Genomic DNA, 57,671 nt, shown 5'->3' with positions numbered 1-57,671 from the left:
TCCTTTATTACTGAGATAGTTTTATAAATAACGTTGACTATCTTTAGAAAAATAAATTATAACTCGACAAGAAGATAATTGTTTAGCAAACCTTTCTCATATTTTTTGTCAATTGTCAAGCTATTCGCTAAAACAGGCAAGACAGACAAAAATGTTGACTGTTGACTGTCAGCAACCAACAATTACAATGGGATGTTTTCTGATTTGAAAGTCCCTTACTATTTTTGATTGCAACTCGGTATGACATCGCGTTAATGAAAAACCGCTATCACCTACTGCTAATGCTGCTATGGTTAGCTATTGGCACTGGTTTGCGCTTTGTGCGTCTAGAATCTCTACCTCCTTGGACTGATGAGTGTGCAACGATAGTTTTTAGTTTGGGCAATAGTTTTCGCCCAGTACCACTAAATCAACTCATTAGTTCAGATGTTCTCTTGCAGCCACTGCAACCTATCCCCACAGTTGGAATTAGCGCCGTTATCGAGCATCTGTTGGATGAAAGCACTCATCCTCCGGTCTATTTTGTATTAGCACATTTCTGGATGAAATTGTTTTCGCCTCCGGGAGAACTAGTTTCAATTTGGGCAGCGCGATCGCTCAGTGCTTTTTTTGGTGTAGCGTCAATTCCTGCCATGTTTGGCTTTGGCTATTTAACTTTTCGCTCCAAGTTAGTAGGTCAGATGGCAGCAGCAATGATGGCAACTTCGCCTTATGCTGTTTTCCTCGCTAGAGAAGCGCGTCATTACACTTTGGTGATTTTGCTAATAATTGCTTCTCTATGTTGTTTTATCAAAGCCATTCAGACTATCCATCGTCAGCAATCTCTGCCTATCTGGGTGGTATTAACTTGGGTAGCGATGAATAGTTTAGGGGTAGCAACCCATTATTTTTTTACCCTGACTCTTTGTGCTGAAGGCTTTGTATTGCTTTGGCAAATTTGGGTGAAAGCAAACCAGACCACATTTGCCTATGTGCGAACTAATTGGTGGCGTATCTGGATAGTTATCATGGGTACTCTGGTTGGATGTCTGGTTTGGATACCTGCTCTAAAAAGTATTCCTGGGAATGACCTCACAACTTGGGTGGCAAGTAGCAATCCTCATGTTAGATGGTTGGAACCCATAGGGCGACTACTGCTTTGGACTATGAGTATGCTGTTGCTTTTGCCTTCAGCAATCACAAACTTACCTCTGGCGATTGTGATTGTTTCTGGTATCGTAACCTTGCTATTTTTGCTTTGGAGCCTACCTAATCTCATTTATGGACTAAAAATCCAGAAGCAATCTGATAGCGATCTAGCGATTCAAATCTTAAGTGGGTATCTTGTGGGAGCGATCGCATTATGTCTAGCTTTCACTTATGGTCTAGGGATGGACTTAACCTTAGCTGCTCGTTTCCAATTTGTTTGTGTATCGGCAATAATTTTGCTTTTGGGTGCTGCATTGGCAGGCTGTTGGAACCAAGTAAAGAATTTCAACCAGCATAGACAGAAATTACGGCTGTTGGTAAATGGGAAAGTTGCGGTAAGTATCATTTGGCTGATGGCGGTGCTTGGCGGAGTGACGGTAGTCTGGAATCTGGGCTATCTGCAAAACCAACGCCCCGATCTTCTCGCTTCTCTCATCCAAAGAGTATCTCCACAGAAGGTGCTGATAGCTACTACCCACCTCCACCACGGTCAAACTGGGAGAATGATGGGGTTAGCCTGGGAATACCAAAACTGGCCTGCCCAAAATTTGCAGTTTTTCTTAGCTCGTCAAGACTCAAAGACTAAAGACTATACTCAAGCCATGCAAGTGTTTTCAGAACAACTCACTAAAATTCCCCGACCTCTTGACCTATGGTTAGTTGAATTCCGTACTCAAGTTGATTTGGAATCCCAGCAATGTTTCCCTGACGCACGATACGGAAAATCTACTGGTGAATATAGTTATAAACTGTATCATTGTACTACCCAAAAAAACGATACATCTCAAACCAATATTTCAAGTTAACAAAGGCTGGGTTTGCCTAAGGTATAGTCTATAAATCTAATAGATAACTCAGGGCCAACTCTATGACCATATCCATTGCCCATTTAGGACCTCCTGGTACCTATGCGGAACAAGCAGCTGTTTTTTATATTAATTGGCTAGCCAAAAAGACGGGAATTGAGGCTATCTTATGCCCATATCCCAGTATTGCCCAGTCACTCCAAGCCGTTGCTTTTGGACACACTCAATTGGCTGTTGTGCCAGTAGAAAATTCTATTGAAGGGAGTGTAACTATGACAATGGATACGCTGTGGCAGTTGGATCGTTTACAAATTCAGTTGGCTTTGGTTATGCCTATTGTCCATGCATTAATTTCTTGTGCAACTAGTTTAGATAGCATTAAAACTGTTTATTCACATCCGCAAGCTTTGGCCCAATGTCAGGGGTGGTTGCAGGAATTTCTGCCAAGTGTGCAGGTGATTCCGAGCAATTCGACAACTGAGGCACTACAACGATTAGAGCAGGACTTAACAACCGCTGCGATCGCATCTAGTAGAGCAGCCCAACTCTATAAATTACCTATATTAGCTAGTAGTATTAACGACTATCCAGAAAACTGTACTCGCTTTTGGGTGGTAAGTCAGCCAAAAATAGAGGCTGTTGACGATATATCTTCAGCAAGCGCTAGCCATACTTCGCTAGCTTTCAGCGTACCGGCCAATGTCCCGGGAGCGTTGCTCAAACCTTTGGAAGTATTTGCTCAGTTAGGAATTAACCTCAGCCGGATTGAATCTCGCCCTACAAAGCGATCGCTTGGAGAATACTTGTTTTTCATAGACGTAGAATCAAATGCTACCTCAGCAGAAATGCAATCTGCTTTAGCAAAGTTAAACAAGTATATCGAAGTCTTAAAAATATTTGGCAGTTATAATGTTTTGCCAATCAATGCTCTTGGCAATGAAGTTAAAAGTTAGCAAGAGCAACTGCGTTGCTTTGGTTCCCAATGCTGTAGCAAGTGGTGAGTCTACTCCTGAAAGAAGGTTTGCTTTTGTAGGGAACTGGTGTTAGCGCAGAATAAGAGTCACGCGTTCGCTCTTCGCGTTCCCAAAGGGTAGTGCATTGAAGAGTGAATGGTTATAAGTTGCACCGCTCACTCTTCACTCTCAACTCATAACTTTTGATTAAAAGTATCTTTAAGAACAGAACGAGCTGCTAAGTGATTACGAGTAGAAGTCAAAATTTCTGCTTCTCGTTCCAAGCGAGCTACAGTATCCTGCATTTCTAGCAATGACTGCTGCTCTGCAGCTACACCATAGAGGTTGCTGGCCACCCAATAAGATAGTTCTGTTGGCAGATCCGGCAATTCTTCTGGCAGTTCAATATTTTGTTCGGTTAACTTAGCGGAGAGGCGCACAACATCTCGTAGCAGTTGTTCTACCTCAGAAGCCAAAGGACGTAAATCTTTAGTGGGTGGGTGGTCTTCCAACCACTCTACCAAACCAACGCGGTAGGGTTTTTCACGAACATACTCTAAAACACGAAACCTTTGCTGTCCCAAAGTCAACATTTTCATGCGGTCATCAGGCAACCGTTGGTGATGAATGATTTCTGCACAGCAACCAACGTTCGCAATTGTGCCTTTGACTGGATCGACCATTAACACTCCAAACCTGCGATCGCTTTCCAAAATCGTATTCATCATGATTCGGTAGCGAAATTCAAAGATGTGTAAGGGTAATGGTCTAGTGGGGAACAGAACTACTTCAGGTAACGGGAACAGAGGTAGTTCACGGACTGCAATTTTAGAAGAAAATGCCATTGTTACCTTCGTATAAATTTAATCTTTAAAATTTATTCTTCTCTGCTTTTCCCGTACTTTGTTTACATTCTATCATTTTGTTTCCCGCCAATAAAAAGCCCTGAAATAATTTTATTCAGGGCTAGGTAAATATTCATACTAAGAAATGTAAGTTGTTAGTGGACAGTGGTCAGTTGTTTTTCTGCGACTGACAACTTACCCTACTCTTCTCCTAAGGGAGGCACTGCGCGTAGCTTGCTTAAGAGCAGGGGTACGGCAACGCAGAACGGGTGACGCTCGTGACGATCGTTCGCGTAGCGTCTCCCCTTGGGAGAAGACTCGCTAACGCTTTTAGCGCCGTCTCTTGAACCAGGACTCGCTAACGCCATTTGTTTATGGGGCAAACCACGGCAGTTCTTACCCTTCGGGTTTTCCAGTCACTCATAGAGGAACCAGGCCACTTGCTACCCTGCGGGTTCTCCGTTCGCGCTAGCGGCGACCTAGGAGAAGGAGTACAAGCCGACGGCACTTCCTTCAAGTCTGGCGACCGAATGGAGTACCTTGGAAACTCGTTCAACGCAATGGCTCCCCAAGACCGTGCTGGTTCATCGTGCAGAGCGCGTCTACAAGTCGCCCAACGCACTGTCCCTCAAACCCCACTGCCTCACCACTAACTAATTACAGTTTGACTTCAATATCTACACCCGATGGGAGATCCAGTTTCATCAAGGCATCAATAGTTTTAGAAGAAGGCTGGTAAATATCAATAATCCGGCGATGAGTACGGGTTTCAAAGTGTTCGCGTGAATCTTTATCTACGTGAGGCGATCGCAGCACGCAGTAGATTTTACGTTTTGTTGGTAAAGGAATTGGTCCTATGGCTGTAGCGTTAGTCCGGTTAGCTGTGTCTACAATCTTCTCGCAAGATGTATCTAATAAGCGACGGTCAAAAGCCTGTAAACGAATCCTAATCTTCTGCTGCTGTAGAGTTGCCATTTTTAAATTGTCCAGGTTCTGAGTTTTGAGGAGACTGGGAATGGGGACTGGGCAAGAAGCAGAAAAGGTTAAAGGGCAAAGGAAAAAGTATTCCCTTTTCCCCTTCTATTTTGTCTTTACCCAATACCCAGTACCCAATCCCTTTATAGAGGGAAGAGAAAGGAGCAGAGAGGCTTTTACTTTACCATCTCTGCTCCTTTGTTATTAGGGCAAAAAGGTGCTACTTAAGGATTTTGGAGACGACACCAGCACCAATGGTGCGACCACCTTCACGAATAGCGAAACGCATTCCTTGCTCAATCGCAATTGGGTTGATCAGTTCTACAGTCATTTTGATGCGATCGCCTGGCATCACCATTTCCGCCTCGCCACCTTCATCGGTGGTGAAGGTTTTGATTGTACCAGTTACATCAGTTGTCCGCACGTAGAACTGGGGACGGTAACCAGGGAAGAACGGTGTCTTCCGACCACCTTCTTTCTCTGTGAGAACGTACACTTCACCTTCAAATTGGGTGTGAGGTTTAATTGAACCAGGTTTGGCTAGCACCATACCCCGTTCAATATCAGTCTTCTGAATACCCCGAAGTAGTACCCCGGCGTTATCCCCAGCCATGCCTTCATCAAGACTCTTCTTGAACATCTCAATGCCAGTAACGGTTGTGCTGCGACTGTCTCTAATACCGACAAGTTCAACGTTATCGCCAACTTTGACTTTACCCCGCTCAATCCGACCAGTGGCAACAGTACCACGACCTGTGATCGAGAATACGTCTTCTACAGCCATCAGGAAGGGCTTGTCTACATCGCGCTCAGGAGTGGGGATGTAGGAATCTACAGCGTCCATCAGTTCGTAGATTTTATCTACCCACTCATCTTCACCTCTTTGAGTTTTGGGGCTACCAGTCATTTTTTCCAAAGCTTTCAGACCGGAGCCTTTGATGATGGGAATATTGTCACCATCGAACTCGTAGTCGGTGAGTAATTCTCGAAGTTCTAGTTCCACCAACTCCAACAGTTCTTCGTCGTCCACCATGTCTTGCTTATTTAAGAAGACAACTAGGTTGGGAACGCCGACTTGTTTTGCCAGCAGGATGTGTTCGCGGGTTTGGGGCATAGCACCATCGGTAGCAGCAACCACCAGGATTGCCCCATCCATTTGGGCAGCACCAGTGATCATGTTCTTCACATAGTCAGCGTGTCCGGGACAGTCTACGTGAGCATAGTGCCGATTTTGGGTTTCATACTCAACGTGAGCGGTGTTGATGGTAATACCCCGCGCCTTTTCTTCTGGGGCGTTATCGATTTGATCGTAACCCTTAGCCACAGCTTGACCGAGAGCTGCCAAGGTCATAGTGATAGCTGCTGTTAACGTTGTTTTACCGTGGTCAACGTGGCCAATCGTACCGATGTTAACGTGGGGTTTAGTCCTTTCAAACTTTGCGCGTGCCATGAATGCTCATTTCCTTTTTTAATTAAGCGTTCCCTTTGCTTTTTGCAATGATAGTTTCAGCTACGCTGCGAGGCACCTCTTCGTAGTGGCTGAACTCCATTGTGAAGATACCCCGACCTTGGGTCTTCGACCGGATATCAGTCGCGTAACCAAACATAGTCGCCAGTGGAACTTTGGATGCCACCTTAGCGAGTCCCTGTTCAGTGCTTTGGTTTTCAATCTGCCCCCGGCGGGAGATGAGGTCGCCAATGACGTTCCCGATAAAGTCTTCAGGGACTTCTACTTCAACTTTCATCATAGGCTCTAAGAGTACAGGTGAAGCCTTCATCACTGCCTCTTTGAGTGCCATTGAGCCAGCGATTTTGAAAGCCATTTCCGAAGAGTCCACATCGTGGTATGACCCATCAACCAGCGTTGCTTTGACATCAATTAGCGGATATCCAGCTAAAATACCAGATTCGCAGCTTTCTTTCATTCCTTGTTCTGCGGGTCCAATGTACTCTTTAGGTACGACACCACCAACAATTTTGGAGACGAATTCAAAACCAGTGCCGGGTTCTCCTGGTTCCAAATCGATCACAACGTGACCGTATTGGCCTTTACCACCACTTTGGCGGATGAACTTACCTTCGATTCTGGTAACGTGTTTACGAATTGTTTCGCGGTAAGCTACTTGTGGCGCACCGACATTTGCTTCCACTTTGAATTCGCGCAACATCCGGTCTACTAGAATTTCTAGGTGTAGTTCTCCCATGCCGGCAATCACCGTTTGGTTGGTTTCTGGATCGACATGGACGCGGAAGGTTGGGTCTTCTTCTGAGAGAGATTGCAGAGCCTTGGATAGTTTATCCATGTCGTTCTTGGTTTTGGGTTCAACCGCCACTGAGATTACAGGCTCAGGGATGAATAGAGACTCCAGAATAACTGGTGAGCCTTCATCACAAAGCGTGTCACCTGTTAAAGTATCTTTCAATCCCAACGCGGCTCCCAAATCACCTGCTCGCAGTTCTTCGACATCAAGTCGTTCATCTGCTTTCAAAACTACCAGACGAGAAATCCGTTCTTTTTTATTCTTGGTAGCGTTTAGAACGTAGCTACCCTTTTTCAGAATGCCAGAATAAACGCGAACGAAGGTGAGGCGACCGTAAGGATCGGCCATAATTTTGAATGCCAGAGCTGATAGAGGTTCGGTATCATCAGCCCGACGCTCAACAGTTTCGCCATTGGGTCGCGCACCTTGAATTGGTGGCACTTCAGTTGGTGCTGGCAGGTAATCTACAACTGCATCCAGCATCAACTGTACGCCTTTGTTTTTGAATGCTGAACCGCAAAGTACTGGCACAATCGTACCCGCGATCGTACCTTTACGGAGGGCAGTACGGATTTCATCTTCTGTAAGTTCTTCACCCTCGAAGTACTTAGTCATGAGATCGTCATCTGTCTCTGCCACTGCTTCTATAAGTTTGTTGCGATATTCCTCAGCCTGCTCTTGCAATTCTGCTGGAATATCTGTTTCTTGAATATCCGTTCCTTGGTCATTGGCGTAGATATATGCACGCTTTTGCACCAAGTCAACGATACCCTTAAAATCATTTTCACTACCAATTGGCAGTTGAATGGCAATGGCGTTAGCCCGCAGGCGATCGCGCATTTGCTCGTGAACTCTATAGAAGTTCGCCCCTGTGCGATCCATCTTGTTGATGAAGGCTATACGCGGTACTTTGTAGCGATCTGCTTGTCGCCACACTGTTTCTGACTGTGGTTGCACGCCGCCCACAGAACAAAATACTGCGATTACACCATCCAACACACGCATAGAGCGTTCGACTTCAATTGTGAAGTCAACGTGACCTGGAGTATCGATAATGTTAATTTGATGATCTTTCCAACTGGTAGTGATCGCAGCAGCAGTAATGGTAATTCCCCGCTCCCGCTCCTGATCCATCCAGTCTGTTACGGCAGTTCCTTCGTGAACTTCACCAATTTTATGAATTATCCCAGAGTAAAATAATATTCTCTCTGTTGTTGTTGTCTTGCCCGCATCTATATGCGCCGCAATACCGATATTGCGTACTCTCTCTAGCGGGATCGTACGTGCCACAGTAGCCTCCTATAGTTTTTGCCTCATGATATCTTGTATATTACTCTTTGTTAAGATTCTATACTCTACGGAAAACCGTCTTTAATTTTTGTAATTCCACGATATATCACTCTGAGAGTACGATATATCGCTTATTTACTTAGTAACGATAGTGTGCAAAGGCTTTGTTAGCTTCCGCCATCCGGTGTGTTTCTTCACGTTTACGAATTGCATTCCCGGTTTCGTTGGCTGCATCAAGTAACTCGTTAGCTAATTTGCTTGCCATTGTGCGACCGGGTCTAGATCTAGAAAATTGCACTAACCAACGTAACGCTAAGGTTGTACCCCGTTCTGAACGCACTTCCATTGGTACTTGGTAAGTTGCTCCACCTACACGGCGAGCTTTTACTTCTACTAAAGGCGTTGCATTCCGCACCGCTTTTTCAAAGGTTTCTAAAGCTGCGTTACCAGTGCGTTCCTCAATAGTTTTTAAAGCATCATAAACGATACGTGCTGCCAGGGATTTCTTTCCATGGCGCATAATCCGCCTGATGATCATACTCACAAGGCGACTGTTATACACGGAGTCAGGCGGAACTGGGCGCCTTTGAATAACACCACGACGAGACATACTTCAACCTTTAATTCGGATTTGGCAACGAAATTATATGCTATCAGACACTGGGTTCTAAGCGGCTAAAGCCTCCGCTCAGACTTAAATTAATTTTCTTCTACAGTTGCTTGCAGCAAGGCTGACCTACTAACTTGCTGCCCACTATTTAGACATACAAGGTAACAACATTAAAAACCTTAATATCTGGATTCAAATGCTGCTGCCACTCTAGGATGCTACTTAAAATTCCCTACACTTGCTCGCCCTTTCAAGGGTGTAGCTTGATTTCCTGAAAAAGCCAGCACAGCTTGTTTTTCTGTCCTTTGGCACTCCTAAAAAAGACGGTTAATCGCATCAAACACGATTAATCGCCTATGTCCTATTTTTTAGCCCCTTCCTTTGGGCGCTTGGTTCCATACTTGGAACGACCTTGTTTGCGGTCTTTCACTCCTGCTGTATCCAAGGTGCCACGGATTATGTGATATCTCACACCTGGTAAATCCTTAACCCGACCGCCACGAATCATTACAACGGAATGCTCTTGCAAGTTGTGACCAATTCCTGGAATGTAAGCTGTAACTTCAAATCCAGAAGTAAGTCTTACCCTTGCTACTTTGCGGAGAGCTGAGTTAGGCTTTTTAGGTGTAGTTGTGTATACTCTGGTACAAACACCCCGACGTTGTGGGCATTGCTTCAGAGCTGGGGACTTGGTTTTCTGACGCGCTTTTTCGCGTTCATTACGTATGAGTTGCTGTATTGTTGGCATGAGTTACAGCGCGTGAAGCTGCTTAGAGGTCTAAGTTTTAACAAATCCTGATTATAACTTTTTTTATGGTTTCATGTCAATCTATTTTGCAGAGTCAATAGGAACCAGTGTGTTGTGGAGGTAGCGCGGTGCAAGGGTTCCCCAACATAAAGTGATTGCCGTCGGCAAAGCCAACTTGTACTCCTTCTCCTAGGTCACCGCTAGCGCGAATGGAGAACCCGTAGACGCAAAGCAGTTTGCCGCAGGCTATGGTAGCAAGTGGTGCGGTTTACCCCATGAGCGCCTAGTGTAGCGCAGCGTTAGCGACGTACTCTTAGGGAGAAGCAAGCTACGCGTAGCGGCGACTTTAGGAGAAGGGTAGGGCTTCCCGCAGGGTAGCAACTGGTGTTCAATAGCCCATTGTTCAAAAGTTTTTGACTATTGACTAATGGAGAAAGAATTGCCACAACCACAGGTAGCGATCGCCTGGGGATTATGGAAGCGAAAACCTCCCCCCATCAAATCCTCTGAATAATCTAACGCCAAACCGTTAACGTAATCCAAGCTTTCAGCATCTATGACTGCTTTAATGCCGTTCAACTCAATAAGGCGATCGCCAGCTTTTACCGCTTCATCAAAGGACATATCGTAAAACCAACCGGAACAACCACCTGGTTTAACTGCTAATCTAAACAAGGCATGTGGCTGCTTTGACTTTAATCGCCCTATTTCACTTGCAGCGGTTGGACTCAAATGAATCATGGAATTCGTTTTGACAATAGTAAACCCCATCTTAAATATTACAGATAGGTTGGCTACAAAAGTCATATCAATTTTTGATTTTGCGGAAAGTTGAGCCACGAGGTTTCCCTGTGGGGCAAGCTTTCCTAGACTAACTCTGGATATCGCTTTGAGAAGGCACAAGGGAACCCGAAGTAGATCGAGTGGCTCCTCTGCGCTCCTTCGGTCACACTAAATATCCCCACCTCAAGCAGGCAGGGAGATTCAGCGCGCAGTTATTACCTTAGACGGTTTGCACAATAATATTTAATTTTTAGCTTCAAACCTTTACAGCCTTATTATTCCAGATTACTCTAGTTTGAGTTTTAATTCTCAGTACGGGCATAGTCGTCTTGGTAGCGAATAATATCATCTTCTCCTAGATATTCACCATTTTGCACTTCAATTAACACCAAAGGAATTACACCAGGATTCTCCAGACGATGGGATGTACATTGGGGTACATATGTTGATTGATTATTGCCCAGTAGTATTTCTTGCTCGCCGCAAGTTACCCTAGCTGTACCAGAAACGACAATCCAGTGTTCGCTGCGGTGATGATGCATTTGCAGACTGAGGCGATGTCCGGGCTTGACTTCGATGCGTTTGATTTTGTACCCGCGCCCTTCTTCCAAAACGGTAAAAGAACCCCAAGGACGCAGTTCAGTTGCAGCAATACCTCGAGTGGCGATCGCTGCGGAGAGGGGCAGAGTGTTAATTGGTGTGGTTTCTTGATATTGAGCCATAGTTACCTCATTTGGTGACATAACAAACCGTCATTACTCTTAACCATTGATGAAAAATCTGGCGCAATCTTGCAACCGTGAAAATCAGCAATTTAGTTCCACCTTGCTAAACATAGCAAAATCAAACTTTACGGTGTAAACAATTTACTACAAAAACTATTGTCTCTACACCAATTCTTCATCAACTAAAATGGCAGCTTGTTGTGAACTTTAAAAAGGGACTGATGAGTTGGAGAAGTGAGGGAGATGAGGAAGCAAATTTGTTATTACTCTCCCTCATCCTCCTTATTCCTTATTTTTGTAGGAAGATCCCGATTCCGTTATGTACGCGAGCAGCAGTGTTAGGAGAACGGTCGAGTAGTTGCCCTCCTAGATAAAGACTAGTTGAACTACCACCATCCAAATTTAGGGCATTAACACATCCGAGACTCTTCATCAATTGAGCGTGTTCTGCTAAGGTAGGGCCTGGGCCGCCAGCCCGATTATGCACGGCAGCAATCATTAGTGTACCTGCTGCTGTTGTGCAAATACCGCTGCGAATAGCCTTTTCTGCAATAAAGGCATTGCTAAATTTTTCAGCTTTGGCATCAAGGACAATTTCACTATTTTGTACTAACAGTGGTCCGGCCGCCAAAATGTGAGGGTAACTGTTAAAATTAGCAGGATTCGTACCTGTAGAAATACCAAGCGCTGTACCGATGGGCAACTGTGATGCATTACTAACAGCATTTCCACGTAAAGTTAACAAGTAGCCATCTTGAGGAATAGGAATGGCAGTCTCATTCGCTTTGCCTCCTGGTAACTGATTGGTAACTTGGTTTTTCTGAACAACAAGGATAATTTCGTTGTCGGTTAAAGGAGTATAGCTAGTTCCCCAAGTTGGAGTATAGCGAGCAATACCACTCTGGACATAACCGCTGTTGAGAAACAGAATTGGCAATTTGAGATTATTGGGCGCACTTAAAGTTTCTTCTAAGGTGAGACGACCAAAGTAAAATTGTCCAGAATCATTCCAAGCGATCGCTCCTCGGTTGAGAATTGGGCTGGATAACCACTGACCATCCCGACGAATTGCCCCCAAGGGTAATCTATTGTTGCGGTTAAAATAACCACCGTTAATTGCTGCTACCGCTAAGTATTGCTGTGCCGTTTGAATTATAGGGGCAGTGCCTACAAGAGTGCTTGGGTTTGTCCAGATGGGTTTTAGTCCAACAGCACGGGGATTGACTTCTAACAAGACAACAGGAAAACGTTCTGTTCCTAAGTTTACATATTGCTGTCGCCAGCGTAATCCCGATGCCCAAGCAATATTGCGTGATACCATCGCATCGGGTCGAATATCGATAATTAGACGATAGGGGTTAGCTGTGGTGTTGATTTGAGGAGACAGACCAAAGGGAAGACTAAGACTAATAATCGTTTGGTTATTAACTACTTCAACTTTTTGAATAAGTTGGTCGGGATCTGGCGCTTGTGGCAATTGTTTGAGCTGTTCCAGCAATGGAGTCGGTGTTGGTGCCGTGTCTGGTAGCGCAGGTGGTAGAGGAGTGTAGCGCTGGATTAAGTTGGGATCGGCTATTCCATCCAGGGTAATTGTCCACTCTCTATTTGGTTGTGTGGAGGATTTAGGGGTTACTGTATCAGGGTCAGCGGTGGGATTTGGAGGTCTTTTGATTGGTAATCCTTGCGCGACTCGCCAAGGAGTCGGACGATCTAAATCAACAACAACGCGATTTGGCTGTGCAGGTGTAATGCTTGCATTGGTAGATTGCTGACTTGGAAGAATATTTGTTACTTGCGTTTTGGGAGTGGCGATCGCTAAAGTATTGCCATTAACTTGCAACTGCCATCCTGCTGTTTGAGCAAAATTTGTAATATTGAGATAGCGATATGCTCCCAATAGTCTGGTAGTTAAAACTACTGGCTTGGTGGCTGACGAAAACCAGGCGATCGGTTGTCTAGCTGGATTGCTACTGTTTAAAAAATCTACTCCGATTAATTGCCGAAATGGACCGTCACTGAGATAAGTTATTACCTGACCTGCCTTTGTTGATTGCCGCAACCAAGTTCCTGCTAAGATGCGACCATTGAGGGAAATTTGGCTACCCGAAGTTGATACCCCAGTGACAGCAGGTGTTGGAGATTGTGGAGTTACCCTTGGGATTGGCTTGGCATTGGTCGGAGACTGTTGAGCGGTGGCAACATAGGTAGTAGACAAGCACAGTAATGTCGCAATGAATGGCGATACAGTCATCCGAAACCACCTGTGGTTTAACTGATTAGCAACAACACTATAATTTTGTTGGCAGCAACAATTCGTCATTTTTACCATAATTTACTAAGTACTTTTGAAAGCTATCACCCAAAGCACAAATTAACTAATTATTTGGAAATCTTAAAAAATAGTGATTTAACTTTTGAATAAACGTGATAATCTATATATTGGCTTGTTATCTCTTGTAGAACACAACAAGCAGTTTTTTCCCACAACCACTGTAAACAAGTGTTTTAGATAACACGAGCTGCAACCAGAGTATACATAGCGATCTTGTTGAGCAAAACTGGATTAAAATATTTATTCCATCCTCACCGATGGTTGCTATTGTTGCTACTTAAGTGAGGTTTAACTGGTAGTAACACAAGTGGCAACAAGCAATCAAGAAAAATATAGACAACAACAGAGATATTTAGGAATTGTCAAATGGGTATATATTGTAATACGCTGATTTTATAGCTGAATCAGGATGATTTCGGCTCTCAAAACATTAAACTTTCAGTTTGAATTTTTTGCAGTAAGCAAGAACCTTGTCTAGCTAAGGCTTAGCTTTCATCTGGAATAAAGAGAATTGAGAAAAAACTTAGCTTCCCGATATAAATAAAAGACTGTCAAGGCAAAGGTAATTTGTCTAACACAGCATAAATACATAAATAAATAACGCAGTTATTTTAACACGGAAGAACAAAAAAGAAAAACCGAAGTTAAAATTTTTTTTCCCTAAATTTCGGTCACGTATTTATTTTTCCAAGACGGAATTTAGAAATTTTTCCTCACAAGTAGTGGCGAAATTTGTGACTCAACATTTCAGGAATGGGCTATGAACGATCAACCGATGAATCAATTACAAACAATGACATTTTCAGATACCTACCAGGGACAAAGGTGGTTAGTAGAGGAAAGAGATGCTTGTGGTGTGGGTTTTATTGCTCATCGTCAGAATCAAGCCAGCCACGAAATTGTCACAAAATCTTTAGCTGCTCTGACTTGCTTGGAACACCGGGGTGGTTGTAGTGCAGACCAAGACTCTGGTGATGGTGCAGGCATATTGACAGCTATTCCTTGGGATTTGTTTCAAAAAGACTATTTGCCAGGAAATTTAACAGGTTTATCCAGCAGCAATATAGCTGTGGGAATGATATTTTTACCGCAAGATCCAGAAGTAGCTCAAAGAGTTAAGAAAACAGTTGAGCAAGTAGTTACTGAAGAAAAACTGACTGTACTGGGCTGGCGAGTGGTGCCAGTGCAGCCTCATTTATTGGGAGTCCAAGCAAGAGAAAATCAACCCCAAATAGAACAAGTTTTTTTAGCGGCTGATAAAAGTGATGATGAACTAGAGCGGCAGTTATACATTACCCGCCGCCGCATTGGTCAAGCTGCCAACAGTATCTCAGAAGAGTTTTATGTCTGCTCCTTATCAAGCCGCACAATTGTCTACAAAGGCATGGTGCGTTCTGCTGTTTTAGGAGAATTTTACGAAGATTTAAAAAATCCCGCTTACAAGAGTGCCTTTGCAGTCTATCATCGCCGCTTTAGTACGAACACAATGCCTAAATGGCCTCTAGCCCAACCAATGAGGCTTTTGGGGCACAACGGCGAAATCAATACGCTGTTGGGTAACATCAACTGGATGATGGCCAGAGAAGCTAGCCTGAATCATCCAGTATGGGGCGATCGCGTCAACGAACTCAAGCCATTAGTCCACATTGACAACAGCGACTCAGCCACCCTAGACAACGTACTCGAATTACTAGTGCGTTCTGGACGCAGCCCCTTGGAAGCTTTGATGATTATGGTACCAGAGGCTTACCAAAATCAGCCATCTTTGCATGACTATCCAGAAATTGTCGATTTCTACGAATATTACAGCGGTCTGCAAGAAGCGTGGGATGGGCCAGCACTTTTAGTATTTAGCGATGGTAAAAAAGTTGGTGCAACACTAGATCGCAATGGCTTAAGACCAGCTCGCTACGCCATTACCAAAGATGATTACATCGTCGTAGCTTCCGAAGCAGGTGTAGTTGACTTCCCAGAAGCTAATATTGTTGAGAAAGGTAGACTCGGCCCAGGGCAAATGATTGCCGTGGATTTGGTCAACAATGAAGTGTTGAAGAATTGGGAGATTAAGCAGCGCATCGCCAAACAGCAGCCATATGGAGAATGGCTGCAACAGTATCGCCAAGAACTCAAGCAAATCGTTAACGGTGAGACAGCGCTGCGGGAGGGTTTCCCTCCGCAGGCGACTGCGAACCCGAAGGGTCAGCCATCATCTGTTAATGGTAACGGACACCAAGCCACTAACAATGGTAACGGACATCAGGCAACTGACAACGGTAATGGCAATGGACATAAAGCAACTGACAACGGACAACTAACAACTAACAAAATTGATAGACAAACTTGGCTGCAACATCAACTTGCTTTCGGTTACACCTCAGAAGATGTAGAAATGGTGATTCAACCAATGGCAAGTACAGGGTCAGAGCCGACTTTCTGCATGGGGGATGATATTCCTCTAGCAGTGCTGTCAGAAAAACCTCACTTGCTTTATGACTATTTCAAACAGCGCTTTGCTCAGGTGACGAACCCAGCAATTGACCCCCTACGGGAAAAGTTGGTGATGTCCTTGAAAGTCGAACTGGGTGAGCGGGGGAACTTATTAGAACCGAAACCAGAATATGCCAAGAGGCTGAAGCTCGAATCGCCAGTTTTGATAGAGGCAGAATTAGAGACTATTAAACTGTCAGGATTTGCCACAGCTGAGTTGTCAACTCTGTTTGCAATTACTGACGGGCCAGAAGGATTGAAAGCAGCTGTGCAATCTTTACAAGCACAAGCAGCTGAATCAGTACGGGCAGGTGCGAAGATTCTCATATTGAGCGATCGCTTCGGTGATGGTATCGGCACTGAATACACTTATATTCCTCCCTTGTTAGCGGTGGGTGCGGTACACCATCACCTGATTAGTGAAGGTTTGCGGATGAAAACTTCTATAGTTGTCAATACCGCTCAATGCTGGAGTACTCATCACTTTGCTTGTCTGATTGGCTACGGTGCCGGTGCGATTTGCCCATATATGGCTTTGGACACTGTACGAGATTGGTGGTTCGATGCCAAAACGCAACAATTTATGGAGCGAGGGAAAATTGCTGCCATCTCCTTAGAGCAAGCGATCGCAAACTATCGCAAAGCTATACAGTCAGGATTGCTGAAAATTCTCTCCAAGATGGGAATTTCTTTACTATCTAGCTATCAAGCAGCGCAAATCTTTGAAGCTATTGGTATTGGTGGCGATTTATTAGAACTAGGATTCCGGGGTACCACTTCCCGCATCGGTGGTTTGAGTGTCAGCGAACTGGCACAAGAGGTGCTTTCCTTCCATAGCAAGGCTTTCCCCGAACTGACAGTCAAAAAGTTAGAAAACCTGGGCTTTGTACAGTACTTTCCCAAGGGTGAGTACCACATGAACAACCCCGAACTGGCAAAGGCGCTGCATAAAGCTGTAGATGGCAAGAACTATGACCACTACGAAGTTTACAAAAAGCATCTGGAAAATCGACCAGTCACAGCTTTGCGTGACTTGCTGGACTTTGACAGCGATCGCCAGGCCATTCCTTTAGAAGAAGTAGAATCAGTAACTGAGATTGTTAAACGCTTCTGCACAGGTGGTATGTCCTTGGGCGCTTTGTCACGCGAAGCCCATGAAGTTTTAGCGATCGCCATGAACCGCATCGGCGGTAAATCCAACTCTGGGGAAGGTGGCGAAGATCCAGTACGCTACACAATCCTTAATGATGTTAAAGATGGCCACTCGCCAACTCTCCCTCATTTGAAAGGATTGCAGAATGGTGACACTGCTTCCAGTGCCATCAAACAAGTAGCATCGGGACGCTTTGGTGTCACACCAGGATATTTAAGCAGCGCCAGACAAATTGAAATTAAAATTGCCCAAGGTGCAAAACCTGGGGAAGGCGGACAGCTACCAGGGCCAAAGGTGAGCCAATACATTGCCATGTTAAGGCGCTCTAAGCCAGGTGTGACGCTGATTTCACCGCCACCGCACCATGATATCTATTCCATTGAAGACTTGGCACAGCTAATTTTTGACCTGCATCAAATTAACCCCAAAGCTCAGGTATCGGTGAAACTAGTGGCAGAAGTCGGCATTGGAACTATTGCTGCTGGTGTAGCTAAGGCTAACGCCGATATCATCCAAATTTCTGGTCACGATGGTGGTACGGGCGCATCACCACTCAGTTCAATTAAACATGCTGGCTCACCCTGGGAACTCGGATTAAGTGAAGTGCATCGCGTTTTGATGCAGAATAAGTTGCGCGATCGCGTGATTTTGCGAGTAGATGGCGGTTTAAAGAGCGGTTGGGATGTCTTAACAGCTGCATTGATGGGCGGTGAAGAATTCGGTTTTGGCTCCATCGCCATGATTGCTGAAGGCTGTATCATGGCAAGGATTTGCCACACAAATAACTGTCCTGTGGGTGTCGCCTCGCAAAAAGAAGAACTCCGCAAGCGGTTTACGGGAATGCCGGAACACGTCGTCAATTTCTTCTACTTCATCGCAGAAGAAGTGCGGAGTTTGCTAGCACGACTCGGCTACCGTTCTTTGTCGGAAATTATTGGACGTGCAGATTTGTTGAAAGTGCGCCCAGATGTGCAACTGAGCAAAACCCAAGGATTGAATCTCAATTGCTTACTTCAGCTACCAGATACTAGAGAAAATCGTAGCTGGTTAGTGCATGAAGAAGTTCACAGCAACGGTGCAGTTTTAGACGACCAATTGCTTGCCGATCCCGACATTCAAGCAGCTATTCGTCAACAGACGACTGTCACTAAGACTTTAGCAATAGTTAATACTGACAGAACAGTAGGCGCAAGGTTAGCAGGAGCAATCGCTTCTCAGTACGGCGACAGCGGTTTTGCCGGGCAGATTCATCTCAAATTCCAAGGCAGCGTTGGGCAAAGCTTTGGCGCTTTCAATCTCCCCGGTATTACTCTCACCTTGGAAGGGGAAGCCAATGACTATGTGGGTAAAGGAATGCACGGTGGCGAAATCATCATTAAACCACCAGCAGCTGTTAATTATGACCCAGCACAAAATGTCATAGTTGGCAATACCTGTCTCTACGGTGCTACTGGTGGCGTATTGTTTGCCAACGGCTTGGCTGGAGAACGCTTTGGCGTGCGGAACTCCAAAGGCGTAGCAGTGATTGAAGGCGCTGGGGATCACTGTTGCGAGTACATGACTGGTGGTGTAATTGTTGTCCTTGGCAAAGTCGGACGTAATGTAGCTGCCGGAATGACTGGCGGACTAGCATACTTCCTAGATGAAAGTGACTCTTTCCCTGAGTTAGTCAACCGAGAAATTGTCAAAATCCAGAGGGTGATTACCGAAGCAGGTGAGAAGCAATTACGAGAGTTAATTCAAACTCATTGCGATCGCACTGGTTCACCAAAAGCTAAGATGATTCTCCAAAACTGGAAAGAATACTTACCTAAGTTTTGGCAGTTGGTTCCACCTTCTGAGGCTGATGGCCCAGAAGCTAATCCTCCTTTAACAGACAAACAGCTAAGTCCTGTCTAGTTATTTACCATTAGCCATTAGTCTTTATTGATTTAATAAAGACTAATGGCTAATTCTTAGTATTTACGGATTTTGTATAGTCTTGCTTTTATATTCAGCCTGACACATACTGCTGTAAGTAGGTGGGTGAAATTAAAATATAAAATGTCATTGCGAACGTAACGCAGTGTAGTTGAAGCAATCTCATGCGATTGCTACCCTGCGGTTTCTCCAAAGGAGTACACTTCATACCCTATGGAAAGGCTGCGCCAACGCAATGACGAAATATCTAAATATTTATTTAGATTCATATACTTACAGCAGAATTCAGAATTCAGAAGTAAAACAGGCTTTATGCTTGGTTTTGAGACTGAGCTTGTGGACTTCACCAACTTGAAATCTGCTGTATCATTTTTCATGACCTGTTAAGCTATTTCTTGAAGTGCTTAACAGTCAGCAGTGAACAGTTAACTACTTTTTATTTGCAATCAACTTTTGGTCTTTATCTTGCATTTCTAAAAGTTCTGGGATAGTAACAAAGCTATAGCCTTGCTTGCGAAAGCCAGCAATGATTTCTGGTAAAGCTTGCACAGTTTTGGTACGATTACCACCACCATCATGCATCAGCACAATACCACCTGGTTTTGCCAGCCTGAACACATTGTTTATTAATTTAGGTACAGCAGGAAGCGAGTAGTCTACCGAGTCAGAAGACCACATGATAATAGCATACTTACTATTTCTAGCGTAAGCAGCCACCCCGTTGTGCATGATTCCTCCAGGTGGACGAAATAAATTGGTTTTAACGCCTGTTGTTTTATAAATCAAGTCTGTTGTGTGGTCAATTTCATAAGCTGCTGCCTGTTGATTCATGTAATGATACCAGTGATGCCAAGTATGATTTCCAATAGCGTGACCTTCAGCTATTACCCGTTTCAATAAGTCTGGATAATTTTTGACGTTCTGCCCAACTACGAAAAATGTACTTTTAATATTATTTTCTTTAAGAATATCTAATACTTGCGCTGTGCTTTGAGGCCAAGGGCCATCATCAAAAGTGAGAGCAATTACTTTCTGACCTTGAGAGAGCGTTGCTGCTTTAATTGTTGCTCCTTGAAAGTGCGGTGATACAGCGTAAGAAAGACCTTTCGCTTGTGCCTCACGCTGCCAACTTGTGAGCATCGTCGTTTTTAATCCTTCAATACGCTGCTGAGTTCCTACTTTAGCTACTACATGATTTGTATTTATATTTTGTCTACTTTGAGCTTCAGAAGCATTTGGTTTGATCAGCATCATCAATCCAACGCTTAAACTTGCACTTAATAAAAGCAACGCAATTATTATTCCTTGCGGCCAAAAAAACGACTTATTGTTTTCCACTTGATAGCTCCTTCAAGGTCGAACCATCGGTCACGGTTCTAACGGTAGTTTTTAGCACTTTTTTCTAAAATATTAAATACTCAGTTACTTTTAGATAATTCTGAAATTGTGGACACAGATTAACAGAAATTAAAAAAATCTGAGCTATGCTGATAAAACTCCAAAGCCAAACTGAATAATCAGGCTTTTGAAGAGTGCAGTCGATATAATACTGGTATTATTTAGAACTGATTCGTAAAGAAAATCTTAAGGATACCCAATTCATGGCTGGGTATGACTTTCAGAGAATAAACGCTTGATTCGCCCAAATTTATGAAACCCTTACGAGACAAAGACTTTACTCTAGTTTACAAATTAGTTCTTAATATCAATTACTTGATTTGAAAGAAAATGAAAATTGATTCATCTTCTTACGTATACTTATATGACACAATACAATCAAGTGATTGACTGCTCATCTAGAAATCATGTTACTAGTAGTCCTAAATTAGCTCATTGCTATCTCCTATCTATATGTACTCAGGTTTCTATATTATCTCTATTGGTTCTGGAGGTGTACTAGTGAATTATTTTACGAGGAGTTAGGTTGTTTACCCAAAACAACTCTAATGAGCTAACTATAAAACTTATAGCTAATAAGGTATATTTTACTGCCTAATACCATTACTTCCTTTTTAAGAAAAAATTAAGTTTTCGACTTACTCAATTTATCTTTTTGCTTTCTAAGAAACAGATAGACGATAATTAACTGAATATAGTTTCTCATTGCCAAGAGGCTTTTAGTAGTTAATCTCTATACTCTTTACTCATTCATTCCCAATAATGTTATGATTACCTGAGTTTTGCTTTAGCTACTGATGCTTTAGCTATTCAGTACCTGTAATTGGTTTAAAATACTTCCAGCTTTTTGCCTGCTAGTTTTAGTAGCAAGTAAAAGAGAATTCTTACACCATTAATATTAGAATTCAAGATACATGGTTACAGTATAAACACTGAAATTAACCGCTGCTTTACAACTTAGAAATGTTAATATAAGTTGCAAAGAATTTATTAACGTATTGCAACTGAATTTTGATGTAATTTTTAGTACTAAAACCACGCCTCTCAGTACCAGGGTGGGCTAGAGGGTATGTAGAAGTGAATTATCCGAACCGAGAAAAAAAATGGCTATTTAGCCTACTTGCAGCATCTCTAGTTCTGTGGCTGATATTTTTGGGGAATTCCCCCTTACGAGACTGGGATGAAGGTACAGTGGCACAAGTTGCGCGTGAAATTTGGCGTGCCCCCATCGGTTCCATGCGTTGGCTTTACCCCACTTTAGGAGGTGAACCTTATTATAATAAGCCGCCTCTGATTCACTTGCTAATTGCTTGGGCTTATTCCTTAGCAGGCGTGAATGAGTGGACAACACGCTTACCTAGTGCAGTTTTAACAGCCTTGGGAGTACCTTTGCTGTACTTAATTGGCTGTATGCTTTTTAAGCAAAGATTACCAGCTTTGGTTGCTGCTTTAGTTTACTTAACAATGTTGCCTGTGGCACGTCACGGGCGACTGGCGATGCTAGATGGTGCAATCATTACTTTTTTTCTGTTGTCATTATTTTGTTTACTAAAAGCACGTCAGAACCAATGTTATGTCATTAGTGTGGGAATTTGTTTAGGGTTAATTACTCTGACTAAGGGAATGATAGTTTTGTTGCTGGGAGGAATAGTTTTTTTATTTCTCCTAGCAGATAGACAATTAGCTTTGTTGAGAAACCCTTATTTATGGATAGGGATGTTTTTAGGGAATGCTCCAGCGATCGCTTGGTATGCTGCTCAATGGCAATATTATGGCAGTAGTTTTTTACAAATAAATTTTCAAGCCCAAACCTTTAGTCGCCTCGTACAACCAGTAGAAGGTCATAGCGGGCCACCCTGGTACTATTTAATTGAATTGCTCAAATATGGTTTTCCCTGGCTGATATTTTTGCCAGGAGGCTTTTATCTAGCTTGGAAAAAGCGTCAGACTACCTGGGGTTGTTTAGTTCTTGTAGGCACAATCGTTTATTTCGTAACTATTTCTTTGATGAGAACGAAACTCCCATGGTATGTCATGCCTATTTATCTATTTTTAGCTTTAGCAATCGGTGCTAAACTCAGCGAAATTTGGCAGCATCGCTATTTTAGGGTATGGTGGGCAGTATTATTTGCTGTCATAGCGATCGCAGGTTTTGGAGGTGGCATTTACTTCACCCTTGCCAAGCAAGAGCCTGTTTTAATCGTTATGAGTGTAGTTTTAGCAATTAGTATGGGCATCGTAGCATGGCTGATTAAACAGCGCGATCGCCGATTTATCCCAGTTCTATTTTCTGGGATGTACTTAGTTTTAGCACTGTTGATGAGTTCGCGATCGTGGATTTGGGAGTTAAATGAAGCCTTTGCAGTCAAGCCAGTTGCCGCATTAATTCAGTCACATGTCTCATCAGGAACAAAAGTTTATACCTCTTTTCCTTATGGTCGTCCTAGTTTAGACTTTTACTGCGATTGCAAAGTCATTCCCGCAACTGTACCCGTTTTACAACAGATGTGGGCAAATAAATCTTATTTGTTGTTAGATAATACAACGTTAAAAAAAATAAATTTAATTGGTAGTACAGTTCTGGGTACGTCTGAAGATTTTACCTTGATAGCACCACCAAATAAATAATCTTGACTTTATCGAGATAGCTTTGCTTGCTTAACTTCAGAAATATTGGATATATATTGATATATATTGCCTATTTCTATTAACCTAACCATCTATCTTGACCATAATTAATCCATTGTTCAAATAAAGCAATAGCTGAAATTATAATGAAGCAAAATAGAGTGTTATATGTTTTTTTACCAGGAATACAGAGATATAGATAACCAACAGCCATAAAAAAGAAAGGTACTGCAAATATAAATCTTGCCAAGCTAAAAAGACGGTCTTGGGTTAAAAATATAATCACAGAATGAATAAAACTAAAGTACAGACAAAACCAAAAAATATAGTTTTTACTTAAATCTTGGGTATATTTACTTGTTAAAAAATTATCTAATTTAGCTTGCTTCTTATATTTTATGAAATTCAATACATATAACAAAATCAATAAAGGTGGATAAATTAATAATAAATTCCATAATTGAGATTGAGGAACGAATATATATAAATCATGCTCAATTAACTTAAAATAAACAAAAGTAACAGCCAAAAACAAAATTATCACAGGTAGGTAAAGTCCTAACAAATCAAACAATGGTGATTTCGGAGTAAATAATAGTTCTAAATGTAAACCTAACTTTTTACCCCATAACTTTTGGTCTTGAAAAGAGGCAAAAAAATCACCTCTTGTTAGCAAACATAAACTTCCATAAATGGAGTAACCTAATAAAGCTGATACGCAGATAGTAATAGTTGTTTTAATTTCAGATATGTATTTAGTAAATGTAGCCAAGGAATTATTCTGAGTAAGTCTTAGTTGTATCAAATAAAAATAAAATATTGTTCCCAAACTTGCTATAGCAGAGAATAGTATTTGGATTAATACTGGTCGAGTTAAAGCCATTAAAAAGGTAATAATGAAAATCAAACACAACTTCAGATTTTCATTTAATTTTAATTTAGGTAAGCAAATCCAAATCAATAAACTACTAAGGAATGTAAATAAGCTTTCTGTGTAACCTATTACTCGGAATATAGCCATAGGATTAACAGAATAAGCAAGAACTAACCAAAAAGCTAAATCTACGCGTTGTAAACCTATTTGAAAAACCCAAAATAGCAAAAACGTGGAAATAAAAAATAGAGCAGTTGCTACTACTGAAAAGTAGTGTGCAGCCTGCTCTATACTTTGAGGATGAAATACGGTACGAACGATCAAAGGCCAGAGAGGGTAGAAGGCGTTACAACTAGGGCTTAAAGCTAATTTAGCGTAATGTTCTACATCCCAGTAGTAACTTTTATGAGGTAATTGTGGAGGGATGTCGCGTACTAATTGTGTTGCAGAAAAGAACTTATAAAAAGCTTCTGGATCTACGAACATTGCTATAGCAGTGCAAAAAATAAATGCACTGCATATGATTAAAGGTAAAAAAATTACCTTAATTATTCTTCTTTTATTCATTTAACTATAATTACTTTTTTGTGAGTATAAGAAGTTTACAGATTTTTAGGGTGGGCATCTCGCCCGCCCTTGCAACTGATGTAAAATTCAATCTTATTTCAGGCAATTCTTGGTACAAAATTTTGTCCCTGCTTGGCTGCTACCCTACCCAACGCTCTTGAGCAAATCCTACAGCTATTTTAGTAAGTAATGTTACAAATAAGCCTAAGCTTAAATATCCTTGACAAGGATGGCGAGACAGCAGCACACCAATAGCGATATTTAAAGGCACAATACCGTAAGCAAGACGGCTCAAAGATATCGTACCTCCAGAAGCTAGGAGTAAACCAATACCGCAAAAGCCATAGCTTATAGTCACTGGAGTTAGTTGCTGACGCGAACACCATAAAAGGTAGCTGCCACCTAACACCATCAATGTATTAAGTAAGTTATTAATTAACTGTTCGTTGGCGACTATCAACAAAAATATGACTACAGCGTAAAAGCCATAAATTAACTTGAGAGAACTCCAATTTTTACGGAAGCGCCATAAAAGATAACCGCTGCTAACAATCATGCCAAATAACAGCGGATACCAAGGGTCTTTAATCCCGCCAGATGGATCTTGAATCCAACCAAACTGCCAATTGCTTGGGCCAACTGCAATTTGCATGAGCATGTTTAACCAACCCTGCCAATCAAACCCTAAAGATGGCCGCCATCCCCGCTGTGCTGCGATAAAAGCCAAGGGGTCATGAAAACGAATCGCACAATACAGACTGAATACAAGTAGTCCCATAGCGCTAGCTAAAGCAGCAATATAGGCAATGGGGGACCTGCGTTCTTTCCAAGCTGCGATCGCAAACGCTGGGATTAGTGCTATACCTGTGGGACGAGTTGCTGTTGCCATTGCACCCCAAAAAGCAGTCCAGCGATACTGCTGTCGATCGAAGGCCCGCAAAGCAGCTGTACTCAAAAATAAATACAGCCCCTCGGTGTAAATCACTCCTGTAAACATAGCCGCTGGATACAAGGACACCACAGCCGTAGCCCACTGCGCTATTTTAATGCCATAATGCTCCTTGATCCAAAAGTACAAACAGCAAAGTGCCGCTAAAAATGCCAGGTTATTTACCAACAAGCCTGCCACTTCAAAGGTTAAGCCCAGCTTCATCAAAACCCAGATGCTGAGGGGAAACAGAGGAAAGAAAGCCAAATTATGTTGTTTGCCATCATTGACGAATTCATAATCGGAGGTAGCGATCGCGCGATAATGCATACTATCCCACGCGTCAAAAACTTCCCAGCCAAATGGGGGCGTAATTCCTGTCGATGGTGACGGTAAGTTGGGCGCAATTAGCAACATGGCAGTCCAAATCAATATTCGGCTGAAAAACCACATTCCTGCCGGAAACAGGAAATCATTTTTCCATAAAAATTTTGTTATAACTATTCGAGCTTTATCCATAGGCTTAGGCGTTTACACAGGCTCCTTTGTGCATCCTTTTACCTATGGTTGTGACACTGCCATTTTTTAGTAACATTCCGCACGTCCATTTCACGAGAAAATTAGCAACCAACTGAACATTTACATAACTATTACTTAGTTAGAGGTCATTATTCGGTAGTCACTATTGAATTATTCTTGCCAAAAGATTCAGCATTTATAATTATATATATAGTGTTTGTATACACATTTTTTATATAAATAAATCTAATAAATAGTTGTCAGTTCTCAGAACGCAAGAGTAGTTATTATTTCTCCCTTGTCTCCCTTGTCCCTCCGCCCCTCCGCCTGCCATAATGTGGCGATCGCTGTGATGAATGAGTCCCAAGCAATTTATAGTGGGAGTTATCTGTAAATCCTTAAGCAATTGTGAAAGCTATAACTCTTCTTGGTTCCACTGGCTCAATTGGTACTCAGACTTTAGATATTGTTACTCATAACCCAGATCGGTTTCAGATTGTGGGATTGGCAGCTGGGCACAATGTAGAAATGTTGGCAGCTCAGATTCGACAGTTTCGACCGAGAATAGCAGCGATTTGCTCAGAAGACAAATTGCCAACCCTCGAAGAAGCTATCAAAGACCTCGATCCCCAACCTATTTTACTGGCTGGCGAAGCCGGAGTAATAGAAGTCGCCCGCTACGGCAATGCTGAAACGGTTGTCACAGGTATTGTTGGTTGTGCTGGATTATTACCCACAATCGCTGCGATCGAAGCTGGGAAAGATATCGCCTTAGCAAACAAAGAAACCTTAATTGCTGGCGGTCCTGTGGTTCTACCCTTAGTGGAAAAATATGGGGTAAAACTACTACCAGCCGATTCAGAGCATTCAGCAATATTTCAGTGTCTCCAAGGTGTTCCAAAAGGCGGCTTACGGCGGATTTTACTGACTGCTTCTGGTGGCGCTTTCCGAGATTGGGATGTAGAAAAATTGGCAGAAGTTACAGTTGCTGATGCTCTCAAGCATCCCAATTGGTCAATGGGGCGTAAAATCACAGTTGACTCCGCCACTTTGATGAATAAGGGATTGGAAGTAATTGAAGCCCACTTTCTATTTGGCTTGGATTATAAAGATATCGAAATTGTCATTCATCCCCAAAGCATTATTCACTCACTAATTGAACTGCAAGATACCTCAGTTTTAGCCCAACTCGGTTGGCCTGATATGCGCTTACCCTTACTGTATGCTTTATCTTGGCCTGACCGCATCTATACTGACTGGGAAAGACTGGATTTGGTGAAGGCTGGAAATTTAACCTTCCGCGAACCAGATCACCAAAAGTATCCCTGTATGCAGTTGGCTTACGCTGTGGGTAAGGCTGGTGGTTCAATGCCAGCTGTGTTAAATGCCGCTAATGAACAAGCTGTGGCGTTATTTTTAGAAGAGAAAATTCAATTTTTAGATATTCCCCGGTGTATCGAATGGGTATGCGATCGCCATCAAAATGATAACCGTTCAAATCCCTCTTTAGATGACATTTTGGCAGCAGATAAATGGGCAAGACAAGAAGTTTTAAATGCAACTCAAAAATTAGCTACTCCTGCGCGTATTATTTCTGTGCGCTAAGGAGCTAGTTACCATAAAAATACTGCTGAGGATGGTGATTTGACTACACCACCCTCATTACCCTTATTCCCTAGAACTCATAGTTTATATATATCTACCAAAAAATTAAAAAAATTAATCATTTGTCTATAAAAGTTCTGTAAACCACAAATTATTGCGTCGATTTATGGTATTCTATTGAAGCAGCAATTACTTAAAAAATCTACCATATTTTCCAATACATAGTATCTATATAACTTGGGTCAATTAGCTTTCGCAATAGTAAGTAATTGTTAAGTATATGAAAATATCCCTTTTTAAATAAAACCCCTCTTATTAAGAGCGATTCTAAAGGAATTGGTATTTATGATTCCTACCCTGATTATTGCTTGGTTCGTATTCGTAATTTTGTGGAAGATACTCAAAACTACTGTGAGCAATGCCTTGACTATTGCTGCCATTCTGATCTTATTAAATATTGGTTTTGGCATTACACCACAAGATATTTGGCATCAAATAATACAGTTTGCTCAAACCGTGTCGCAGATACGTAGTGGAAAGTAAAAAATTAAAAATTAACTGTTGCCTATGAGGGGTGAAGTATGAAGTGACAAAACTCTCAGCTTCACCCTTGAAAAAGGGATCTCCAAGTGTCCAACTTTCATTTGTGTAATGCAGAAACTTTTGCTAATGCATCTTTGACACTTGCAGGTAACTGACGCATGATTTTACCTCTTTCGCGATCTAGTGCTACTAATGTCACCTTGGCCGTGACATACAATTGCTGTCCATCTGTAGAGACAATAGCATAGTCCCAGTTAATGCGGACACCAGTCACCTCAGTCATGCGCGTTTTGACTACCACCGCCATACCTAACTGAATTGAACGGTGATATCTTACTGAAAGTTCTACAACTGGTAAATCACAACCTAACACCACTAAATCAGCAAATTCAATACCTATCGATCGCAAGTATTCTACACGTGCTTCTTCCATCCAAGCTATGTAAACACCATGCCAAGCAATACCTGCATAGTCAGTATGATGTGGTTGCACTCTTACAGGATATTCAAACCATCCTTCAAAGGTCTGATTTGATGGCATATCAATAGCACTAGTTGGTGGTAGCTTGGCTTGAGTTATTTGTTCTTCAGACATATTCATCAAGTTTGTTAGCAACTATAATTTTTCCACATCTGGAATAACATAAAAAAGAGTTGCATTGTAGAATTGTTCGATTAGTATCAACTCTCGCAAACACAGGAGGGTTTTTATGTACCCTCATCTTCGATATTTTAATATTTTTGTAATCAATTTAGTTTTTGCTAAGTTCTAGGATGGCATACCCAGAAAATAAATTAATAAATTATCATGCTAGGATACAAGACAACTACGGTGAAAAAGCTCAAGCTTTACCCAACAACAATGGACAATCAAAAATTGAGCGGCTGAATGTAGAAGCGATCGCATCATCCAAGCAAGGTAGGTTTGAGGAAGCATTGCAGAGATTACAGCAAGCGCTAGCTATCAGCAAATAACTTGAAGGAAGTTACTGGGAAGGCGCGACTCTTAACAATATTGCCAGAATATACCAGAATCATGGTAAGTATTCGCAACTGCTTAGTTTTGATCTTGCAGTTTTACCCATTAAAAAAACTCAGTCTAACACAAAAGACTCTTGAGCAAGCTCACGCTATATAGGGTAAAACCTACAGTAATATAGGTTATTTGTTTGAGGTTTAAAACAAACTAAGAAACTTTTAAACGATGCCTTTAGTCCTGAAAGCGCTGTACCGCAAATGGATGATTATACTATTGTCTATTTAGCGACTCATGCAGTCTTTGTGGTGGAGAAACCAAAAGATTCGTTTATTTTATTTGCAAATGGCGATCGCATTAATCTCAGAAATGTCGCTACTTGGTCACTCCCTTATCTGGATTTGGTTGTGTTGAGTGCCTGTAAAACCGATGTGGGAGCCAAGTTAGACAACGGTTTAGCTATCAGATGTAGAAAATCGGTGCGAGGGCAGTAATTGCTTCTTTATAGGCTGTAGATGATGGCGCTACTCAGGTACTAATGAAGGCTTTTTATACCACACTGTCATCAGAAAATTTAACACAAGCCTAAGCCTTGCGACAAGCACAAATTGATTTGATTACCAAAGACTTGAAGCTAAAAGATTACAATACACCAGCAACAGTCAGCGGTAGCCTCAATCACCCCTACTATTGAGCATTCTTTATTTTGATTGGCAATGGGTTGTAAGTGCCGATTTGAGATTTTTTCCCTAATCCAAAATTGTTTGACTCTCGGTCAGATGTAACCGTAACGGTGAATAGGTAATGGGGAATCGTAGACTAAGCTACAATTACCTATTACCAATTATTAACAATCGATTCCTAATACGAAATCGAATACTAGACCTTTGTTGAAAGTACCTCATCAGATACAGGAATCCTTAACACTTCTTGACCAACGCTTTATTACCTGAACAAGCTGGTGCAGATTGCTTGACAAGATTAGCCAGTTCCTGTAGCTGGTTAATTGCCTCAGCACCCTCTAACTTCATTAATTCACGGTCATCCCGCATTTCTGTCCAAGTAATCCCGTAATCGGATACTAAGAACCGAATCAGGTGGTTGTCTCCCAAGCTGACCATAAATGAAGCACTATTCATCTGGTCGCCGCAAGTATAACAGGACGCAGGATACCCACGCCGTTCTAGGACAATCGCCAAGGCTTGTAGGTTCATAACCAAGTCTTGGACGAATTGCCGATGTTGATGCGCTAGTCTTAGAAACACGTTTGTCCTCCAGACACCACAGTCATTTTGGTTTCTTTTATATTTTCTTTAGATTTTCTCACCCACTGGTATTGTAAACTATCCATTACAATTACCAGACACCCAGGGAGTCGTTAATTGACTACCTTGCTTAGGGTAGTGGATAACTGTTCAGATTGCCGTATCAAACTATTCAGTTTGCAAATTCAATTTATCAGACGGAATTGCTAAATTTAATTTTTTCTTTATACGATTCCGTCTGAGTAGATGCCTAGTGGAAGAGATCAGCTTTAAGAGTAACCCAAATTTGGCATCATTCAACCATAGAAAAGCTACGGATCTATTTCTCCTCAACTGTGCATAGCAAAACTTATTAATGACAAAGGCTTCACAGCCTCTCTGATATTCTTTGTGTAATTTGTCTGGTGGTTAGATCGTGTATCCTCCAGGGGACGTATATTCTTGTCGAGTGTTGGGTATACCAAGTAAATCTTTCCCAAATCTATGGATTTTAGTAGATGACTGTGTAAATTTAAGATTTGAAATACGGGATTTATGGCTGAAACGAAAGATTTTTTATGCACAACATTTATTTAGATATAACGCCAAATTTACAACCCCAATATTTACAGGCTTAACACTGAGAATAACTAAACTCAGAAAAGCTATGTTGCCATTTCGGCAATATTTTCCGTATTCTAGAGATTATGCTGAAATACTTGCATAAAACATGAAAAATCTCGTGAGTATGATAAAGAACGGTTGAGAAAGCTACAAAAAATCCATTTTTAGCAGAAGTATTCAATTGCAAATGCCCAGTTTCTCATCTTTTAAAAGCTAGAATAGCCCAGTTTTTACCCAACTCTGTCAAACAATAATATTTGAGACTTAAAGTTTGTTACTCTAGCGAGAGTTATAGATAGCAACTTGAATAGGGAAAACTGAAAAAAACTATGATACTTCTAAGTTTTGGCTACTCAAGCCTGTCTCTTGGAATTGAGCAATCACATATCATTCAACGTTTTTAAGATAATTAATAATAGGCTCCGTTTCATTAAGAAAACATTAAAGACAGCCGGATTGACCAAGCTGCCTCATGCATAAAATCGTCAAAGGCTAGATTTAAAGTTTCAAAAATAAATCCAAATTTAAATTGGATTATTTTACAACTTTATACGTTTTTATGCGTACTGAATCCTATCTCAAATTATCTATCGGAAGAGGGGTTAATCTATTTCCGATTACGTGACTACTTTACACACCTAGTAAAAACTAGGTTGGCTAATTAACATCTACTTTATTTCTTGAGGTTTATATCCATTTTAGGATTGAACCTAGATTAGGGTTTATTAGCTTAATAGTCCACATTATGGATAGAAATTTTTACAAACACTGGCAAATTTAAGACACTACTTGCCACAAACCGAAAGCCGGACCGATAAAACGGATAGTCACCCACGCTACAACCATAATGCCAATACCTATCCAAGCACCGCGAGTAGTCCAAGCAACAAATTGTTCCGCCTGGGTTTTGGTAATGGGAACCCAAGACAAAATACGAGTATCTTGACCGTATTGTTCTCCAAGTGTGGTTTTACGACGTTTTGCTTCACCCATAATCAGCAATTCAAAATTCAACTTAGTTTTTCAGTTAATATTAGCTGTCACATAAGTTACACCAGAGACACAGTTAATTGCATCATTAATGTAAATTCAAAATATGACAGCTTTAGAAGCTTAGAATGCCCGAACCAGCTGATGATAACGCTTGCCAGGAGATGATAGTCCTTCAGTTGACAAAACGTAAATAGTTGACTGATGACTAAGCAGAATTTTCCTCATTAGCGTTGGAAAATAGACTGGGGTCGAGATAGTTAATACGTGCTAGAGGACTTAGGGCAGCAAGAATTTGAGCGCCGTAGCTACGGTTTACTACACGACTATCGAGCAAAGCAATGATACCTTGATTTTCTCCTCGCACTGGGGCGATCGCTCGCTGCAATTCATTCAAAGCAGTTGGTAATAAGTATAAACGAAACCAATCTTGATGCGATCGCTTGTAGTGAGCTACTCTCCCAGCCACAAGGGGATTTTCTAAAGACGGTAGAGGCAAAGTGGCTATCACTAGTAGATGGGGCGCAGGTAAAACGCTTTGATGTTCTCGCCAAAATTCCCAACCGCTGACCAAAATACCATTTTCATCCAAACAAGTTTTTTCCACTTGCACCCGCGAACCAAATTCTGAAGCCAGAATTGTTCCTACTTGAGCCTTCAGTGGTACATCTCCCACCAAAATCACTGTCAATCCTGGTGCAGTGGCACTCAAACACAGTAGCGTACGGACTTTGTGAATAAATGCTGCTTGAAATTCTGGTGTGTTGGGTAGGGGCAACTTATGAGGTAAATACAATTGAATTGCTTCCGCTTGACTCTCCGAGGAGAACTTCAAACAAGTTACATCATCCAACCCGAAGCGCTGACGCAATAGAGGAGCTTCAGTTTCAGACTCTAAAACGCTGCCAATTAGTACTACAGGTTGTCGTTGCCAAATGGGCGAAAGTATTTTTCCTAATTCAATAGGGGCATAATGCAAAGAAAATAAACCTTGACGATGGGCAATAGTCGCCCAGAAGAGAGGAGGGGGGGTAAAGGGAGCAGGAGAGGAGTTTTCATTATTAATATATTCAAATTGCTGCCAGAAGCGCTGCCAAGGTTCTGGTAATCCTTTGACTGATTCCAAAGCAGAATAGAGATGATTTAGAATTTCTATTTCTGGTTGGGAAATCAAATAGCATTCATAGGGATTAACAGGATGCTGGAATAGTTCTTTTGTGAGTTGCACCCTTGCAGAGCGAATTGCCTCAGCTTGGTTAGGACAAGCTAGCATGAGTTGATCCCAATCGTGGGGTTGAATATCCTGAGTGAGCTGATGACGTACCCAATCTTCGAGATCGTCTACACCATCAATAATGGTGGGAATATCTGGAGGAAAATCACCAGAAGATGTGAACTGTCCTCTTAACCAAGCTGCGGGGGAGGTAAGGAGTAATCCTTGGAACTCAGCACTGGGCCAAGCGTCACCTGTTCTGATAGGTTTGTTGGCTTGCAGCCACTGCTGTAGTCGCGGAATTTCTACACGCAGCAGCCGTTGCTGTACCTCTTCTGGGGCAACAATAATTACAGGCCCATGCCACATTAACGCCGATGCTACGAAACTAGTGCGATAGCGCCCTTGATAGCCAGAAACTGCCCCAACTTGAATTAAGGCGCTACGTCCTAAGCGCAAGGCGCGTGCTACCAACCTTGCCATCGTCAAATGATGGGGCCAGGAAGGGAAACCCGCCTGCGATCGCAGGAAGTTATGTAGTGATAAATGGACTTCTGCCTCAATCACACGCTTTAAATCCCATAAAAAGTGACTTTTACTTCCAATAGCCCCATTTCTATTATGTTGTCAGTTGTCAGTTGTCAGTTGTTATTTGTTTTTCTACTGACCACTGACTACTGACCACTAACCATTAACCATTAACCATTAACCAATTATGCCAACCTACGCAGGAATTGCCAGCGAAGCCTTCAGGCATCCACTAGATAGCCAAGCTGAGCAAGCTTTACGTAATTTACCAGGATTTGATTTTGTCGCTCGTAAATTTGTGGAATTTTTCGCTGAACGCCCTCAATTAGTCTATTTAATGGGCAACACCATCCAAGTCGGGCCGCGCCAATATTCCACTATTTACCAGGTTTTTCGAGAATGTGTACGAGATTTGGATATTTATCCAGAACCAGCACTGTTTGTTGAGCAAAATGCCCAAGCTAATAGCTACGCACTTGGACAAGAGCATCCTTACATAGTCATAAATACGGGGATATTAGACTTACTAAACGAAGCCGAAATTAGGGCAGTACTAGCCCATGAATTAGGGCACATTAAGTGTGGTCATACTATTTTAATTCAAATGGCGATATGGGCGAGGAGTGTCGCTTCAAGAGTTGGTGAATTGACTTTTGGCATTGGTGATTTTGTCAGTCAAGGTTTGTTACTTGCCTTTTATGAATGGCGACGTAAAGCTGAGTTATCCTCCGATCGCGCCGCTTTGTTAGTCATGGATGACTTAAATCCTGTGATTTCCTCAATGATGAAAGTCACGGGCGGTAGTATCAAATATGCCAATGAGTACAGTTTACAAGAGTTTATTAAACAGTCAGAAAATTATCAGGCACTTGATGAAGATGGACTGAACCAAGTGTATAAATTCTTGATGTACACTGGTTTTCAAGGTGCAATGCTTACTCATCCTTTTCCTGTGGAACGTTTGCATTACTTACGTGAGTGGGCAGTATCAGAAGAATATCAGCAAATTCGCCAAGGAAACTATCAGCGATCGCCTGCTTCCGGAGCAGTAAATGTTGCAGCAGAAAATTTAGAAAATGAAGCAGAAAATTTGCGTCGGCAAGTTGAAGAATTGCAACAAGAAATTAACAGAATGAAAAGGTCTGAGTAATATCTTGAGTGCTGAGTACAGACGCGATGCCAGTTGCTACAACAGGGAGCCACTGTGGTCTTGGGGTTTCCCAAGTGGAACAAGTGGCGTGGGAACCCCCCTACCCTTCGGGAACGCTTTCAGCGAACGGGTTCACAGTCGCCTGATGCCACTTTCTTCAACGGGGGGAACCCCCGCACAGAAGTGGCTCCGGAGGGAAACCCTCCGACGCTCGTGACGCTCGTTCGCGTAGCGTCTCCCCTTGGGAGAAGACTCGCGCTTCGCTACGCTATGGCAACTTCTCTTTGCAGCGCTGATTCACCGCAACGCACTGGCTCATTCATCGCGTCTGTACAAAAGTTAGGAGTTAGTTGTCAGTAGTTGTTCTTTGCGTCTTCCTCATCTCCCCCCTCTTATTCTAAAACAGTTACCCTATCACATAATTTATTTTTGTAATTCCCTTAGATTAGATAATAGTTTTAGATGGACTACTGCCTCCCTAACAGGAAGTGGAGAACTACAGCTAAAAAAGAATCAAAGCTACTGTCCCCCTGAGGTGGGACACAATTAAATCTGATGTAGACATTTCTCGATATGGCAACTCACCTTACAAAACGGATGTTTGTGTTCGCTAATATTCTTGCTCTTGTCATCTTAATGCCGGGAATTGCCTTGGCAGCACCAGTTCAACTTCATGCTAGTTCTAATGTTATTTTTGCTCAAGTTACTAATGCTGCTACGTACTTTACTTCATTTTCAGAAATTGAGTTAACTCCTTTACAACGCCAACAACTCCAGGCTGTACGTCAGAGAAGAAATAAAGAAGTTGCAGCAGTGTTAAACTCATCCCAGCGTACACAACTTGTTCAAAACCTACGTGCTGGTAATAATATCACTCAAGCGTTAGAAACATTGAATTTGCAACCAGATCAGCAAGACTTGGTAAAAGCGATCGTGCAATTTACTAACTTGAAGATGAAGGCTATCTTATCTCGTCATTCCCTAACAGTAGGACAAAAATAATGGTTTGACTGGCAGAAAGAAATGTTAAATATTAATAACATTTTCTCTAAAAGCCTTGTTGATGAAAGGCATCGCCTAACTTATGGAAACAGTTGACTAATCTGGACTCCAATTTCTGGAAAGGCAATCAAGGATATCGTTACATTTTCCTACAAAATAAATTCTTGATTTTAGCCTTCCAAACTAGGTTCGTTGTTGTGGCTCGTTTCCGAACCCAATCAGATGCTGATGGTTATTTACAGGTTATTCAACGCTTAATACCCGACGGCAAATTTCTGGTAGTGTTTGATGGCAACACCAAATCTGAAAGTTTTATAGATTGTAGATAATCGCCCCACTCGATCGCAGCATTTATAATTATCTTTGCCCCCTGAAAGTTCGTAAATATGTCTGAAGAAGATATTCGTGCCACGCGGCTGGAGAAAGTAGAACAGCTAAAGCAGCTAGGAATGAATCCCTACGCCTATCGTTGGGAATCTAGCCATCACGCGGCGCAATTGCAAGCACAATTTGCTGATTTACCCAGCGGTGAAGAAGTTGATTTAGAAGTAGCGATCGCCGGACGCATCATGTTGCGTCGTTTTATGGGTAAACTAGCCTTCGTCACCTTGCAAGATGAAACAGGCACAATTCAGCTTTACCTAGAAAAAAAGCGCATTGACGAAAGTATGGCAGATATTGTTGCCAATGCTTTCAAACAACTCGATAAACTTACAGATATCGGCGATATCTTGGGTGTTAAAGGCACTATCAAACGGACTGAAAAGGGCGAATTATCTATTTACGTCAAACAATATAATATCCTGACTAAATCTCTGTTACCTTTACCTGATAAAAGGCATGGGTTAACGGACATTGCCAAGCGCTACCGTCAACGCTATGTTGACTTGATTGTTAACCCGGAAGTGCGGCAAACTTTCCGCCGCCGCGCCCAAATTACCGCCGGAATTCGTCGTTATTTGGAAGAACGGGATTTTCTAGAAATTGAAACGCCAGTTCTGCAAAGTGAAGCAGGCGGTGCAGATGCACGTCCTTTTATCACGTACCACAACACCTTAGAAATGGAGTTGTATTTGCGAATTGCTACAGAACTCCATCTCAAGCGATTGATTGTGGGTGGTTTTGAAAAGGTGTTTGAATTAGGGCGGATTTTCCGTAATGAAGGAATTTCGACTCGTCACAACCCAGAATTTACAACGATTGAAGTTTACCAAGCTTACGCCGACTACAATGACATGATGGCGCTGACAGAGGGAATAATTACCACTGTCGCCCAAGAGGTTCTTGGAACGCTAGAAATTACCTACCAAGAGAAACCTGTGGATTTAACACCACCTTGGCGGCGAGTGACAATGCATGATTTAGTGAAGGAATATACGGGTTTAGATTTCAAGTCATTTCAAACTTTGGAGGAAGCAAAAGCAGCAAGTAAAAATGCTGGACTTGAAGATATTGAAGATGTGCCATCAGTTGGCAAACTTTTGAATGAAGCCTTTGAACAAAAGGTAGAGGAAAATTTAATTCAACCTACCTTTGTAATTGACTATCCTGTAGAAATTTCGCCGTTAGCAAAGCCCCACCGTTCTCAACCTGGTTTGGTGGAACGATTTGAGTTATTTATAGTAGGACGAGAAACAGCCAACAGCTTCTCGGAACTTACCGATCCCATCGACCAAAGAGAACGTTTAGAAGAACAAGCTGCAAGAAAAGCTGCTGGCGACTTAGAAGCGCAAGGTGTAGACGAAGATTTTCTGACAGCTTTGGAATACGGAATGCCACCTACAGGAGGTTTAGGGATTGGGATCGATCGCTTGGTGATGTTATTAACTGATTGTGCCAGTATTCGGGATGCGATCGCCTTCCCCTTACTCAAGCCAGAGAAAGCAGAAGCATTACCAGAATCAGAAACTTAATCAACACTGGCAATTGTATAGAAATAGTAAGGTGCGTTAGACAAAGCCATAACGCACCATTTTTATGACTAATTCTTTGATTACCTAAGTTGTACTCACGTATCCTATATATTATTCCTTTAAAAGAATAATAGATTGACATTCCTTACAAGGAATACTATATTGTGAGGTAGGAAGTGACTTGGACTTGGGAACTTTATCAAGATGTCAATGGGGAAATTCCCAAAGATTTACTTGCTTTTTTCATCAGGATGATTCCCGAAGAGGAACAACCAGCAAATCCACCAAAGCCATTACTGACTGCTTCCGAAACCAAGCGTTTGCAAGTTAATCTTGGCTACCTGTGCAACAAAGGACTCGCATCACTCACCAGTGACATCTTTGAGAAGCTAGAAGATGACCTGTATGAGTTACGTATGACCAAGAGCGAACATAATCCAAGGTTTATCTTAACGGCTGCTACACCTGAACGGTTTGTAGTGTTGCACGCCTTTATGAAAAAATACAACGGCGCGATCAAAGATAGAGACAAAGAACCTGCAAGAGTAAGATTACGTGAATTGCAGCAGAGGGAACAGTGATGAAAAAGCCTAATTTTCAAGCTTGGTTGCAGCAAAAGGTAAGCGACGAACCAGAGGTGATTTTGGCGGGAAAGTTAGAGTACTTACGCCTCTACCTTACTGATGCCATGCGAGAAATACGTAATAAGACAGGACTGACTCAGGCACAGCTAGCGGAAAAGTTAGGAGTACAACAAGCAGCGGTGTCCAAATTGGAATCGGCATTAAAGGAACATGAGTTGGAATCTGTGTTGCACTATTTACACGCCTTGGGTGCAGATTTGCTGGTAGCCATCAAAAAAGGGGATGACTTATATCAAGCCAGCGATAACGAAGGTATATTGCTGGTAGATGTACCGGATGTAGTTTTCCAAAAGGCATTAGCGGCAAACATGAGCGTCCGCGAATATGTTCGTACAGCGATTGAGAAGTTTTCCAGTGAGGATTATGAACTGAGAACAGCTTTAGTAAAACTGCTAGAAAGTGACGATTCAGTAGCAGTGAAAGTAAGAGCGCGTTTAGGTTCAAGGACAATTCAAGAAGTTGCTTTAGAGTTGGAAAAATGCCTTAGTCTCTCAGAGGAAGAAGACAGGATTTTTGCTGTGAAAAATATTTTGGCCGCTAATGTGACGGGTGGAGAAAGTAATCGCGGTACTAGTGATAAATTTGATGAAATTGAGTTGTTAGATTTAGCTGAGGAATTGCTGGATAAGTTGGCAGAATTTTAGAATTAAGCATTACTAGGTATTATTTAAATTAATATGGAACAAGAATTTAGTAATAAAGAATATGAACAACTTATAAAAACGTATTTAAGTATCATTAAAGAAATTTTAAATTGTCCAACTGGAGAAGAAGGATATATTTTGATGGCTAATCAGGAATTGGTTATTGACGATCGATTTCTAAATATACTTAATAACTGTGTTGATATTATTTTAGAACAAGGAGATAAAGAAAAAGCTGCTTATTTATATGAAGTAGCTGAAAAAGTATCTATTGAAATTTCCAGAAAATTTTTAAATATAGCATTACAAGCAACTTTGAATAGTACAGGCAACTTTAAAGCAATTTATCCACTTTTGGAAGCAAACTTAGATAAACTAGATAAAAGACTGATTATTTTATTAGAAAATTGGCAAATATCTATTTTACCTCAATTAACTTTTGATGAAGCAGCAGTAATAGCAGCAGCCATTCTTGATTTTAGTAAGCGTCTTAGAGAGTTTCCATTAGGTAATAAGTCTGATAATTTAGAAATCGCTCTTGTGTGTTGTCAAGTAGGACAAACTGTATTTACTTCAACTACTTACTCCGAAATATGGGGATTAGCACAAACTATACTGGCATATCTTTACTGGGAACGTATAGAAGAAGATAGAGCGCAAAATTTAGAAACTGCTATTAATTTATGTCAAGAAGCTTTAAAAATTCGTAGTTATGAAATTGCTCCACAAAACTGGGCAGAAGTACAAAATATTCTGGGGCTTGCCTATCGAGATCGCATACGTGACGATAAAGCAGAGAATCTAGAACTTTCTATTATTCACCTTAAAAATGCTTTACAGATTTTTAATATTATAGAAAACCCAGAACAATGGGCTTGGGCACAGCATAATTTAGCAACGGTTTACTCTCAACGTATTTATGGTAATCCGGATGAGAATATTCAAGATTCTATAACTTGCTCACAAAAAGCTATGCAGATTTTTACTCATCAGGCTTTTCCTGAATACTGGGCTAGAACTCAGATGAATTTAGGAAATGCCTATCTCAAAAAAGAAGATGCCAATTGTAGCAACAGTCGGGAGATTGCTATTAACTGCTATAACAATGCCCTACAAATTTTAACTCCAGAAACTTTTCCTGAATATTGGGCTTTAGTTAATAATAATTTGGGCATTGTCTATGCAGAATATATTGATAAAAATGAGAACAATAATGTTGAAAAAGCTATAATTTGCTACGAAAAAGCTTTACAGGTTTTTACTCGTGAAAGCTTTCCTGAAAAATGGGCGATGATTCAAATTAATTTATGTAACATATACTACGAACAAGGTTTAATACAAGAAGTAATCGAATCCTCGCTTTTAGTGCTGGAAACATACACTCCTACTTCTTTTCCTTTTTATTGTTTAGCTGCGGCGCGACATTTAGGTAATGCTGCTTCTAGTGCTGAACTTTGGCCATTAGCTATAGATGGCTACTGTATAGCAATTGATGCCCTTGAGCAAAAACGTAATTGGGAAAAGTCAGAATTTAACCGTCAAAAGACACTTGAGGATTTTATTGGCATTTACGAAAGTATGGTGCAAGCTTGCATTAACGCAGGACAAATAGACAAAGCTTTTGAATATTCAGAGCGATCGCGTTCCAAACGCTTGGTAGACTTAATGGCAAGCTACAACCTTTTTCAAGGCGAAGAAATCCCCCCGAAAGTTCAAGAGTTATTGCAGCAATACGAAGAACTGCAACGGCAAATTGATCGAGAACGCCAAAGCCATAAATATGAAAATAATCGTAGTGAAACACGCGCTGCTTGGGAAGCTTATAATGAAGCGATCGCATCTTTAGAAACCCAAAAACAACAAGTTTGGGAAAATCTTAGACGCGAAGATCCTGTATTAGCTGGAGAAATTCAAGTTAATCACCTCAGCTTGTCAGAAATTCAAAAGCTAATTGACCAGACCAATACAGCTATCCTCAGTTTTTACACTACCAACAGCGACACCCATATTTTTGTTGTGCAGCAAAACAAAATTACTCTCCACACTTGCACAGGACAAGGTTTAAAGACGTTGCAAGGCTGGATAGAGCAGAATTGGTTATTGCCTTATATGAATGATCCCAAAAAATGGGAAACTCAAATTAACAGTATTCTCCGCGAACTAACTGAACGTCTACAAATATCCGAACTCATATCCCAACATCTTCAAGGAATAGAAGAATTAATATTAGTCCCTCACCTGTTATTGCATCAAATTCCCTTCGCTGCTTTACCTACAGGAGAATATCAAGAAGATTTAGGAGATAAATTTCTCATTCGTTACACCCCAAGTTGCCAAATATTAGAATTTTGTCAACAACGCGACAATGTAGAGATATTTAATCAAATTTCTCGACAATATGGAACTGTGGAAGATGCCGAAGATAATCTTCCCTGTGCCAGATTTGAAGGCGAACAAATCGCCCAAATGTATAATATTCCACTAAACAACAGATTAATCGGCAGTAGTCAAGCTACTTGTAAAAACTATCGACACTTAGCACAACAAGTTCAAGTACTTCATTCCTCCCACCATGCGGTATCTCGCCTCGATAATCCTTTAGAATCACAGCTAAAATTAGCTGATGGTAACATCACCTTGGGGCAATTAATGACACCAAGCTGGCGTTTACCTAAACTTGTAGAAGTGTTTCTCTCTTGCTGCGAAACAAATCTCGGTATTCCATCCCTGACTGATGATATTCTTACTCTTGCCACAGGTTTTTTGTGTGCAGGTGCTAGAAGCGTTGTTAGTAGTTTATGGGTAGTAGATGACTTAGCAACAGCACTATTTTCTATCTTCTACTACCAACATAGACAACAAAATTACAGCCGTCCTGAAGCTTTACATAAAGCCCAAATTCAGCTACGAGAATTTACAAAATTAGACCTTAATAAAATATTTCAGGAAGTAGAAGCAAAAGAAAAAGAACTGATAGGACATAGAAAAAAGTATCCTTCAGGTTCTATAGAATATGAACAATGGAAGCATGAATATAATCTGTACGCCAAATTGAACAGACGAATTAAAGAAATCGAAAACTCCACACAGCAATTTCCCTTTTCACATCCTCGCTATTGGGCTGCTTTCATTTGCCAAGGTTTACGATGATGACAATGCTGATAGTGTCGGGTAATTATTCGACTTGCTCATCAACCCGATTTAAATATTGTAGAGAGAATATCTCACTTGCTAAAAAATTTGGGTGATGCGATCGCACTACCCAACCTAAAATTTTATAATTTAATGACTAGTTCGCTACTTCAGCCAGTTCAATAATGCGTCCTTCATAGTCCTTGACTAGAAAGTTGAGGGGCTTTTGGTTGCGAATCTTGAACTTTAAACCACGCGTTTCTACTCGCATTAAAATCATGTCGAGGCAGTCGCGATCGAAACAAACGTGACGCTGCTGATTTTTGCTACCCAGACTCGCCCCAGTAATGATGTGCAGTTGGGTGTTTTTCTTGATCTGATACCACAGTCCATCGTTGGCATTGTTCATCGTTTTGCCAGACCAGCTGGGACTGGTGGACATGTATAGTGGATCGATCCCGGTTGTGCCCATGGTTTGCTCGTAGTTGTAGTAGTAGTGCAACGGCACTTCAGCTGCTGGCAAATCTAGCAGCCCTTCATACAACTGTCGGGCAATCTCCAAATCGGACACCATTACGGTATGTACCTTTGGGGCACTGGTGAGGAACATCCACATAGCGCCAGCGTATGCCGCCAGCAGCATCACCATAATGCCTTGGGTGGAGAATAAGCTATCCAAGGGCAGGGAAGGCAAAAAAGAGCCTAAAGTCAACGGAGCGAGCAGAAAAGGCATCACACTAGCTGCTATAACCATGAACAAATTAAAGATTGTATAAGGAGCCGCTTTTATTATTGTCGATAAAGACTGAAATTTAAGTCCTTGTTCCTAGTGTATCAATACTAAAGTGTTTGAGTCTTCACAATAAACAGACTCATTGTAAAAATATGATGTTGCTGACGACAAAACTCCTATTCCCAATATTATTTTAACAACTATCTACTGTTAAGCCTATGCAAATTCCTCATTTTCCCGAAGCTAACCACCCGCTAGTCAAGTCGCTGTTTCATCACAGCGACCAAGAACTGCTGAGTCTGTTTCAGAGCCATCCAGAGGCTGGAAAGTACTTTACGGTGATTTTTTGTCGCTACAGTCCCATAGTTTACACCTTGATTCAGCATTCGGCGCGATCGCCTGTACAGGCAGATTATCTGTTTGCCCTGACTTGGCGACATATCTATTACGAACTTGGCGGACTCAATTTAACCAATCCTCAACTAGGCCAAGAAGCCTTAACCTTGCAAAATTGGCTAATTAACATTACGGCTTTCTGTATCAACGAAATTAAGCTACCCCCAACCGAAGCAATTCATTATTCGCTCCAAGCGACTTCACCACCGCTATGGTGCTACGTAGAACAGGCATTAGACCAATTACCACCTATTTTGCGCTTGATGGTCTTAATGGCTCAAACTTTCCACTGGAGCGAAACTAGAATTGCCGCCTATCTACAAGCCGAAGGAGAAAAGATATCGCCTCTTGAAGTAGCCAATTTTCTCCAGGAAGGCTATCTTATGCTAGAGGACAAATTACCGCCAGATATCCGCGCTATCTACTTGGGAGAAGATTCAGCCAAATCATAACTTAAGTATTAACGCGTATGCTGATGGTGTTACTGCTAAGAAATAAAACTTTTACTTGAATCTTATACTGAAACCCGAAATTTCACGGGTAAGTTTTATGAAACAACGGCATTTATTCCGAAAGCATACTATTTTGAACTTAGCTCCAACCCTTCGCAGCGAAGGCTATCAGTTGGAGATTCTGGATGGCGCTACCCTTGCCTTAGGCAGGGTTAATAAATTCAAGTTTTTTACTTACTTTTTACTTTTTACTTTTTTGTTGAGTCCTGTAACAGCAAGTGCTGCGGATATTACTCAACAACTCCATCGCCCCTTAAGTAGTTCGAGTTGGCGAGAATCAAGAGATGAAGCAGACAGTTTAGTGCGTATCGCTGAACAACAGAACGCGTCAGGGTATTCCGAAAAAACAATAGATTCTTGCTTGCAGGCACTAGATATCTATCACTCGATTGGAGATATCAAAGCACAAGGTCTAACTTATGATTTATTAGCAAAGGCTTATATCCAACTAGGTCGTTTCAAAGAAGGGGAAGATGCATTACGCCGACGATTAGCGATCGCTCGTGATACCAAAGACTTTCAAGCACAGATTTTTGCGCTAAATAATATTGCTAGTTTATTACTCCAAGCAGGAGAAACCGTCGCTGCCGGCAAAACGGTTCAAGAAGGACTCGCAATTGCTCAAAACATCAAAAGTATTGAAGGTGAAGGACTATCTCTGAGTAATTTGGGTTTAGTAACAGCTAGGCTAGGAGATTACAACAAAGCAATTAAACTTTATGAAACTGCTTTAACTTTCCGCCGTCAAACTGGCGATACCATCGGTGAGGCAAATACTTTGAATAATTTAGGTGATGCTTATCTAGCAGCCGGAAATTATCAGGATACCATTGGTTCTTATGGGGCAGCAATGCGAGTTGCGAAAACAACCCGCGATCGTTCCAACCAATTACGAGCAATTGATGGTTTAGTAACGGCTCACAGTGCTGTAGGACGCTACGAACGGGCATTTGATTTACTAGCGCAACGTTTAACACTCGCTCAAGAATTAGAAAATCTGCGAGAAGAATTGAATTCTTTTGAATCCTATGCAAAGTTGTACGAGCAGTTAGGTAATTACCCAACTGCCCGTAATTTTTATGAAAGAGCAATTATAGTGGCACGAACTCTGGAAGATAACAAACAGGAAGTGCGATTGATTGATAGATTGACTCAAATGCTGAAGCGATGAATTAGAGTTAGGAGAGACGCGATTAATCGCGTCTCTCCTAACTCTTTTTTTAGCCTAATTCAAAAATACTGAACCGTTTGGATCAATTCTTAATGCACCTCTATCTCTACTTACATCAGTAGCTTCCTTAAACGTCACTTCCAAGATACCTGGCTCTGAAGTGGGTTGCGGCGTTACTAAAAGTAGTCCGCCATCTTCGCGTTGGAATGTTACTGTTACTGGTGCGCTTAAACCTTGTAGTGTCACATTTGACTTACCTTGTAGCGATCGCGGTGCTGTATCGCCAATTACTTGGTAAGTTACATTCGCCGCAGTGTTATTTACTAACCTGATATTAACCCTACCATTTGCCAGGGCGATCGTAGTACTAGGAGCTTGGCGCGGTGGTAATACGGATGGTTGAGTCGGTTTAGTTGGAGAAACTGACGGGCTAACAGGAGTGACTTGACTTGGAGTTATTCCTAGTGCCTGCTGTTGTTGGGTAATAGCATTAGGCGGACACCCTTGAGGCACTATATTTCTACTGTTAAAAGGTTCTTCGTAATAAATACGGGGACAAGGATTAATACCGGGAGTCCCTGATTGGGGTGTTTCGCCGCCAACGCCCAGTCCTGTCTGATATGGGGATGGAGTAGTAGGAACAGGAGTAACGGGAAGCAACCCTTGAGCAGCTAGTCTTTGAGTGAGAGCATTAGGAGGACAGCCTCGCGGCACTATAACCCGATTATTGTGTGGTTCTTCGTAGAAAATACTAGGGCAGGGGTTAACTTTGGGAGAAGTAGTTTGCTGTGCTACTACTGCTCTAGGAATTACTGGCAAACTCATCAGTAATCCGCCACAAATTACACCAAATAAGTTAGTAAACTTGCGAATTCTTTGGGAATGTGTATTCATCTATTAACTCCTGGAAAAATATCAAGGTTTTTTTGAGATTTCTTTATTGATTGACTTAAAATTTCCCAATTTTGCAGATTAAATTAAATACAAAAGCAAAAAATAGCTGTATCAATCGATTTGATTTGTTATGAATTAGGTTAATTTATAGAATAATCTCAATTTAACAATTGAGTCTTATGTTTTTATCTAACTACGGATATAAGCTAAAAAAACAAATTTACCAATTTAGGCTGAGTTGTAAATTAGTTAAATTTTATAACTTAGAAATCTTAGTTAGATTGTTTGCTACTATTAAGCTGCTTACCCAATTTTGCGGACTTTATAAGATAAATAGCTAGCAATTTTCTAAATTCTTTATGATGATAATTCATCGCTAGTGGCAGAAAATACAGCCTTAACTAACTATCAGCGCTCTACATTATAATGGCATTCCGCCTTTATTTGCCACTCGAAATAAAAAACGATCGCTATCAATATTGAAGATGCCAAGGTCTTGCCAAAGTGGACGTATCATTTAAATTGATGACTCAATTTTGCAAGCTTCATTATATAAAGTTAATAGTTAAAGTTATTACTCTTCATCTGTCAGAAGAAACAAATTTTCAGTATAAAATTAAGGCTCAAGAGTTATTGGTAAAGTGACAATAAAAGTAGTACCTTTGCCAACACAGCTTTCAACTTGAATTTGACCTTGGTGATGTTCGACAATAGCTTGAGCGATCGCTAGTCCTAATCCTGAACCTGTAGTACTGTCTGTAGCTGTGTTCTCAGCCGTATGGGTACGCGCGGGATCTACTCGATAAAAGCGGTCAAACAAGCGTGGTAGTGCCTCTGCGGGAATCCCAATTCCGGTATCACTTACCTTAATTTGCAACAGAGGAGTGCTGTAACGAATTCTAGAGACGCGATTACTTCCCTCTAAACGCACCAATTCGACATTCACTCGTCCCCCTGATGGGGTGTATTGCAAAGCGTTGCTAATCAAATTCGTGAATAACCGCACTAGTTGATCCCATTTGCCTACAAGCGTAAACCAGTTTTCTAGCAATTCCGGGCTAGTTTCGGAGGCGGGAGGGTCAATCAACTCTAGATTCAAAATAATTTTTTTTTCCGTCGCTAACAATTGTTGTTCTTCAACCACTTCCATCAGCAAGGCATCTAACGGACAAGGTGAAAAGATATCTTTGCTACTACCACTGTCTTGTCGTGCCAGAAAAAGTAAATCATTGACTAACTTACCCAAACGCTGCGTTAATCGTTCCACTACCTTTAACTGTTGGCGATAATTTGAAGAAGTGGTGGCTTCTGCTTCTCTCCACTCCAAGTCAGCTAGGGCAACTTGCACATTAGTTTGAATCAAAGTAATAGGACTTCTGAGTTCGTGCGAGGCATCCGCAGTGAATTGTTTGAGGCGTTGATAAGATTCGCCCACAGGTTCCATAGCTTTACCTGAAAGAAACCAACCACTTGCAGCCACGGAAAGCACCATTAAAAATGTACCAAGTGCCAAATCAAATATGAGTTGGCGACTGGGTTTAGTGACTTCAAACCAGGGATGGCTGACACGCAGATATCCTAATACCTGCCGTCCGATTTCTACTCTTTGTGTGATTTGTCGTAATAACAGTCCTGAGTCGCCCCAAGTCCCCTTTTCTCCCTTGATTACTCGCACAGTTTCGCCAGTACGGTTAGCATGAATCGGAATATTTAGGGATTCGGAAAGAGTTGACCAGAGTAATTCACCAGTTGGGCTAAACCACTCTAGATCGATGTGGTCATCTTCTACAGTGTCAGCATTATTGCGAAAACTGGCTTCTACACTAATACGGAATTGATCGACATCGCTGTTGACTGGTTCAATGACAAGCGATCGCTCTACTATTTCCACCACATGATTGAGGGTATCGTCAATCCGCTCAATTAATGTACTGCGGACATATAAATACACTCCACTGGCAAATAGCAGTAATAATACAGCCGTAATCGCGGTGTACCAAAGAGCAAGACGACGACGAGTAGCTTGAAACATACTTTAACAATAAAGGCAGTCCCGATGAAAAAATTTCATAACTATATATGAAAATGTCGTAACTTCCAGTCAAGGCTGACACAAAAGAGGTTGTTCGCTCAGTAGAGCATCTTTAGCCTGAAAGGCAGTCGAACCCAGATACCCAGAGGCATAGCCAATTGTCGCTACTACACTCACAGCAGTTACAGTAAAGACGCAAGTTAGAATCTAGCAAAAGAGGTATCTATATGCTAGCCCCCGATCGATTTGACTCGCTGTTGTAGGTCAAGAATATGCAGGTAGTCTACACCTGTTGACGCAGGAACATAGAGAAATTATTTCAGAATTCTCTCCTCTGCCCCTCTGCTTCTCTAACCCTCTGCCTCCCCCATCCCCCTCTACCTATTCTTGACTTTGCAATTTTTGCATTTCATATTGCACATCTAATGCAATCTGCAAGGCTTCATTAAGTAACCTTCCATGCTCAGTCGCCTGTTCAGTAACTTGCATTGCTGTTAAAGTTGCTAAATTATTGACGAATAGCTCTGTATTCCTGAGAATAAAATTTTTATTCTCTCTCAAAATTCTTTCTGTCTTCAAAGCACGCACTAAATCATTTCTTGTAAGTTGTAGTGCTTCAAGAACTTTCTCTCTTTCCTTAATGCTGACTCCGGGATTACCAGCTTCTTCTATTTGGTCATTAATATCTATTGCTTTAATAATAGAATTGTATCTATCAACATCATGTAAAAGAATTTGCAAAGAGTTTGTCAAATTATTTTTAAGTATTTCAAGTCTTTTTTTCCACCAAAAATATAAAAATATTTGTGTTATTCCTCCACCCAATAAGCATAATATAATTAATAATAGCCAGGATGGAATCGTAATCCATGTAGCAAAGAGCTTAATAAGAATATCAAAAACCAGATAACTAAAAACAAATGTAGAAAAAACTAGAAAAACTACAGTAGGCCCTTCCGAACCTTTAATTTTTTTTATAATTTGTTTTCCTATTTGATTCAAAGGATTACTAATGATTATTAGTTCATCTTTAACAGGCAAATTAGTCAAAATTTGTAATTCTCTTTGACTAATCTCCAAGCCATGTAAATCATTACGCACAGATCTACCCATCTTTGCCAGAATAATTAGTTTAATACAATATAGCAATCAAACTTCTGGATGGCTCCTGAAATAAGCATTTTGTACAAAACTTTTTAATTGAGTTAATGGTCTAAGACAGAATTTTAAAATTATGTACAATATGATACTTTAGTTTTACTTTAGTTCTAGCCTAGAACTAAAGTAGAGTAAGACATATTAAACAGCCTGTTAATGTCAAGTATATATCAAAGGTAATTATCCGAACAAAGTGCTATTTTAAACTACTAGATAGAAGTATTTTTTTACTGTCGTTCGGTTGTATCTGGACATAATCGCACTTTGCCGAAAGTGGACAATCATTACAAAGAGGATTTTTGGCCCTGCAAACCATAGCTCCGAAGTCTAGTAAGGTTAAATTCCACTTGCCAACTTCCTTATCGGGAGCAATTGTTTCTGCTGCACGCCAAAGAATCTTACAGCGTGATTTAACTCTTTCTCCTTGTAAACCAAAGAAGCGCTCAAGGATACGAGCTACGTTAGTATCGAGTACGGCTAGCGGTTGACTGAAGGCTTGAGAACAGATAGCACGAGCTGTATATTTACCGATTCCAGGTAATTCAAGCAACTGCTTTTCTGAATTGGGGATTTTTCCTCCATACTGCTCTATGATGATACGAGCGCACTGGTACAGTCTTTCTGCCCGGAAGTAAAGACCTAAAGGCTTTAGCAGTTCGTTCAATTCATCAATGCTTGCTTTAACTAAGTTTTCGAGCGTAGGATATTTGAAGAGAAATGCTTTGTAGATAGGAACAACCGTAATTGCATCTGTTTTTTGCAGCAGGTGTTCTGCAACGAGAATTGCGTAAGAATCGCAAGTCTGCCGCCAAGGAAAATCGCGTAAGTTTTGTGTTCCCCATGTAGAGAGACGGTGGTGAAACCATTTAATTTTTACAGCATCTAAATTTGACGCTGCGTTTTCTTGAGGTTTTTTAGTCACACCCTTCACGATTGTTTTCTCAACTTAAATCGAGTAAACTTTTACCACCATTTTCAGAAGAAGTACGCAGCCACTGTAAAAACTCAGGAGTTAAGGTAGGAATTTCTCGCAAACGCTGCAAGTCTTCGCTTTGTTTTGCCATTTCTCGTACTGTAAACGGATGGTTAGCAACTATTTCTAATAGTTGTTCGTGGGAAATGTCTTCCGAGCTTTCATCTTCAGACTGGCATCTTAAATAATCTATATACTCAAAAAGAGTTTCGTCTATTTCTTTTGCTACTAAAAAAGTTTGTTGCGGAGTTTGAGCGAGACAAAGTTCTATAGTATTACAGACAATCCACGCGCCTCTCTGTCCTTCTGGAGTTTCTTCGTTTTCAGAGTCATAGAAATATCTTTCACAATTAAATAATAACTGACGAAATCTTGATACATCGACCTTTTTACCTGCCAAAAATCCCCAGATTTCGTCAAGTGCTTCTCTTATGGGATCTTGCTCATTCCAGCCTTGTTCTTTTATTTCTCGCAGGAAAATGCCATAGTTTGGAAACAATCTCTCACAGCAAGCTGCCGCAAACGCTATTCGATGCATGGGTAGAAGCGTTTCCAGTTCTTGCTCCAATATATCTAATTGACCGTACTTTAGATTCATTTTTATAGTTTAGTTGTATTGTCAGCAGTTCTTAGGGGGAGCATACAAATGTGCAAGTTTAATTTACACACAGAACTTGTGATAAATCCCGGAGTACTTGGGTTTTAAATAAAGATACTATAAAGCCAGCAAAGGAACATGACTCATCACATATTAAAAGCTACTAAAGAAACTGTGCATCTAGGTGGTTTCTCGCACCTACTAGAACCAGCCCTCACTATTGATTCGGGGGACACGATTGATGTAGAAACTTACAGTGGTTATTACGTTTACGACAAAGCACCACTAGAGTTTCTCACACCAGAACTTCTCGATATTTGTCAAAATCTTGCACCAGAACGTAAAATTGCAGCGGGACCGCATTTACTGACAGGGCCAGTTTATGTGCGGGATGCGGAACCTGGGGATGTTTTGGAAGTAATATTAGAAGCGATCGCACCTAGCTTACCCGTTGGCTTCAATGCAATTCGTACGGGTTGGGGTGCTTTACCACACTTATTTTCGCAACCTGCGCTAAGATTCATTCCTTTGGATTTAGCAAACAACATTGCCGAATTTCCCCAAAATAGCGGCATTAAAATTCCTCTGAAACCATTTTTTGGGATTCTAGGTGTCGCCACGCCAGAAAATGACCGAATTTCAATTCCACCTGGCTCTTATGGTGGTAATATCGACAACCGCGAACTCCAAACAGGCTCCCGCGTATTTTTGCCTATTTTCGTTCCAGGTGCGTTGTTTTCTATTGGGGATGGGCATTCAGCTCAGGGAGATGGCGAAGTTAATGTTACCGCCATTGAAACTTCCATGAACGGTAAAATCATGCTTAAACTTCGCAAGGATTTGCACCTAGCAATACCCATTGCTGAAACATCTACTGATATTATCACAATGGGGTTTGCTCAAACTTTAGATGAAGCTTTAGAACTAGCTCTCAAAAATATGATTGATTTTTTGAAACGGTTCACAAATTTATCGGCAGAAGAGGCTTATGTTTTGTGTAGTTTAGCTGTGAACTTTCGCATCACTCAAGTTGTTAATAGCCCTCAAAAAGGCGTTCATGGTATGCTGCCAAAGTCAATATTGTCAAATCAAATCAGTTTATAATTAATAGGAAAACAACAGTTTTGTATGTCTAATATACTTATTCAAATGTTGCTCATCGGTCTTGTTGCCGGTGTTGCTGGTGGTATGTTTGGTATCGGCGGTGGTGCAATTATGGTACCAGCAATGGTGCTGCTAGTTGGTTTGGATCAAAAGTTTGCTACCGGCACTTCTCTGGCTGCACAAATTTTGCCAATTGGAATTTTAGGAGCAGCAGTTTACTATCGTAATGGCAACATTAATATTAAATATGCTGTACTAATTGCTATTGGTTTGGTGATTGGTAATTTATTTGGAGCGTTGTTTGCTAATCAGCCATTTATTAGTAGTGAAACTATGAAGAAGTTGTATGGTATATTTTTGTTATTAATAGGTCTACGATATTTAATAGGACGTTGAAGAAGGCAGAGCAGCAGCTGATACCAATTCGTAATTCGTAATTCGTAATTCGTAATTAAGAAAGTCCCATTTAGTCTAGGTTTCTGGGTTTGGATCTGTATCATTATTTTTGGGAAATGGTATGACAAGTGTAGGTTTTTGAGATTTTGCGTTTTGACCGACGCGGGGACGGGGGGACGCAAAGACAAATCTGATAACTTACTAACCCCAATCCCCAATCCCTTTTTCAAAAAAAATCTATTGCACTTGTTGAGTGGGAAAAGCGCCAGGTTTTACAGCTAAGTTGAGATTTTGTCCATTGCGTCGCAGTTCTAAACGCAAATCTGAGCCAACTTGAGTATTTTCTACTGCTCTTTGGACGCTGCTAGCATCTGTGACTGATTCACCGTTAAGCTTTGCAATCACATCACCAGCACGCACTCCTGCTTTAGCAGCTGGTGAATTGGGCATAACTTTCACAACTAACACACCTTTATCTTCATCTACACTCAAACCGCTGTTGGGGTCAGAGTTAAGATTTTGCTTGATCTGAGGTGTTAACCCTACCATTTGAATACCTAGATAGGGATGCTGCACTTTGCCAGTGGCTATCAGTTGACTGGAAATGCGTTGTGCTGTGTCGATGGGAATGGCAAAGCCTATTCCTTGTGCGCCCTGGATGATAGCTGTATTCATGCCAATTACCTCGCCACGGGAATTGAGCAGGGGACCGCCAGAGTTACCAGGATTAATTGCTGCGTCAGTTTGAATATACTCTACTCGCTGATCGGGTGCACCAATTTGATTGCTACTGCGTCCGGTGGCGCTAACGATCCCTGTAGTTACAGTATTATCTAACCCAAGGGGATTACCGATCGCGATCGCCCATTCTCCTGGTTGCAGTTGGTTGGAGTTACCCAAAGCCACTGTTGGCAAGTTATCTGCTTGAATCTTAACAACGGCGACATCTGTTAATTCGTCTTTCCCTAACACTTTACCTTGAAAGCTGCGCCCATCCTTGAGTGTTACGGTTACTGTGTCAGCACCAGCAACAACGTGGGCGTTGGTAAGAATGCGTCCATCACCACTGATGATAAAACCCGAACCAGTACCACGTTCTACCCTGTTCTCCTGCTGTGGCAGTTCAGATCCAAAGAAACGGCGAAAAAATGGGTCGTTGAATTCAGCGGGCAACTGGCTTTTTACTGTTCGAGAAGAGTCAATTCTGACTACAGCCGGCCCGACCTTTTGCACTACCTGGATCACAAAGTTAGGATCTGTGGCAGCTGGTAATGGGGGGGCTGCATTGACTCGATTCACTGCCAGTTTAGAAGCACTCTCAGACAATTCCTGATGATGTCCAGCTAAATAACCACCTGCTAATGTCATACCCGATCCCAGTAGCACCAACGATAGAGAGGCGGCTGCCTTTTTCAAGGGTGCATTTTTATAGCGTTTGGCATCAATCAAAGGCTGATTTTCGTTGTGTATTTGGTTTTTCATCGCCGTCTGGAAAGATATTTAAATGTATTACTAATGTAGACAGCGTTTATGGCGGTTTTGTTACGGGAGTATAGCGTTATTGTGAAAAGTTTGGTATTTTAACTAGGTTCTTGGTATGCAAGTATGCCTATAGTTAACGTTTTTTCCTTCAGCAAATCGTGGCTGAGATAACTACGACTACTTCTGTAGTCGCGTTGGTTTTCGAGTTGTGTGTGATGGTGCAGTAAAGACTTAATTTTTTAAATCGTGCAAATTATTAACTTATGGAGCGCAATAATTCCTGCACTGCGATCGCAAAACTAGAGAAACTGAGAGGTCAGAAAGTATTGTTTGACTTTAATAAGTATCTGAACTCAGTAAGCGATCGAGATGCAGCTTACCAACGCAGACATATCAGACAGCGGGATTTATTAGAACATTATATGATTTTTCAATATACAGATGCGCTTGTTACTTTAGCAACAGTTAATCTTGAGAAATTGGTGAATTTCTATACCCAGTTACTTGGGCAAAAACCAACTAATTTCATCCCGAATGTGTATGCTGAGTTTCAACTTACTGGTCTGAGGTTGGGTATTTTTCAACCTCAAAAAATACATGAACCTGAATTTGAAAACTCAACTCAAAGTAAGCTAAGTTTGTGTTTAGAGGTAAGCAATCTGGAAGATGCGATCGCCCACCTCACCAACCTAGGCTATCCCCCACCTAGAGAAATCTCAATTGCTTCCCACGGTAGAGAAATTTACGCCTACGACCCCGATGGCAATCGTCTGATTTTGCATCAAGCCAAAGATTAAGTGCTGAGTGGGAAAATATCGGCACTTTTATTAGCGATAATTAGTAATTGGTAATTAATAATAAACTATGGCTATAACTAATAACTATAAATTAAACCTGATCCAATGGTATCCAGGTCATATTGCCAAAGCTGAAAAGAATCTCAAAGAACAGCTTTCACGGGTAGATGTGGTGCTGGAGGTAAGAGATGCGCGGATTCCCTTGGCAACACACCATCCCCAAATAGGTGAGTGGGTGGGAAGCAAGACACGAGTGTTGGTACTGAATCGGTTAGATATGATTACTCCCCAAGTGCGATCGCTTTGGATAGATTGGTTCAGAAGTCAAGGAGAAGTCCCTTATTTTACCAATGCTAAACAAGGTCAAGGTGTAATCGCAATTTCCAAAGCAGCCCAAGCCGCTGGGGTGGAACTCAATCAACGCAGACGCGATCGCGGTATGTTACCCCGTCCAGTCCGTGCTGTAGTCATTGGTTTTCCCAATGTTGGCAAATCAGCCTTAATTAACCGTCTGTTGGGGCGACGTGTGGTAGAAAGTGCCGCCCGTCCGGGAGTGACTCGCTCCTTACGTTGGGTAAGAATTTCCGAACAGTTGGAATTACTAGATGCTCCTGGTGTCATCCCTGTTAAGTTGGAAAATCAAGATGCCGCCTTGAAATTAGCCATTTGTGACGATATTGGTCAAGCATCTTACGATAATCAATTAGTAGCATCAGCCTTCGTAGATTTACTCAATGAACTCCAAGCCACAGCTAGTGATTTATTCCCACAACTACCACTACAGTCACGTTACGAACTCGACTCCACAAACCACACAGGAGAAGCATACTTACATGCTTTAGCGGAACATCGTTACAAAGGCGATGTAGAGAGAACGGCTAGGCAACTTTTAACAGATTTTCGCAAAGGTATGTTAGGTACGCTGCCTTTAGAACTGCCTCCTAGTTGGGATCGTTAGAAAGCGATCGCATCTAGAGAAACACAGTAGAACGTCAAAGTTAATTCCATAGGTAAAATTTCAATAATTTCTCCCTTGTCCCATTTGAACTATTCACCCTTTAATTGAGGGTGGATTAGAAACCTGTGAAACTAGTTCGGGATAGCCAGCATCCATTAAGTATTTTCGTACTGCCTTATAATCGCCATATCTTAATTGTCTGAGTGCTAGGTCTAATTTAGACTTCACACTTTCATCTGTGGCTTGAGTCAATAACGCACCAATGTGCTGCAACAAACTATTAAAATGATGTGGTTCTGGACTTGGCTGATTTTCTAGGAAGTGCGGTGTCATCATACGTTCCATTAATTGCACTGACACAGGTGGCGCGAATCCTCCCCATACACCCATATCTTCAAATACATTGTAAATCAATCGCTGATAAGCTGTAGATTCTCTAGCAGGTAATACTTCCCATGAATCCAACCCCCAAACTGATTGAATTGACCCAATCGCAAAAACTCTAGCACCACTGGGAGTTGTAAAGTAGACACTGTGAGATGTTTGCACTGCTTGCATGGGTAAATCCCCTAAAAATGACTGAGAAACATTAGAGATATCGGGAATAGTATTGGGGATAGTGGATTCAAAGATAATACAGTCTAAAAAGTTGGGCGTATCTGATTTAATTTGAGGCTGTGCTTGGGGAGATGGATCGATATGATCCCACTCATAACCTAGTAATTGATTGAGTTTAGAACCTACTGTCAAACCAGTTTCTCTAAAAACATCATGGTCTTTTTTGACTGTCAGATCGTAGCCTCCATAAATATTACTAATATCACCGATATATCCGACACCTAATAATCCACATTCACCTCTAATTTGACATCCGTCAAATGTTTTACCAAGTAAATCTGGGTCACGAAAACGGTAAGTAGGGGGAATATTAAATGTGTCTGGTACATAGTTAGAGACTACACCGCCTGCCAGTGGCTCGTTCAGCTTATAAAGGTCAGCTGTCCTATAGTCATCATGCCATTTAATATTCCAGTAACAAGTATTGGCTGAAAGTGAAACGACATGCACGCCAGCTTCTATTGATTCTTTAATTGCCTTGTATTCTTTGAAGCTCCAGTATTCGTCGTGACCGCTATTCATAAAGACGCGATATTTGGTGACAAAAGCTGAGCCATTTTTATCAATATCTTGACCTGAGCAGTAAGAAACGCGATAGCAATTCTTTTCTAACCAACGAATAGTATTCACTTCCCATCGTAAGGGATTACTATTTACTGCGTCGGTATTATAAGTGTTAGCTTCCCACGGACGATCGTGGCTAATCTGTAATGCTCTCTCACCCTTTGAATAAGTTGATTTTCTGTTAACTTCATCATAAGCAAAAGTATTGTAAGCAAGATGAGTTGCAAACCCAAATTTATAAATAACATCAGATTCTAAAGCATCATCTCGCAAAACAAAGAATGCTATACATTGTTTAGTTGTGATTTTATCGGTTAATTTAACCATATAACAACCAGTAACCCAAGTGTCATCAGTTGTAATCGTGTAGGTCTTTACCCAGTCATAACGAACAAGTTTTGTTTGAGTGTCAACTTGCTCATTAGATATAGGTTGCTTAATTGCTGGAATATTATCAGCTGTGCTGACCAATCTTGCACCTATACCTCCGTAATACCCCAATCTGTAAACTTCAATTTTGATATCACCAGGGTTGAGAACATTTGCTTTGATATCGATTGACTCGCCTTTATTAATAGATTCAGCAGTCATAAAAGCAGCAATTTCTAAACCTTTAGCGTAGTTTATTTGTAACCAGTTTTGAGTCCCAGGTTTTAAATTTTCTAAAAATATAGGATGATTGATAACATGTTCTCTAATATGAAGAGTAGTCGGCTCACCATTACTTTCAAAAACAATGTCTTGATAGTAATAACTATTTTCAAAACTCCATTGTGGGAAAACAGGAGCTAATGCTGGGTCGTCATATCCTCCCTCTAAATCATAATAAGCAAATACGCCATTAGTAGATTCAGTTGTAGCTAGTGCAGTAATTGACCCTTTAACAAAAGGCATGGCAAAAAAGCTACCTTGTCGTGGTAAATTTTTCAGCACATCAGCAGAAACAATATAAACTTTGTTAGGTTGAATCTCAATAGGTGGATTTAAGGTTGCTTCATTCCAAGCATCACCAACGATATTAGTGAATGTCACTTCAGCTAATTTCTGTTTTGTTTCAGCATCCCAAAGTCTTGCTTTATGAGGTTGG

The 57,671-nt window shown here is 41.4% G+C and carries 47 protein-coding genes and 2 pseudogenes; 23 read left to right on the top strand and 26 right to left on the bottom strand.

The window, feature by feature from the left end; all coding sequences use genetic code 11:
- Positions 1 to 224: 224 nt before the first annotated feature.
- Positions 225 to 1,994 carry a phospholipid carrier-dependent glycosyltransferase gene (locus tag RMY31_RS06090; RefSeq protein ID WP_409877459.1) on the top strand — a complete coding sequence of 590 codons (1,770 nt, stop codon included), beginning with the start codon at positions 225 to 227 and terminating at the stop codon, positions 1,992 to 1,994.
- A 62-nt stretch (positions 1,995 to 2,056) separates the two neighbouring features.
- Positions 2,057 to 2,947, top strand: coding sequence for a prephenate dehydratase (gene pheA / locus RMY31_RS06085; RefSeq protein ID WP_322658109.1), 891 nt, complete (start codon positions 2,057 to 2,059; stop codon positions 2,945 to 2,947).
- Positions 2,948 to 3,141: 194 nt separating this feature from the next.
- Here pheA and RMY31_RS06080 read toward each other — a convergent pair whose 3' ends face one another.
- Together RMY31_RS06080 and RMY31_RS06075 are read right to left on the bottom strand one after the other, a co-directional pair.
- Positions 3,142 to 3,792, bottom strand: coding sequence for an LON peptidase substrate-binding domain-containing protein (locus tag RMY31_RS06080; RefSeq protein ID WP_322658110.1), 651 nt, complete (start codon positions 3,790 to 3,792; stop codon positions 3,142 to 3,144).
- A gap of 200 nt (positions 3,793 to 3,992) precedes the next feature.
- Complete coding sequence (locus tag RMY31_RS06075) at positions 3,993 to 4,160, bottom strand: hypothetical protein (protein WP_409877456.1); 168 nt, start codon at positions 4,158 to 4,160, stop codon at positions 3,993 to 3,995.
- A 6-nt stretch (positions 4,161 to 4,166) separates the two neighbouring features.
- On the opposite strand from RMY31_RS06075, the gene RMY31_RS06070 reads away from it, so the two are divergent.
- Positions 4,167 to 4,445, top strand: coding sequence for a hypothetical protein (locus RMY31_RS06070; protein ID WP_322658111.1), 279 nt, complete (start codon positions 4,167 to 4,169; stop codon positions 4,443 to 4,445).
- 4 nt (positions 4,446 to 4,449) lie between these two features.
- Here RMY31_RS06070 and rpsJ read toward each other — a convergent pair whose 3' ends face one another.
- From rpsJ to RMY31_RS06030, 8 genes are all read right to left on the bottom strand, one after another.
- On the bottom strand, positions 4,450 to 4,767 hold the full coding sequence (rpsJ, locus tag RMY31_RS06065; RefSeq protein WP_010998474.1) for a 30S ribosomal protein S10: 318 nt from the start codon (positions 4,765 to 4,767) through the stop codon (positions 4,450 to 4,452).
- A gap of 220 nt (positions 4,768 to 4,987) precedes the next feature.
- Complete coding sequence (gene tuf / locus RMY31_RS06060; protein ID WP_322658117.1) at positions 4,988 to 6,217, bottom strand: elongation factor Tu; 1,230 nt, start codon at positions 6,215 to 6,217, stop codon at positions 4,988 to 4,990.
- A 22-nt stretch (positions 6,218 to 6,239) separates the two neighbouring features.
- The gene (gene fusA / locus RMY31_RS06055) at positions 6,240 to 8,318 is read right to left on the bottom strand and encodes an elongation factor G (protein ID WP_322658118.1); all 2,079 of its coding nucleotides are present in this window, start codon (positions 8,316 to 8,318) and stop codon (positions 6,240 to 6,242) included.
- Between the two features lie 139 nt (positions 8,319 to 8,457).
- Positions 8,458 to 8,928 (bottom strand): 30S ribosomal protein S7, encoded by a 471-nt coding sequence (rpsG, locus tag RMY31_RS06050; protein ID WP_322658119.1) that lies wholly within the window; start codon positions 8,926 to 8,928, stop codon positions 8,458 to 8,460.
- Positions 8,929 to 9,289: 361 nt separating this feature from the next.
- Complete coding sequence (rpsL, locus tag RMY31_RS06045) at positions 9,290 to 9,676, bottom strand: 30S ribosomal protein S12 (RefSeq protein WP_198124361.1); 387 nt, start codon at positions 9,674 to 9,676, stop codon at positions 9,290 to 9,292.
- Between the two features lie 417 nt (positions 9,677 to 10,093).
- Positions 10,094 to 10,417 carry an iron-sulfur cluster assembly accessory protein gene (locus RMY31_RS06040; RefSeq protein ID WP_322658200.1) on the bottom strand — a complete coding sequence of 108 codons (324 nt, stop codon included), beginning with the start codon at positions 10,415 to 10,417 and terminating at the stop codon, positions 10,094 to 10,096.
- Positions 10,418 to 10,761: 344 nt separating this feature from the next.
- Positions 10,762 to 11,181 carry a cupin domain-containing protein gene (locus RMY31_RS06035; RefSeq protein WP_322658201.1) on the bottom strand — a complete coding sequence of 140 codons (420 nt, stop codon included), beginning with the start codon at positions 11,179 to 11,181 and terminating at the stop codon, positions 10,762 to 10,764.
- Between the two features lie 292 nt (positions 11,182 to 11,473).
- Positions 11,474 to 13,513 (bottom strand): phosphodiester glycosidase family protein, encoded by a 2,040-nt coding sequence (locus RMY31_RS06030; protein WP_322658120.1) that lies wholly within the window; start codon positions 13,511 to 13,513, stop codon positions 11,474 to 11,476.
- 763 nt (positions 13,514 to 14,276) lie between these two features.
- On the opposite strand from RMY31_RS06030, the gene gltB reads away from it, so the two are divergent.
- A complete protein-coding gene (gene gltB / locus RMY31_RS06025) occupies positions 14,277 to 19,055 on the top strand; it encodes a glutamate synthase large subunit (RefSeq protein WP_322658121.1) in 4,779 nt (1,592 codons plus the stop codon).
- Between the two features lie 450 nt (positions 19,056 to 19,505).
- On the opposite strand, the gene RMY31_RS06020 is transcribed toward gltB, so the two are convergent.
- A complete protein-coding gene (locus tag RMY31_RS06020; protein ID WP_322658123.1) occupies positions 19,506 to 20,414 on the bottom strand; it encodes a polysaccharide deacetylase family protein in 909 nt (302 codons plus the stop codon).
- A 1,137-nt stretch (positions 20,415 to 21,551) separates the two neighbouring features.
- Here RMY31_RS06020 and RMY31_RS06015 point away from each other — a divergent pair.
- On the top strand, positions 21,552 to 23,102 hold the full coding sequence (locus RMY31_RS06015; protein ID WP_322658125.1) for a glycosyltransferase family 39 protein: 1,551 nt from the start codon (positions 21,552 to 21,554) through the stop codon (positions 23,100 to 23,102).
- A gap of 79 nt (positions 23,103 to 23,181) precedes the next feature.
- Here RMY31_RS06015 and RMY31_RS06010 read toward each other — a convergent pair whose 3' ends face one another.
- Both RMY31_RS06010 and RMY31_RS06005 read right to left on the bottom strand, forming a co-directional pair.
- On the bottom strand, positions 23,182 to 24,543 hold the full coding sequence (locus RMY31_RS06010; RefSeq protein ID WP_322658126.1) for a mannosyltransferase: 1,362 nt from the start codon (positions 24,541 to 24,543) through the stop codon (positions 23,182 to 23,184).
- A gap of 139 nt (positions 24,544 to 24,682) precedes the next feature.
- On the bottom strand, positions 24,683 to 25,990 hold the full coding sequence (locus tag RMY31_RS06005) for a mannosyltransferase family protein (RefSeq protein WP_322658127.1): 1,308 nt from the start codon (positions 25,988 to 25,990) through the stop codon (positions 24,683 to 24,685).
- Between the two features lie 408 nt (positions 25,991 to 26,398).
- Between RMY31_RS06005 and dxr the strand changes: the two genes are divergently transcribed.
- Positions 26,399 to 27,595, top strand: coding sequence for a 1-deoxy-D-xylulose-5-phosphate reductoisomerase (gene dxr / locus RMY31_RS06000; RefSeq protein WP_322658128.1), 1,197 nt, complete (start codon positions 26,399 to 26,401; stop codon positions 27,593 to 27,595).
- Between the two features lie 345 nt (positions 27,596 to 27,940).
- The gene (locus tag RMY31_RS05995) at positions 27,941 to 28,138 is read left to right on the top strand and encodes a hypothetical protein (protein ID WP_322658129.1); all 198 of its coding nucleotides are present in this window, start codon (positions 27,941 to 27,943) and stop codon (positions 28,136 to 28,138) included.
- A 97-nt stretch (positions 28,139 to 28,235) separates the two neighbouring features.
- Here RMY31_RS05995 and RMY31_RS05990 read toward each other — a convergent pair whose 3' ends face one another.
- Positions 28,236 to 28,733 carry a thioesterase family protein gene (locus RMY31_RS05990; RefSeq protein WP_322658131.1) on the bottom strand — a complete coding sequence of 166 codons (498 nt, stop codon included), beginning with the start codon at positions 28,731 to 28,733 and terminating at the stop codon, positions 28,236 to 28,238.
- Positions 28,734 to 28,912: 179 nt separating this feature from the next.
- Here RMY31_RS05990 and RMY31_RS05985 point away from each other — a divergent pair, with 179 nt between their 5' ends.
- Together RMY31_RS05985 and RMY31_RS05980 are read left to right on the top strand one after the other, a co-directional pair.
- Positions 28,913 to 29,113, top strand: coding sequence for a hypothetical protein (locus RMY31_RS05985; protein ID WP_322658132.1), 201 nt, complete (start codon positions 28,913 to 28,915; stop codon positions 29,111 to 29,113).
- A gap of 210 nt (positions 29,114 to 29,323) precedes the next feature.
- A pseudogene (locus tag RMY31_RS05980) lies at positions 29,324 to 29,808 on the top strand (CHAT domain-containing protein); the annotation flags it as partial.
- Between the two features lie 226 nt (positions 29,809 to 30,034).
- Here RMY31_RS05980 and RMY31_RS05975 read toward each other — a convergent pair.
- From RMY31_RS05975 to RMY31_RS05965, 3 genes are all read right to left on the bottom strand, one after another.
- A complete protein-coding gene (locus RMY31_RS05975) occupies positions 30,035 to 30,379 on the bottom strand; it encodes a DUF1815 family protein (RefSeq protein ID WP_322658135.1) in 345 nt (114 codons plus the stop codon).
- A 1,380-nt stretch (positions 30,380 to 31,759) separates the two neighbouring features.
- The gene (locus tag RMY31_RS05970) at positions 31,760 to 31,975 is read right to left on the bottom strand and encodes a DUF2839 domain-containing protein (protein WP_322658136.1); all 216 of its coding nucleotides are present in this window, start codon (positions 31,973 to 31,975) and stop codon (positions 31,760 to 31,762) included.
- A 205-nt stretch (positions 31,976 to 32,180) separates the two neighbouring features.
- Positions 32,181 to 33,752: an ATP-dependent DNA helicase gene (locus tag RMY31_RS05965; RefSeq protein WP_322658137.1), complete on the bottom strand. Its 1,572-nt coding sequence runs from the start codon at positions 33,750 to 33,752 to the stop codon at positions 32,181 to 32,183.
- A gap of 148 nt (positions 33,753 to 33,900) precedes the next feature.
- On the opposite strand from RMY31_RS05965, the gene RMY31_RS05960 reads away from it, so the two are divergent.
- The 8 genes from RMY31_RS05960 (at position 33,901) to RMY31_RS05925 (ending at position 42,216) form a co-directional block, all read left to right on the top strand.
- Positions 33,901 to 34,863, top strand: coding sequence for a M48 family metallopeptidase (locus tag RMY31_RS05960; RefSeq protein WP_322658138.1), 963 nt, complete (start codon positions 33,901 to 33,903; stop codon positions 34,861 to 34,863).
- Positions 34,864 to 34,896: 33 nt separating this feature from the next.
- A complete protein-coding gene (locus RMY31_RS05955) occupies positions 34,897 to 35,223 on the top strand; it encodes a hypothetical protein (RefSeq protein WP_409877446.1) in 327 nt (108 codons plus the stop codon).
- A gap of 213 nt (positions 35,224 to 35,436) precedes the next feature.
- Positions 35,437 to 35,865, top strand: a complete 429-nt coding sequence (locus tag RMY31_RS05950) for a hypothetical protein (RefSeq protein WP_322658139.1) — start codon at positions 35,437 to 35,439, stop codon at positions 35,863 to 35,865.
- A 197-nt stretch (positions 35,866 to 36,062) separates the two neighbouring features.
- Entirely contained in the window at positions 36,063 to 36,194 is a 132-nt protein-coding gene (locus RMY31_RS05945) for a hypothetical protein (protein ID WP_409877444.1), read from the top strand.
- Positions 36,195 to 36,251: 57 nt separating this feature from the next.
- On the top strand, positions 36,252 to 37,778 hold the full coding sequence (gene lysS / locus RMY31_RS05940; protein ID WP_322658141.1) for a lysine--tRNA ligase: 1,527 nt from the start codon (positions 36,252 to 36,254) through the stop codon (positions 37,776 to 37,778).
- A gap of 176 nt (positions 37,779 to 37,954) precedes the next feature.
- Complete coding sequence (locus tag RMY31_RS05935; protein WP_322658142.1) at positions 37,955 to 38,359, top strand: type II toxin-antitoxin system RelE/ParE family toxin; 405 nt, start codon at positions 37,955 to 37,957, stop codon at positions 38,357 to 38,359.
- The gene (locus RMY31_RS05930; protein WP_322658143.1) at positions 38,359 to 39,066 is read left to right on the top strand and encodes a helix-turn-helix domain-containing protein; all 708 of its coding nucleotides are present in this window, start codon (positions 38,359 to 38,361) and stop codon (positions 39,064 to 39,066) included. The genes RMY31_RS05935 and RMY31_RS05930 overlap by 1 nt, the downstream gene beginning before the upstream one ends.
- 33 nt (positions 39,067 to 39,099) lie before the next feature.
- Positions 39,100 to 42,216: a CHAT domain-containing protein gene (locus RMY31_RS05925; protein ID WP_322658144.1), complete on the top strand. Its 3,117-nt coding sequence runs from the start codon at positions 39,100 to 39,102 to the stop codon at positions 42,214 to 42,216.
- A gap of 139 nt (positions 42,217 to 42,355) precedes the next feature.
- Here RMY31_RS05925 and RMY31_RS05920 read toward each other — a convergent pair whose 3' ends face one another.
- On the bottom strand, positions 42,356 to 42,952 hold the full coding sequence (locus tag RMY31_RS05920) for a glyoxalase-like domain protein (RefSeq protein WP_322658145.1): 597 nt from the start codon (positions 42,950 to 42,952) through the stop codon (positions 42,356 to 42,358).
- Positions 42,953 to 43,149: 197 nt separating this feature from the next.
- On the opposite strand from RMY31_RS05920, the gene RMY31_RS05915 reads away from it, so the two are divergent.
- A complete protein-coding gene (locus RMY31_RS05915; RefSeq protein ID WP_322658146.1) occupies positions 43,150 to 43,779 on the top strand; it encodes a sigma-70 family RNA polymerase sigma factor in 630 nt (209 codons plus the stop codon).
- A 97-nt stretch (positions 43,780 to 43,876) separates the two neighbouring features.
- Complete coding sequence (locus tag RMY31_RS05910; protein WP_322658148.1) at positions 43,877 to 45,010, top strand: tetratricopeptide repeat protein; 1,134 nt, start codon at positions 43,877 to 43,879, stop codon at positions 45,008 to 45,010.
- A 54-nt stretch (positions 45,011 to 45,064) separates the two neighbouring features.
- On the opposite strand, the gene RMY31_RS05905 is transcribed toward RMY31_RS05910, so the two are convergent.
- The 6 genes and pseudogenes from RMY31_RS05905 to RMY31_RS05880 form a co-directional block, all read right to left on the bottom strand.
- The gene (locus RMY31_RS05905) at positions 45,065 to 45,904 is read right to left on the bottom strand and encodes a hypothetical protein (protein WP_322658149.1); all 840 of its coding nucleotides are present in this window, start codon (positions 45,902 to 45,904) and stop codon (positions 45,065 to 45,067) included.
- 363 nt (positions 45,905 to 46,267) lie between these two features.
- Positions 46,268 to 46,418: pseudogene (locus RMY31_RS05900) on the bottom strand (DUF2267 domain-containing protein); the annotation flags it as partial.
- A gap of 102 nt (positions 46,419 to 46,520) precedes the next feature.
- Positions 46,521 to 47,936, bottom strand: coding sequence for a sensor histidine kinase (locus RMY31_RS05895; RefSeq protein ID WP_322658150.1), 1,416 nt, complete (start codon positions 47,934 to 47,936; stop codon positions 46,521 to 46,523).
- 381 nt (positions 47,937 to 48,317) lie between these two features.
- On the bottom strand, positions 48,318 to 49,037 hold the full coding sequence (locus tag RMY31_RS05890) for a hypothetical protein (protein ID WP_322658151.1): 720 nt from the start codon (positions 49,035 to 49,037) through the stop codon (positions 48,318 to 48,320).
- Positions 49,038 to 49,290: 253 nt separating this feature from the next.
- Complete coding sequence (locus RMY31_RS05885; RefSeq protein ID WP_322658152.1) at positions 49,291 to 50,016, bottom strand: A/G-specific adenine glycosylase; 726 nt, start codon at positions 50,014 to 50,016, stop codon at positions 49,291 to 49,293.
- A gap of 19 nt (positions 50,017 to 50,035) precedes the next feature.
- Positions 50,036 to 50,665, bottom strand: a complete 630-nt coding sequence (locus tag RMY31_RS05880; RefSeq protein WP_322658153.1) for a DUF416 family protein — start codon at positions 50,663 to 50,665, stop codon at positions 50,036 to 50,038.
- Positions 50,666 to 50,803: 138 nt separating this feature from the next.
- Between RMY31_RS05880 and RMY31_RS05875 the strand changes: the two genes are divergently transcribed.
- Complete coding sequence (locus tag RMY31_RS05875) at positions 50,804 to 51,769, top strand: acetamidase/formamidase family protein (RefSeq protein ID WP_322658154.1); 966 nt, start codon at positions 50,804 to 50,806, stop codon at positions 51,767 to 51,769.
- A gap of 24 nt (positions 51,770 to 51,793) precedes the next feature.
- The gene (locus RMY31_RS05870) at positions 51,794 to 52,165 is read left to right on the top strand and encodes a sulfite exporter TauE/SafE family protein (RefSeq protein WP_322658155.1); all 372 of its coding nucleotides are present in this window, start codon (positions 51,794 to 51,796) and stop codon (positions 52,163 to 52,165) included.
- Positions 52,166 to 52,402: 237 nt separating this feature from the next.
- Here the strand turns inward: RMY31_RS05870 and RMY31_RS05865 are convergent, their stop codons facing one another.
- Complete coding sequence (locus RMY31_RS05865; RefSeq protein ID WP_322658156.1) at positions 52,403 to 53,647, bottom strand: HhoA/HhoB/HtrA family serine endopeptidase; 1,245 nt, start codon at positions 53,645 to 53,647, stop codon at positions 52,403 to 52,405.
- Between the two features lie 422 nt (positions 53,648 to 54,069).
- Here RMY31_RS05865 and RMY31_RS05860 point away from each other — a divergent pair, with 422 nt between their 5' ends.
- Together RMY31_RS05860 and ylqF are read left to right on the top strand one after the other, a co-directional pair.
- The gene (locus tag RMY31_RS05860; protein WP_322658202.1) at positions 54,070 to 54,444 is read left to right on the top strand and encodes a VOC family protein; all 375 of its coding nucleotides are present in this window, start codon (positions 54,070 to 54,072) and stop codon (positions 54,442 to 54,444) included.
- 67 nt (positions 54,445 to 54,511) lie between these two features.
- Positions 54,512 to 55,402 carry a ribosome biogenesis GTPase YlqF gene (ylqF, locus tag RMY31_RS05855; protein ID WP_322658157.1) on the top strand — a complete coding sequence of 297 codons (891 nt, stop codon included), beginning with the start codon at positions 54,512 to 54,514 and terminating at the stop codon, positions 55,400 to 55,402.
- A 93-nt stretch (positions 55,403 to 55,495) separates the two neighbouring features.
- Here the strand turns inward: ylqF and RMY31_RS05850 are convergent.
- Positions 55,496 to 57,671 (bottom strand): N,N-dimethylformamidase beta subunit family domain-containing protein (locus tag RMY31_RS05850; RefSeq protein WP_409877437.1); only part of this gene is annotated, 2,176 nt, incomplete at its 5' end.

The sequence above is a fragment of the Dendronalium sp. ChiSLP03b genome, from assembly GCF_034531165.2.
GTDB lineage: Bacteria > Cyanobacteriota > Cyanobacteriia > Cyanobacteriales > Nostocaceae > Dendronalium > Dendronalium minutum.
Note: the sequence above shows the minus strand (reverse complement) of the source record. Positions and strands in the feature narration are given on the sequence as shown.

Bases quoted from the DNA above. Each gene is read 5' to 3' on its own strand.
- pheA (WP_322658109.1), top strand. From the start codon at position 2,057: ATGACCATATCCATTGCCCATTTAGGACCTCCTGGTACCTATGCGGAA.
- RMY31_RS06080 (WP_322658110.1), bottom strand. From the start codon at position 3,792: ATGGCATTTTCTTCTAAAATTGCAGTCCGTGAACTACCTCTGTTCCCG.
- RMY31_RS06075 (WP_409877456.1), bottom strand. From the start codon at position 4,160: ATGGCGTTAGCGAGTCCTGGTTCAAGAGACGGCGCTAAAAGCGTTAGC.
- RMY31_RS06070 (WP_322658111.1), top strand. From the start codon at position 4,167: ATGGGGCAAACCACGGCAGTTCTTACCCTTCGGGTTTTCCAGTCACTC.
- rpsJ (WP_010998474.1), bottom strand. From the start codon at position 4,767: ATGGCAACTCTACAGCAGCAGAAGATTAGGATTCGTTTACAGGCTTTT.
- tuf (WP_322658117.1), bottom strand. From the start codon at position 6,217: ATGGCACGCGCAAAGTTTGAAAGGACTAAACCCCACGTTAACATCGGT.
- rpsG (WP_322658119.1), bottom strand. From the start codon at position 8,928: ATGTCTCGTCGTGGTGTTATTCAAAGGCGCCCAGTTCCGCCTGACTCC.
- rpsL (WP_198124361.1), bottom strand. From the start codon at position 9,676: ATGCCAACAATACAGCAACTCATACGTAATGAACGCGAAAAAGCGCGT.
- RMY31_RS06040 (WP_322658200.1), bottom strand. From the start codon at position 10,417: ATGATTCATTTGAGTCCAACCGCTGCAAGTGAAATAGGGCGATTAAAG.
- RMY31_RS06035 (WP_322658201.1), bottom strand. From the start codon at position 11,181: ATGGCTCAATATCAAGAAACCACACCAATTAACACTCTGCCCCTCTCC.
- RMY31_RS06030 (WP_322658120.1), bottom strand. From the start codon at position 13,513: ATGGTAAAAATGACGAATTGTTGCTGCCAACAAAATTATAGTGTTGTT.
- gltB (WP_322658121.1), top strand. From the start codon at position 14,277: ATGAACGATCAACCGATGAATCAATTACAAACAATGACATTTTCAGAT.
- RMY31_RS06010 (WP_322658126.1), bottom strand. From the start codon at position 24,543: ATGAATAAAAGAAGAATAATTAAGGTAATTTTTTTACCTTTAATCATA.
- RMY31_RS06005 (WP_322658127.1), bottom strand. From the start codon at position 25,990: ATGGATAAAGCTCGAATAGTTATAACAAAATTTTTATGGAAAAATGAT.
- RMY31_RS05995 (WP_322658129.1), top strand. From the start codon at position 27,941: ATGATTCCTACCCTGATTATTGCTTGGTTCGTATTCGTAATTTTGTGG.
- RMY31_RS05990 (WP_322658131.1), bottom strand. From the start codon at position 28,733: ATGTCTGAAGAACAAATAACTCAAGCCAAGCTACCACCAACTAGTGCT.
- RMY31_RS05985 (WP_322658132.1), top strand. From the start codon at position 28,913: ATGGCATACCCAGAAAATAAATTAATAAATTATCATGCTAGGATACAA.
- RMY31_RS05970 (WP_322658136.1), bottom strand. From the start codon at position 31,975: ATGGGTGAAGCAAAACGTCGTAAAACCACACTTGGAGAACAATACGGT.
- RMY31_RS05960 (WP_322658138.1), top strand. From the start codon at position 33,901: ATGCCAACCTACGCAGGAATTGCCAGCGAAGCCTTCAGGCATCCACTA.
- RMY31_RS05950 (WP_322658139.1), top strand. From the start codon at position 35,437: ATGGCAACTCACCTTACAAAACGGATGTTTGTGTTCGCTAATATTCTT.
- lysS (WP_322658141.1), top strand. From the start codon at position 36,252: ATGTCTGAAGAAGATATTCGTGCCACGCGGCTGGAGAAAGTAGAACAG.
- RMY31_RS05930 (WP_322658143.1), top strand. From the start codon at position 38,359: ATGAAAAAGCCTAATTTTCAAGCTTGGTTGCAGCAAAAGGTAAGCGAC.
- RMY31_RS05925 (WP_322658144.1), top strand. From the start codon at position 39,100: ATGGAACAAGAATTTAGTAATAAAGAATATGAACAACTTATAAAAACG.
- RMY31_RS05920 (WP_322658145.1), bottom strand. From the start codon at position 42,952: ATGGTTATAGCAGCTAGTGTGATGCCTTTTCTGCTCGCTCCGTTGACT.
- RMY31_RS05915 (WP_322658146.1), top strand. From the start codon at position 43,150: ATGCAAATTCCTCATTTTCCCGAAGCTAACCACCCGCTAGTCAAGTCG.
- RMY31_RS05910 (WP_322658148.1), top strand. From the start codon at position 43,877: ATGAAACAACGGCATTTATTCCGAAAGCATACTATTTTGAACTTAGCT.
- RMY31_RS05905 (WP_322658149.1), bottom strand. From the start codon at position 45,904: ATGAATACACATTCCCAAAGAATTCGCAAGTTTACTAACTTATTTGGT.
- RMY31_RS05895 (WP_322658150.1), bottom strand. From the start codon at position 47,936: ATGTTTCAAGCTACTCGTCGTCGTCTTGCTCTTTGGTACACCGCGATT.
- RMY31_RS05880 (WP_322658153.1), bottom strand. From the start codon at position 50,665: ATGAATCTAAAGTACGGTCAATTAGATATATTGGAGCAAGAACTGGAA.
- RMY31_RS05875 (WP_322658154.1), top strand. From the start codon at position 50,804: ATGACTCATCACATATTAAAAGCTACTAAAGAAACTGTGCATCTAGGT.
- RMY31_RS05870 (WP_322658155.1), top strand. From the start codon at position 51,794: ATGTCTAATATACTTATTCAAATGTTGCTCATCGGTCTTGTTGCCGGT.
- RMY31_RS05865 (WP_322658156.1), bottom strand. From the start codon at position 53,647: ATGAAAAACCAAATACACAACGAAAATCAGCCTTTGATTGATGCCAAA.
- RMY31_RS05860 (WP_322658202.1), top strand. From the start codon at position 54,070: ATGATTTTTCAATATACAGATGCGCTTGTTACTTTAGCAACAGTTAAT.
- ylqF (WP_322658157.1), top strand. From the start codon at position 54,512: ATGGCTATAACTAATAACTATAAATTAAACCTGATCCAATGGTATCCA.